Source organism: Micromonospora narathiwatensis (assembly GCF_900089605.1).
GTDB lineage: Bacteria > Actinomycetota > Actinomycetes > Mycobacteriales > Micromonosporaceae > Micromonospora > Micromonospora narathiwatensis.
The window spans coordinates 5,803,524-5,859,074 of record NZ_LT594324.1; the positions used below are offsets into that span (position 1 = coordinate 5,803,524).

Sequence of the window (55,551 nt, forward strand, 5' to 3'; positions counted from 1 at the left end):
GGAGACGGTCGACGCGGTGGTCGCGGCGGCCGGCGTCCCGCTCCGCCCGCAGGTCGGCACGCTCAGCCTCGGCGGGCTGGCCGCCGGCTACGCGGACTGCGCGCTGGTGATCTCCAACGACACCGGGCCGCTGCACCTGGCCGGCGCGGTCGGCGCCCCGACGGTGGGGGTCTACTGGATCGGCAACCTGATCAACGGGGCGACGCCGATGCGCGCCCGGCACCGCCCGATCGCCGCCTGGACCACGCACTGCCCGGTCTGCGGCGTCGACTGCACCCCCGGGATCTACCCGCACCGGCCGGGCGACGGCGACTGCCCGCACCGGGACTCGTTCGTCGCCGACGTTCCGGTGATCGAGGTCGTCGAGGCCGCCCGCGAGCTGCTGGCGGGCTGACCGGCGAGGACGACCTCCCACGCCTCCACCTCACGTTCGGTGACGGTGGTCGGCGACTCCAGGTGGTAGGCCCCGCTGGGCAGCACGCCCGCGCCGCCGTGGCGCTCCAGCACCGCGAGCTGCGCGGCCACGTCCTCGCCCTGGTGCCGCTCCTGCAACCGCCGCCAGAACTCGAAGCCGCCGGAGTCGACCAGCTTGGCCCGGTCGTAGAGCACGCACCCGCCGATCCAGGAGACCTTGTACGCCCGCCAGGCCCCCACCGGCAGCCGCAGCTTCGCGGTGACGTGCAGCAGGTTCGCCGCCGGGTGGATGGCCGCGCGCTGCCACTGTGGGGTGCCGGGGCGGATCCGCTCGGGTACGGGTCGGCCGTGCCACTCCTCGTAGTGGACGTGCGTCTCGGGGCGTACGTCGTCGAGGTAGGAGAGGCCGTGCACCGCGTTGCCGACGAACCCGCAGCCCAGCTCCCCGATCGCGGTGACCAGCCGGGACAGCGTGCCCGGTTCCAGCCAGACGTCGTCGTCGAGACAGAGCACGTACCGGGCCGTCGACCGGTCCAGCAGGTACGCCCGGTGCTCGGCCAGCCCGCGCCGGGGCAGCCGCCGGGTGAGCAGCACCGGATGGCCCTGGTGGCGCAGCGCCCGGACCATGGTGGCCGCCGCCGGGTGGGCGTACGCGGGCTCGCCGTCGGACTGGTCGCTGACCACCACCCCGAAGTCGGGTACGCCCTCCTGGGCGGCCAGCCCGGAGAGGGTGACCGCCAGCTCCGCCGGGCGGTTACGGGTGGGGATCAGCACGTCGAGCTGCCGGGGACGGCGGAACCGCTCCGGCGTGTCGAGATCGAGCGGCCGGTTCACGTCGGGCTGCCCGTCCCCTCGCCGACCGGCGGGGCGACCGAATGCGCCCGGATCCGGTCGATGATCGCCGAGGTGGAGCGGTCCGGCACGTACCCGAGGGTGCGGACCTGCCCGCCGAGCCGGCGCACCAGCGGTGCCTCGGGCACCATCTCCGGCGGGTAGTCGCCGCCCTTGACGTACACGTCGGGGCGCACCGCCTCGATCAGCTTCGCCGGCGAGTCCTCCTCGAAGACCACCACGTGGTCGACGCACTCCAGCGCGGCGAGCAGCGCGGTCCGGTCCTCGACCGGGTTGACCGGCCGGTCCGGCCCCTTGAGCCGGCGTACGCTGCCGTCGGAGTTGACCGCCACGATCAGCAGGTCGCCGAGCGCGCGGGCCTGGGTCAGGTAGCGGACGTGCCCCGGGTGCAGCACGTCGAAGCAGCCGTTCGTGAAGACGATCGACCGGCCCGCCCGGCGGTGCTCCGCGACGAGCGCGCTCAGCTCGTCCGTGCCGACCAGCGTCGAGTGGCCGGTCTCCTCCGCCCCGGCGCCCAGCGCGTCGAGCAGGTCCTCCCGCCGGCACACACAGGTGCCGGTGTCGGAGACGGTGATGGTGGCGGCGAGCTGGGCGAGCTGGGCGGCGGTCGGCAGGCTCGCCTCCGCCGCCAGCGCCAGGGTCATCGCGGCCAGGTACGCGTCCCCCGCGCCTACCGCGTGGCTGGCCGGGACCGGGGTGCTGTGGCTGCGGCGGCGCTCGCCGTCGGCCCCGCCGACCACCGCGCCCTCGGTGTCCAGGGTCACCGCCACCACGTCCGCGCCGGTGTGCGCGTGCAACTCGGCCAGGCGGGACTCGGCCAGCACCGCCCGGTCGACGCCCTCGCCGGCCACCGCGTTGACGGTGACGCCGGTGCCGGTGACGCTGAGCCCGTCCCCGGTCAGCGCGACCCGGTCCTCGCCGGGGGTCGGTTCACCGGTCGGCCCGGTGACCGGGCCGGGCCCGTCGGTGGTCGGGGTGCCGGCGGACGCGCCGGGCCCGTCGGCGGACGGCGCGCCGGAGGTCGGGTGCGGGGTGCCCGGAGCCCGCTCGCCGGCCCCGCCCGGCGCCGCCCCGACGACCATCTCGGACGGGCCGTCGGTCGGTTCGGCCGGATCGAGGTGCAGGTCACCGGCGGTGGCGCCGCGCGCCGCCGTACGGTTCCCGCCGGCGAAGCCGGCCGCCGCGCGAGCCAGCAGCCGGGTCGCCTCGGCGAAGCTCGGGGTCACCACGGTGGGGTTGAGGCCGCGCCAGTCGGCCAGGTCGTGCGCGTCGAGCGCCACGGTGGCGTAGCGGTCCCGGTTGGCGACCAGCCAGGCGCGCAGCGCCCTCGGCAGCGCGCCCAGGCCGTAGTCGCAGACGACCAGGGTGAGTGGCTGCCCGGCGGATGCGGCCCGCAGCTCCTCGGTCGCGCAGTGCAGCGCGGTGAGCAGGCGGGCCACCCCGTCGTCGTCGAGGGCGTCGTCCGGCTCGCCGGAGTCCTCGCGGAGCAGGATCTGGTTGCCGGCGAGCATTCGTCGTTTCACCGGGGTCGGCCGGCCGTGCTGGTTGACCGTACGGTCCCAGACGCCGGCACGGTCGAGGCAGTCGTGCAGTTCGTCGCCGGCCGCGTCGGCACCGACCGGGGCCACCAGCACGGCGCGCCCGCCGAGGGCGGAGACGTTGACGGCGGTGTTCGCCGCGCCGCCGGCCGCGGAGATGCGCCGGCGCAGGGTGAGGACCGGTGCGGGGGCCTCACGGCAGAGCCGCTCGGACTCCGCGAACCGCCACTCGTCCAGCATGGCGTCGCCGACGACCAGCACGGGACGCCCCTGCCAGCTCTCCACGACGGTGGCGAGCCGGCGTTCTTCCGCTGCTCCTGCCATGTTTTCCCGGGTCCCCCGCGTCGGTCCGGCCAAACCTGCCCGCGTCGGGACGGGATTCGGCGGGCATGTTCTGCGGGAGGTGGGAAAGCGGGCGCAATGACTGCCCAGGCCCACGGTCGTCCCGTGCTGAACGCCCGTCAGATCCGCCTGCTGATGTTCGGTCTGATGACCGGGATGCTGCTGGCGGCGCTGGACCAGACCATCGTCGGTACGGCGCTGCCCACGATCGTCGGTCAGCTGGGCGGGATCAACCACTACTCGTGGGTGGTCACCGCGTACCTGCTCGCCTCCACCGCCTCGACCCCGCTGTACGGCAAGATGGCCGACCTGCGCGGGCGTCGCCCGGTGTTCCTCTTCTCGATCGGCACGTTCCTGGTCGGCTCGCTGCTGGCCGGCCTGTCGCAGAACATGACCCAGCTGATCCTCACCCGGGGCGTGCAGGGGTTGGGCGCCGGTGGCCTGATGACGCTGGCCTTCACCATCATCTCGGACGTGGTCAGCCCCCGGGAGCGTGGCCGCTACCAGGGGCTCTTCGGCGCGGTGTTCGGCCTGTCCTCGGTGGCCGGCCCGCTGGTCGGCGGCTACTTCGCGCAGACCAACTGGCGCTGGATCTTCTACATCAACGTGCCGCTGGCGATTCTGGCCATCGTGGTGTGCTACCACGTCATGCGGTTGATCCCGTTCCAGCGGCGGCAGCACGCCATCGACTGGCTCGGGGCGTTGCTGCTCGTCGCCGGGGTGAGCAGCCTGCTCCTGGCGTTGAGCTGGGGCGGCACCCAGTACGCCTGGGGCTCCGGCGTGATCATCGGGCTGTTCGTGGCCGGGGCGGTGCTGGGCGTGCTCTTCGTCCTTCAGGAGGCCCGGGTGAGCGAGCCGATCCTGCCGCTGCGGCTGTTCCGCAGCGGCACGTTCGCGTTGGCCAACTCGGCGGGCTTCGTGCTCGGTCTGGTGATGTTCGGGTCGATCATCTTCATCCCGCTCTACCTTCAGATCGTCAAGGGCGCCTCGCCGACCCGTAGCGGTCTGCTGATGCTGCCGATGATGGCCGGCATCATCGTCACCTCGGTGCTGACCGGCCGGGCGATGAGCCGGATCGGGCGTTACAAGTGGTTCCCGGTGGCCGGCTCGGCGGTGCTGGTCGCCGGCATGCTGCTCTTCCGGCAGCTCCAGGTGGCCACCTCGGTCTGGGCGGCGTTCGGCTACATGGTGGTGATCGGCGTCGGGCTGGGCCTGTGCATGCAGTCGCTGATCCTCGCGGTGCAGAACGCGGTGGACCCGCGGGACCTGGGGGCCGGTACGTCGTCGGCGACCTTCTTCCGCTCGCTGGGCGGCTCGTTCGGCGTGGCGATCCTCGGCGCGGTGCTGTCGTCGCAGCTCACCGGGCAGCTCTCCAGCCGGCTGCCGGCCGCGATCGCGCAGCTTCCGCCGGCGGAGCAGGCGGCGGTGGCGGCCCGTGGCGGCACCAAGATCTCGATCAACGAACCGGCGACCATTCTCGCCCTGCCCGCCCCGGTCCGGTCCGCGATCCAGGCCGCGTTCGTCGAGTCGTTGCACCTGGTCTTCCTGACCACCGGGCTGATCGCCATCATCGCGGTGCTGGTCACCCTGGCCCTGCCGAACCACCAGCTGCGGGGCACCGGTCCGCAGGGCGCGACCGGCGGCGCGGACCCGCTCGGCGGGAAGGCCGCCGCGGCCGGCGGCAAGCCGCTGACCAAGGAGTCGAAGGATGAGGCCGCCGCCGACATGGAGTCGAAGTCGCAGACGATGCTCTGACCTGCCGGTCGCGCGGAGGCGCGGGGGGCTATTTGAGGATCAGGCGGTTGGTCTGCTCGAAGACGTCCAGGTCGGCGAGGGTCTCGGTGACGCTGATCGAGAGCGGGGTGGGCAGTTTCTCCCGGGGGAAGAAGCCGGCGTCGATGGTCTCGTCGGTCATCCGGAGCAGGTCCCCGTCCCACTCGTCGACCCGGAACGCGGTGGTGAAGATCTGGTACGTGTGGCCGTACATGTTGGTGTGGGTGCGGTCGGGGCCGGTGTAGAGGGCGAACGCGCTGACCCGCAGGGCGCGCAGGCCGGTCTCCTCGCGTACCTCCCGGACGGCGCAGTCGGCGATCGACTCGCCCAGCTCCATGGCGCCGGCCGGCATCGCCCACTGGCCGTTGTCCGAGCGCTGGATCAGCAGCACCCGGGCGGCGTTGTCCCGGACCACCGCTCGGGCCCCGACGAACATCAGGGTGCGGTCACCGGCCAGGGCGCGTAGCTGTCCCACGTATGAGTCCGCCCACGAGATGCTCACCCGGACAATCTACGCACCTTCCCCGGCCGGGTCGGCCGTTCCGGGGTTCCCCGAATGTGACGGACGCCACTAACTTGTTACCCATGCGTAGCACGATGATGGACATCCCGCTCCAGGTCGCCCGGATCCTCGAACACGGCTCGACGGTGCACGGCACGGCGGAGGTGGTCACCTGGACCGGCGTCGAGCCGCGCCGGATGACGTACGCCGAGGTCGGGCGGACCGCCGCCCGGCTGGCCCACGCGCTTCGCGACGAGTGCGGGGTGACCGGTGACGAGCGGGTCGCCACGTTCATGTGGAACAACAACGAGCACCTGGTGGCGTACTTCGCGGTGCCGAGCATGGGCGCGGTGCTGCACACCCTCAACATCCGGCTCTTCCCGGACCAGGTCGCCTACATCGCCAACCACGCCGAGGACCGGGTGGTGCTGGTCGACACCACGCTGATCCCGCTGCTCGCCCGGGTGATCGGGCAGATGGGCACGGTGCGGCACGTGGTGGTGGTCGGCGGCGGCGACCCGGCCCCGCTGGTGGCGGCGGCCGGCGACCGGATCGCCGTACACCACTGGGACGCGCTGCTGGCCGACCGCCCGGAGGTGTACGACTGGCCGGAGGTGGACGAGCGCGATGCCGCCGCCCTCTGCTACACCTCCGGAACCACCGGCAACCCCAAGGGGGTCGCCTACTCGCACCGCTCCATCTACCTGCACTCGCTCCAGGTCTGCCTGCCGGAGAGCTTCGGGCTCGGCCCGCGGGACCGTGAGCTGGCCATCGTGCCGATGTTCCACGCGATGTCCTGGGGCCTGCCGTACGCGGCGTTCCTCTCCGGCGCGTCGCTGATCATGCCGGACCGGTTCCTGCAGGCCGAGCCGATCGCCGCGATGATCGCCGCCGAGCGGCCCACGCTGGCCGGCGCGGTGCCGACCATCTGGACCGACCTGCTGGCCTACCTGGACAGCCACGACGTCGACACCTCCTCGCTCAAGGAGGTGATCGTCGGCGGTTCGGCCTGCCCGCCGGCGCTGATGCACGCCTTCCACGACCGGCACGGCATCGAGGTGATCCACGCCTGGGGCATGACCGAGATGTCGCCGCTGGGCTCCGTCTCCCGGGCGCCGGCCGGCGTGGCCGGCGAGACGGCCTGGCGCTACCGCTACACCCAGGGCCGCGTCCCGGCCGGGGTCGAGGCACGCGTCGTCGGCCCGCTGGGCGAGCCGCTGCCCGCCGACGGGACCTCCGTCGGCGAGCTGGAGGTCCGCGGGCCGTGGGTGACCGCCCGGTACGTCGGGGACGGGACCCCGGACGAGGAGAAGTTCCGGGACGGCTGGCTGCGTACCGGCGACGTGGGGACGCTTTCGCCGGACGGCTACCTCACGCTGACCGACCGGGCCAAGGACGTGATCAAGTCGGGCGGGGAGTGGATCTCATCGGTCGAGCTGGAGAACGCCCTGATGGCGCATCCGGCGGTGCTGGAGGCGTGCGTGGTGGGCGTACCGGACGAGCGCTGGGACGAGCGTCCGCTGGCGACCGTGGTGGTGCGGGCGGGCGCCTCGGTCAGCGCCGAGGAGCTGCGGGACTTCCTGGCGACGTCGGTGGCCCGCTGGCAGTTGCCCGAGCGTTGGGCGTTCATCGACGCGGTGCCGAAGACCAGCGTCGGAAAGTTCGACAAAAAGGTGGTGCGCTCCCGGTACGCGGAAGGCGGGTTGGAGGTACGCGAACTGACCGCGTCGTAACGTTTTCCGGCGTACCGTCGCCTGCACGGGTAGGGGGTGGTTCCCCGGAACGACTTCCCTCCCCAGAGGGCGGCCCCGGCGTTCGCACCGCGCCGGGGCCGCCCGTCCTTGCGGGGCGACCCGCACCGTCATTCTCGCGAAACTTGTTCGCCTCTGTCCTGGTGTCGGGAAAATCCGTTTTCTCCAGGTCAGGTCTCACTCGTGGTGATCAACACCTTGCCGACCGCCGAGTTCTCCACCGCCTGGTGCGCCGACCGGGCCGCCGACATCGGATGGTGGTGCAGCGGCAGCCCCGCCTCCGCGCCCACCCGGATCGCGCCCTGGGCCACCGCCGCCGCCACGTCGGTCACCGCCTGCGCCTTGGCCGCCTTCGGCGCCGTGTAGACCAGCACGAACTGCCAGCGGGCGTTCGGCACCATCAGCGGCCGGATCGGCAGGGTCACCTCGTTCCCGCCGTCGTCGGCGTACACGCAGACCGCGCCCCCGTTGCGCAGGATCTGCACGTCGGTGGCGGCGTTGCGGGCCGCGGAGACCTCGACGATCGTGTGCACCCCGTCGGGCGCGATCTTGCGGACCTCCTCGACCACGTCCTGCTCGCGATAGTTGATCACGTAGTTGGCCCCGGCCGCCGCCGCGAGCTGCGCCTTCTCCGGGCTGCTGACCGTGGTGATCACGCAGGCGTCGGCCCAGCGGGCGAGCTGGATCGCCGCGTTGCCCACCGCGCCCGCCCCGCCCTGCACCAGCACGACGTGGTCGCTCAGCGCGCCGGCGTGCAGCTTGTCCGGCATGAACTCGCCGGCGGTCAGGCAGCGGTGCGCGGTCATGAACGGGATGCCGAGGCAGGCGCCCAGGTCGAAGGAGGCCGAACCGAGGCGGACCGTGTGCCGGACCGGCACCACCGTGTACTCGGCGGCGGTGCCCCAGGGACGCTGCCAGGCAGCCTCCCAGAGCCACACCCGCGCGCCGATCAGGATCTGGTCGACACCCTCGCCGACCGCCTCGATCACCCCGGCGCCGTCCTGCCCGGGGATCTGCCAACCGGCCGGCAGCGGCCACTGGCGGCGGGCCTTCCAATCGGTCGGGTTCACCCCCGAGACAGCCATCCGCACCAGCACCTCGCCCGGGGCGGGCTCCGGCACCGGCCGGTCGACCAGCTCCAGCACCGACGGGTCGCCGGTGCGCTCGTACACGATCGCCTTCATCGCCGTCCCCTCACCGTCGCCACGTAACGGCTGCGCTACCCGGCCGTACCCCGGTCATGCCGGCCGACGCACAGGGGAAAACGTACAACGAGGTGATCGTCGGGAGGAGAGGTGTGAGCAGGGACATACCACCAGGGGTGGGCCGTCAGCCGAGTCGCGCCACCAGCTCCGGGGTGAGCGCCTCGATCGCCGGCAGCAGCGCCGCCGCCAGCGCCTCGGCGTCCGGATCCAGCGGGTACGACCCGTGCGGCACCGCCACCACCCGCATGCCGGCGGCGGCCGCGGAGCGGACCCCGTTCGACGAGTCCTCGACCGCCACGCACCGGCTCGGCTCCACGCCGAGCCGCGCGGCCACCGCCAGCCAGACATCCGGCGCGGGCTTGCCCCGGGCGGTCTCCTCCGTCGACAGGGTCGCGCCGAAGCAGTCGGCCAGGCCCGTCGCGTCCAGCGCCGCCGCGATCAGCTGGCTGGGGGAGGAACTGGCCAGCCCCAGCGGCCACCGCGCGGCCATCCGGCGCACCACCGCGTCGGCGTCGTCGATCAGCGGTACGTGCCGCGCGTACCGCCGGGTCATCTCGGCAACCACCTCGGTCGCGACCTGCCCGGCGTCGCGGTCGACGCCCAGCTCCCCGCTGAGATAGGCGGACCACTCGCCGGTGCTCATCCCCATCAGCCGGCGTTGGCTGTCCGGCTGCCAGGTTCCGCCGTGCGCGGCCACGTACGCCCGCCGGACCTCCTCCCAGACCGGCTCGGAGTCCACGATCACGCCGTCCAGGTCGAAGAGCACCGCGTCCACCACGTACCCATCCTGCCGGACGGCCCGCGCGGGCGCTGGCCGGCGGATCAGCGGGCCGGCGTCGCTGCGCCGCGTGCGGCGGTGCGCTGGGCGGGCAGGCCGATGGGGCTCTGCGGCGGGATGATCGTGCGGGCCCGGTCGGCGATCGGTTCGAGCAGCTCGCGCACCCGCGCCGTACGCTCCGCGCCCAGCACTCGCCACGGGCCGAGGGCGGCCCGGTCGGTGGCCTCCTCGACCGCCCGGAACGCCTCGGTGCCGTGCTCGGTCGGCGCCCGGTCGGCGGTCAGCCAGCCCTTCTCGACCAGGCGTTCCTCGGCGGCGGCCCACTCCTCGTCGGTCCAGCCGCGGGCCGACTGGTGGAACTCGCGGGACTGGTCGACCCGGCACCGCCAGGCCACCACCTCGACCGGATCCAGCCCGGTGGTGACCAGCGCCGCGACATGGCCGTCGCCCCGGTGCTCGCGCAGTGTGGTGGCGGCCTGCCAGAGCCGGGCCAGCGGATATTCCCCCCGGGGCAGCGCGGCGTTGGCCGCGCCGAGCACCCGGCCGGCCGTCTCCACCCGCCCGGCCGCCTCCTCCAGCAGCCCCGCCGCCTCGACCAGGTGCGCCTCGGGCAGCTCGTAGGTGAACTCGGCGAGCGCCTGCACGGCGCCGGTGAGCCGGGCCCGCAGCGCCTCCTCCGGGCTGGCCAGCCGCCACACCGAGGGCAGCGCCCGGGCCACCATCGCCGGCGCGAAGCTGTAGAACGCGGCCACCACCAGCGGAGCGGCGACCGGCCCGAGCGGGGCGGCCCGGCCGGCGAAGTAGCCCCGCCAGTAGCCACGCAGCCCGACGGCCTCGTACGCGGCCCGGGCCCGGGGGTGGAAATAGGTCACCGCGTGGACCGGCTCGAAATGCGTCCACATCAGCCGGGCCAGCCCGGGGTCGTCCAGCGCCGCCACGTGCACCTCCGCGTCGTTGGGCAGGTCCTCGCGGACGGGTGGACCGCCCGCGGTTGACCCGAACCTACTGCCGCAGGGTGACGGGAAGGAAGCCTGCTGTGACCTACTGCGCGGCAAGCACGTCAACGACGAAGCGCAGCGGCCCGCCCGGCCGGCCGTTCACCGACTCGTTGCCGTACGCCAGCTCGCCCGGGATGTCGAGCTGCACCCGGCTGCCCACCGGCACGCCGACCAGGCCCTGGTCCCAACCCGGGATGACCTGGCCCACGCCGATCCCGAAGGTGGCCGGCTGGCCCCGGTCCCAGGACGAGTCGAACTCCTTGCCGTCCTTGTAGAACACCCCGACGTAGTTGGTGGTGATCTGCTGGCCGGCCTTGACCGCCGGGCCCGTGCCCTTGATCAGGGTGGTGACGTTGAGCTTCTTCAGCTCGCCCGTGCCCGCGCCGACCTGCGGCTTGGTCTTCAGCGCCGGGTCGGCGTCCGCGGGCAGCTCGGCGGCGGGCGGGGCGGCCGGCTCGTCGTTGGGCGCGGGGGTGGCGGTGGCGTCGGCCGCGGAGCTGGCGTTGGGCTGCTTGTCATCACCCTGGTTCAGCCAGACGATGCCGCCGATCAACGCGGCGACGGCGAGGACACCGACAAAGGCACCCAGCATCGACTGCCGGCGGCGTTTCGCCTCGGCGGCCTTCTTCGCCGCCAGCTGCGCGGCCAGCCGCCGCTCCGCCTTCGTAGCCGGGCCCTGGCCCGCCGAACCGTTCTCCACGCGCTCGCTCACGTCGACTCCCCTGCTGGGTGGGTGGGTGCGGCCCGGCGGCCGCTGCCGAGGCCAGCGCACACGGTACCCGGCCGGACGCCGCCCGTGCTCCTACGCCCGGAGGAGTTCCGGACAGCCCGGCCCTCGTCGCGCGACAGCGGAAGTCGGTGACGAACGACGCCACCGGTGGCGGCGGAGTACGTTCACGACCATGGCGATCCTCACCGAAGAAGACCTGGCCCTGCTCTCCGAGCCGCAGCTCGCCCACGTGGCGACCATCGAGGCCGACGGCTCCCCGCACGTCACCCCGGTCTGGGTGGACACCGACGGCGAGCACATCCTGTTCAACACCGCCAAGGGCCGGCAGAAGCACATCAACATCGCCCGCAACCCGGCGATCGCGGTCTCCGTGGTCGACAAGGCGAACGACTTCCGCACGCTCTGGGTGAAGGGCACCGCAGAGCTGGTCACCGAGGGCGCCGACGAGCACATCGACCGGCTGGCGAAGAAGTACCTCGGGCAGGACACCTACCCGTTCCGCCAGCCCGGAGAGGAGCGCATCATCGTCCGCGTCACCCCCACCGAGAAGCTCGGCCGCGGCTGAGGGGTACCGCCTGGGGCTGTTGTCAACGTCAATGGCGTGTTCTCATACCGGAACGACGTCAGTGACCTCGTCGCGGCGATCTCGTCATCCCGCTCTGCGGCCATCCCCCGTGCGTGAGAGGTGCAACGATGCGCAGAAGACCCACGTTTCAACTGGCGGTCCTGACCGCCACCGCCGCGACGTTCCTGGCGGGCGGTGGCGGTGGAGCCTCCGCCGCGTTCGCCACGGCGTCGCCCGTGACCGCCTCCCCCGGTGTCGCGGCCTGTGAGCCGGGCGCCGGAGGGCACAGCGCGGCGCGGGTGAAGGAGGGCGCCGCCGCCCAGGAGCCGGAGCTGTACTCGACGAACGAGGCGAAAGCCTACGGCGTGATCAAGGATGCGCCCCGCCTGCCCGACGGCAGCGTCACCGTGCCCACGGTGTTCCACATGATCTCCGACCACCCGCTCAGCGCGGCGGAGACGAGCAGGTGGAACACCATGATCGCGGCGCAGATCACGGTGCTCAACGACTCGTTCGGGGGCCGTACGGCGGCGGACGCCTCCGACACGCCGTTCCGGTTCTCGCTCGTCGACACGACGTGGACGGTGAACAGCAGCTGGTACATGGTCGAGCCGGGCAAGAACGAGCGGGACATGAAGAAGGCGCTGTACACCGGCGACGCCCGCACCCTGAACGTGTACGCGGCGAACATCGGCGGCGGGCTCCTCGGCTGGGCGTACTTCCCGAAGGGCTACAACCACGGCCGGGACTACATCGACGGCGTGGTGATGCTGGACGAGTCGATGCCGGGTGGCACGGCGGGCAAGTACGCCCTGGGTGACACGCTGACGCACGAGGTCGGGCACTGGCTGATGCTGGAGCACACCTTCGCGCACGGGTGCTCCGCCTCGGGCGACTTCGTGGAGGACACTCCGCGGGAGGCGCACCCGCAGTTCAACTGCCCGGTCGGCGCGGACACCTGCGCCGCACCCGGCCTGGACCCGATCCACAACTTCATGGACTACACGCAGGACTCCTGCATGAACATGTTCACGCCCGGACAGGCGGACCGGATGAGCGACGCCTGGGTGGCGTTCCGCGCCGGTGGCGGCAAGTAACCAGAGCACGTGCGAGGGGGTTGACGGGCCGCGACCAGCGGCCCGTCAACCCCCTCGCCGTCAGGCGGTTCTGCGCGGGGCGGCCTTCTTCTCGGCCGCCTTCTTCGCGGGCGCCTTGGCGGCCTTCTTCTCGGCGGTCTTCCTGGCCGCCGCCTTCTTCGCCGGTTCGGCCTTCTTGGCGGCCTTCTTCGCCGGCTCGGCCTTCTTCGCCGGGGCCTTCTTCTCGGCCGCCTTCTTCGCCGGCGCCTTCGTCGTCTTCGCCGCCTTGGCCGCCTGCTGCGCCGACCGGGCCGAGGTGATCGGGGTCGGCTCGGCCGCCCCGCCCGTCGGCGCCTCGCCCCGGGCGACCCGGGCCCGCTCCACCGACGCCTTCAGCGCGGCCATCAGGTCCACCGCGGCGGCCGGCGCGGCCTCTTCCTCCTCCGGCTGGACCACCTCGCGGCCCTCGATCTTCGCGTCGATGACCTCCTGCAACGCCGCCCGGTAGTCGTCCGTGAAGGCGTCCGGCTCGAACTCGCCGGCCATCGAGTCGATCAGCGAGCTGGCCATGGCCAGCTCCGGGGGGCGGACCTTCAGGTCCTCGTCCAGAAAACCGAAGTCCGGGGTACGCACCTCGTCCGGCCAGAGCATCGTGTTGAGCAGCAGCACGCCCTCGCGTACCCGCAGGGTGGCCAACTGCTCCCGCTGGCGCAGGGCCACCTTGACGATCGCCACCCGCTCCGAGTCGGCCAGTGCGTCGCGCAGCAGCACGTACGGCTTGGTGGCCGAGCTCTCCGGCTCCAGGAAGTACGCCTTGTTGTAGAGGATCGGGTCGACCTGCTCGGCGGGGACGAACTCCAGCACGTCGATCGCCTTCGAGGTGGTCAGCGGCAGGTCGGCGAAGTCCTCGTCGGTGAGGATGACCATCTCGCCGCCGCCGATGTCGTACCCCTTGGCGATGTCGTCGTAGGTGACCTCCTCGCCGCAGACCGAGCAGGTGCGCTTGTAGCGGATGCGGCCGCCGTCCTCGCGGTGCACCTGGTGGAAGCGGATGTCCTTCTCCTCGGTGGCCGAGTAGACCTTCACCCCGATCGACACCAGGCCGAACGACACCGCTCCTTTCCAGATGGCCCGCATCCCGCGCTCCTCTCCCCGGTTCTGACCAGGATCGCAAACGATCGAACGACACGCACGCGCTTCCGTGTGCAACTACAGTCAGGAGGTGCCCGGCGCGCCGCTGAAGCCGATGCTCGCGATGACCGGGCAGCTCCCGGCCGGTGCCGGCTGGGCGTACGAGTTCAAGTGGGACGGGGTCCGCGCGCTCGCCGACGTCTCCTACGGCGACAAGCACCTGTACGCCCGCTCCGGCGTGGAGATCACCACCGCGTACCCCGAGTTGATCCCGCTCGCCGAGCAGGTCGACGACGCGCTGCTGGACGGCGAGGTGGTCCTCTTCAACGAGCTGGGGCAGCCGTCGTTCACCGCCCTCGCGGAGCGGATGCACGTCCGTAACCCGAGCAAGGCGGCCCGGCTGTCGGCCAGCATGCCCGTCACGTACATGATCTTCGACCTGCTCCGGTTGCGCGGCGAGGACCTGACCGGCCGCCCCTACCGGGAGCGGCGCGCGGCGCTGGAGTCGCTGGGGCTCGGCGCCGCCCGGTGGGCGGTGCCGCCCGCCTTCGCCGACGGCCCGGCCACCTTCGAGGCCGCCGGGGAGCACCGCCTTGAGGGCGTGATGGCCAAGCGGACCGACTCGGCCTACCGGCCCGGCGTCCGCTCCCCGGACTGGGTGAAGGTCAAACTGGAGGTGACCGGCGACTTCGTGGTCGGCGGCTGGCGGCCCGGCGCGCGCAAGGTCGGCGGCCTGCTGGTCGGGGTGCCCCGACCCGACGGGCGGCTCATCTTCCGGGGCCGGGTCGGCGGCGGGATCGGTGCGGCACTGGAACGCGAGCTGCTGCGCGAGCTGGAACCGCTGCGCACCGACGGGTCGCCGTTCGCCGGGGACGTGCCGCGCGAGGATGCCCGGGGCGCGATCTGGGTGACCCCACGGATCGTGGTGGAAATCAAGTACGGCCAGCGCACCCCCGACGGGCGGTTGCGCTTCCCTCGGATCCTGCGGCTGCGTCCCGACAAGCCTGTTGAGGAGGTCGAGGATGCCTGCTGACCGGCTCAGGGTGGACGTCGAGGGGCGCGCGCTGGAGCTGTCCAACCTGGACAAGATCCTCTATCCGAAGGCCGCCTTCACCAAGGGCGAGGTGATCGACTACTACACCCGAATCGCCCCGGCGCTGCTGCCACACCTGCGGGACCGCGCGCTCACCCGGATCCGCTACCCGAACGGCGTCGAGGGCGGCTCGTTCTTCGAGAAGAACGCCCCGGCCGCCACCCCCGGCTGGGTACGCACCGAGACGCTGCCCGCCCCCGGGTCGAGCAAGGGCCGGGAGACCATCGACTACGTGGTCGCCGACGACCTGCCCACCCTGGTCTGGCTGGCCAACCTCGCCGCCCTGGAGCTGCACACGCCGCAGTGGAAGATCGGCGAACATCCCGACATGATGGTGGTCGACCTGGACCCGGGCACCCCGGCCGCGCTGAAACAGTGCAGCCAGGTGGCGCTGCTCATGCGGGACCGGCTGGCCGACGACGGCGTCGGCTCCTACCCGAAGACCTCCGGCAAGAAGGGGATGCAGCTCTGCTGCCCGATCGCCGGCACCCAGTCCGCCGACGAGGTCTCCGCCTACGCGAGGCGGATCGCCCAGGAACTGGAGAAGGCGCACCCGAAGCTGATCGTGTCGAAGATGGCGAAGAACCTGCGCCCCGGCAAGGTCTTCATCGACTGGAGCCAGAACAACGCGGCGAAGACGACGGTGGCGCCGTACTCGCTGCGGGCGCAGGCGGTGCCGTCGGTGTCCACTCCGCTGACCTGGGACGAGGTTTCCGCCGGGGCGGCGGGCAAACGGCCGGCGACCAAGCCGTACACCGCTGGTGAGGTGCTCAAGCGGGTGGAACAGCAGGGCGACCTGCTCGCCCCTCTCCTCAACGGCGGCCCCGAGCTGCCGGTGTAGGGAAGGGCCCTTACCGAAACCGTCGAAGATCTGCGATACGGCGGGCGTGGGTGGGCGGATCAGGTGGATAGGGTGAGGCGATCCGGAGTGAGGAGAGCCTGATGGCCGGACAGACCGCCGTCGTTGCAGGGGTCGCGACCAGGGACGGCGAGCCGCCGCTGCTGACGTACCTCGACGACGCCACCGGTGAGCAGGTCGAGCTGACCGCGCCGCAACTCGGCGGCTGGGCGGCACGCAGCGCGGGCCTGCTGCGGAACGGTTGCGGGCTGGGCCCGGGCAGCCGGGTCGCGGTGCTGCTGCCGCCGCACTGGCGTACCGCCGCGGTGCTGATCGGCGCCTGGTCGGTCGGGATGGCGGTGTCGTTCCGGCCACGGGCCACCGCCGGGCTGCCGGTTCTCGAACCGGGCGGCGACCAGCCGTACGACGCGGTGTTCGTGACCCCGGAACGCCTCGACGACTGGCTGGAGGACGTGCCCGACGGGACGCACCGCTACCTCGTCGGCACCGGGCCCGGCCCGCTGGCCGACGTGCCCGTGGGCTGGCTCGACTGGTCCACCGAGGTGCTCCGGCACACCGACACGGTGCCCGACTACACCGCCGTCCGCCCGTGGGACCCGGCCAGCCCGGACGGCACCAGCTACGGCGACTGGCGGCGGCTCGCGACGGACGTCGCCGGACAGCTCGACCTGCGGGCCGGTGACCGGCTGCTGGTCGACGCGGCCGAGCACGAGCAGCCGCTGAAGTGGCTGCTCGCCCCGCTCGCCGCCGGCGCGTCTATGGTGATCTGCGCCAACCTCGATCCCGCCCGACGGGACGCCCGGATTGCCGCCGAGCAGCCCACCCGGGTCCTGTGAGTCGGCCGCGACCACCCGCCCCGCCGTCCCGCCTACTGTCGGCGTTCGCTGGCCCGGTCGACGCCCTTGTGTACCCGGACCGTGCGATCGACGAGCTCGCGTAGCGCGCTCTCGTCGACGTCGTCGAGGCGCTTCAGGTAGAGGCATCCCTTACCGGTCTTGTGCGGGCCGAGCCGGGCGAGCACTGACGCGTGCCGCTCCTCGAACCCGCCCACCAGGTAGACGACGAGCTGCTGCTTGCGCGGCGAGAAGCCCGCCAGCGGCCAGTCGCCCGTGCGCCCGCTCTGGTAGGTGTAGCGGTAGCTGCCGAAGCCCACGATGCTCGGGCCCCACATCACCGGGGGCTCGCCCGTGACCTCGCGCAGCAGCGTGCAGAGGCGCACCGCGTCGGCCCCCCGACGTTGGTCGGGGACCGCCGCCAGGAAATCATCGACGCTGGCGTCGGTCGGCACGGTCACCGGCTGTTTCGATGTCGCCATGGGCCGATGCTCTCAGCCGAGTACGACACGACGCTCACGACCGCCGCCAGCGACCTGGACTGGACGTGCCCGGACGTCCTTGCCGGCCGATCGCCGGCGGCCCGCCGGCACGAAACATGTTTGACACCGGCCCGGGCCGCAATGCCTACTGCCCACCGAGCATCGTCGAGCCGGCCCGGCACCAGTCGCCACGGTCAGCCGTCGGGCGATCGGCGGCGGGCGAACGGGCAGAGGATCATGGCGGAGCTGGGCGGGGACGCGCTGACCTGGAAAGAATTCGGCGAGGAACACCTCGCGGCGCTGACGGAACTGGCCGAGGCGTGCCTGGCCGCCGACGGTGGACTGCCGCTGTTCGCCCGTACCCCGCTGTTGCGGGCCCGACTGCTCCAGGCCCGTACCCTCGGGGTTTGGCATGACGGCGGCCTGGTCGCGGCCGCGGGCGTCGGCACCGCGCGGGAGCCGGCCACCAGCACCGGCCTGGTGCATCCGGCCTGGCGGGGGCGGGGTCTCGGCAGCCGGCTGCTGAGCTGGGCGGACGAGCAGGCCGGTGCCGCGGACCTGCTGCTGACCACCGAGTCCTGGAGTGCGGGTGCGGAAGCCCTCTTCACGGCGCGTGGCTTCGAGCGAACCTTCACCGAGTGGGTGCTACGGCACGACCTCGACGCACTCCCGGACGTCACGCGCCCCGACGACCTGCGCACCGAGCCGGTGACGCTCGCTTCCGAGCTGTTCGAGACCTACCGGGCGTCCTTCGCGGACCGGCCCGGCTTCGTCGAGCCGACGGCCGAGGAGTGGCTGGGTGATCTGCGGGAGGACGACGACTACCGGCCGGACCTGTCGCTGCTCGCGCGCGGCCCCGACGGCACGCCGGTCGGCTTCCTCAACATCCTCGACAACTGGATCGACCAGGTGGGCGTCGTACCGGAATGGCGGGGCCGGCGGGTCGGCGCGTACCTCGTGGCGAGCGCGCTGCGGGCGCTGGCCGAGGACGGTACGCGGGAGGCGTGGCTCTGCGTGAACGACAACAATCCGGCCGCCGCCCTGTACCGGCGGCTCGGGTTCCGCGACGCCGGCCGCCGCGCCCGCTACCTGTGCCGTCGTCCAGCCGCAGATCAACCCCGATAGCCGTCTGCGCCACCTCGGTCGGTCTCCGGGTCAGCGGTCCTGCTCGGCTCCCGGCGAATGACGCTCTCATTGAAAGAGTCGGCCGGGCCTTCTGGAGCGCCCCCGCTTGGTGATCATGGAATCCCTGCGCCTGCGGCGCACCATGATCGAGTTCACCTTCCGCGTCAGCCCTTTGAAGATCCTGTCCTTCATCGCGTCCTCCCATCGCGCCTGGGCCGGATCGGCCGTGGCGATCCGCGCCGAGCGACGTATCGCCGCCCGCGTACCCGATGAGACCGCGGTCATTCGTCAGCGTCGGCCTGCGCCGAAGCCGACTCCACCTCGGCGACATGGCGGTGTCGGAGCGACCCGGACACCGCGACATCCCCGAGGCGGAGTTGATCAAGCCGAGGGTCAGTCGAAGGAGGGCAGGGACGGCCCCAGGACGTCGTCGGCGTCCACGATGGTGTACGCGTACCCCTGCTCGGCGAGGAAGCGCTGGCGGTGGGCGGCGTACTCGGTGTCGATGGTGTCCCGGGAGACCACGGTGTAGAAGTGCGCCTGCCGGCCGTCGGCCTTCGGGCGGAGCACCCGGCCGAGCCGCTGCGCCTCCTCCTGGCGCGAGCCGAACGTGCCGGACACCTGGATCGCCACCGCCGCCTCGGGCAGGTCGATGGAGAAGTTGCCGACCTTCGAGATGACCAGCGTGCGCACCTCACCCGAGCGGAACGCGTCGAAGAGCCGCTCGCGCTCCTTGTTGGTGGTGGAGCCCTGCACGATCGGCGCGTCCAGGTATTCGCCGAGCTGGTGGAGCTGGTCGATGTACCCGCCGATCACCAGGACCTGCTCGTCCGGGTGCCGGTCGACGAGGGCCTTGACCACCGGCAGCTTGGTCCGGGCCGTCGCCGCCATCCGGTAGCGCTCCTCGGCCTCCGCCGTCGCGTACGCCATCCGCTCGGCGTCGGTGAGGGTGACCCGTACCTCGGTGCACTCGGCCGGGGCGATCCAGCCCTGCGACTCGATGTCCTTCCACGGCGCGTCGTACCGCTTGGGGCCGATCAGGCTGAACACGTCGCCCTCGCGGCCGTCCTCGCGGACCAGGGTCGCGGTCAGCCCGAGCCGGCGGCGGGCCTGGAGGTCCGCGGTGAACCGGAAGATCGGCGCGGGCAGCAGGTGCACCTCGTCGTAGATGACCAGACCCCAGTCGCGGGCGCCGAACAGGTCCAGGTGGGTGAACGCGCCGCCGCGCCGCGAGGTGAGCACCTGGTACGTGGCGATGGTGACCGGGCGGATCTCCTTGCGCTCGCCCGAGTACTCGCCGATCTCGTCCTCGGTCAGCGAGGTGCGGGCCACCAGCTCCCGCTTCCACTGCCGGCCGGCGACCGTGTTGGTCACCAGGATCAGCGTGGTCGCCTTCGCCTCGGCCATCGCCGCCGCCCCGACCAGCGTCTTGCCGGCACCGCAGGGCAGCACCACCACGCCCGACCCGCCGGCCCAGAACGCCTCCACGGCCTCCCGCTGGTACGACCGCAGCGTCCACGGCTTGACGCCGTCCTTGCCGGCCTCGGCCAGCTCGATCGGGTGCGCCTCGCCGTCCACGTACCCGGCCAGGTCCTCGGCCGGCCAGCCGAGCTTGAGCAGCCCCTGCTTGAGCCGCCCCCGCTCGGACGGGTGCACGGCGATCGTGTCGTCGTCGATCTTGGCGCCGAACATGCCGGCGAGCTTCTTGCTCTTGGCGACCTCGATCAGCACCACCCGGTCCAGGGCGCGCAGCACCAGACCGTGCACCGGGTCGTTGGCGAGCTGTAGCCGGCCGTACCGGTCCATGGTCTCGGCGACGTCGACCAGCAGCGCGTGCGGCACCGGGTAACGGGAGTATTTGATCAGTGCGTCCACCACGCCCTCGGCGTCGTGGCCGGCGGCCCGGGCGTTCCACAGGCCCAGCGGGGTGAGCCGGTAGGTGTGCACGTGCTCCGGGGAGCGCTCCAACTCGGCGAAGGGCGCGATGGCCATCCGACACGCCTGCGCGTCGGGGTGGTCGATCTCCAGCAGCAGGGTCTTGTCCGACTGCACGATCAGTGGTCCACCGCTCACGCCAGCGCCCTCTCCCTTGCCGGATCCTCGTCGCCCGCATGCCGGCTGACCTGCCAGAGGCGGACCATCCAGTGTTGCACGCGCGGAGGTGTCCGGAAAAAGTCACGCCGGAGAGGCAACGCGACATCAGCCCCGGACGTCTAGCAAGGGAACACCTGTCCAGGGGGAGGGTCCATGAAGCGTGTCCGACTCACGGTTCGAGCCGTCGCCCTGGCCACGGTCGTGCTGGTCGGCGTGGGTGCGTGTGCGCTCGATGCGCAGGGCGACGGCACCGGGGCAGCCGCCCCGGTGCCGGTCGGCGTGACGGAGACAGCATCGGGGGCGAGCGCGCCCGCACCCACACCGGGCCAGCCGACCGGATCCCCGTCGGCGGAGCCGAGCCGGACGGCCGCGCCGGAGCCGAGCGCGACGGCCACGCCGAAGCCCAGCCGGACGACGTCGCCCACCGCCAAGCCGAAGCCGAGCGCCTCCGGGTTCACCGGCTGCCCGCAGGGCGAGCAGCAGCGGGCCGTGGAGCAGTACCTCGCCAAGCTGGGCGGGTTCGGGCCGGTGACCGTGGACGGGAAGCAGTCCGCCGCCGACTGCGCCGCGATCAAGAAGTTCCAGCTCCGGTACGGGATCAGCCCCGCCGCCGGTCGCGCCGGCGCCACCACGTACGACGTGGCGCGGCGGCTGGCCGGCACCGATGTGAGCCGCTGCCGGGCCGGTTCCGGGCTGACCTTCTGCGTCGACCTGACCCGGCAGACCGTCTGGGCGATGCGGGACGGCAAGGTGGTGATGGGCCCGACGGTCACCCGCACCGGCATGGCCGGGTACGCCACCCCGACCGGCACCTACCGGGTCGGCTGGCGGAACCCGAAGGAGTGGTCCAACCCGTACGAGGTGTGGCTGCCGTACTGGCAGCAGTTCAACGGCGGGATCGGCTTCCACGAGACCACCACGTACCTGCACAACGGGTCGATCGGTTCGCACGGCTGCGTCAACCTGCTGCACCGCGACGCGGTCCGGCTCTGGGAGTTGGGCTCGGTCGGCACCCGCGTGGTCGTTTTCGGCCGCCGTCCCGGCACCTGAGCTGCCCGTACCCCTGAGCGCCCGGCGCGTATCCGGGATTTATCCCCTGTCCGAGAGTCCTTTTCGGTGCCACGCTGGAGATCGGGGTCCAGCGGGGCGGGAGGGGCTGACGATGACGGTCGACCACGACGTACTTCCCGAGGAGGACCAGGCACCGGGCGGCGAGGTCTCCACGGCGGCCCTGATCGGCTACGGGATCGCCGCCGTCGGCATCCTCGGCTGGTTCCTGTTCGGGCTGCTGGTGCAGCGGCAGGGCTTCGTCGACTCGGTCGGCGAGTCGGCCGGCGCGGCGTTCGCGCTGCTGCTCGCCGTGTCGGTGGTCGAGATGATCCGGCACAACGGCCGCTGAACGGGCCGGACCGGGGCGTTCAGTCCTCCAGCACCGCCGCGGTGATCCGGTGCAGCGCGAAGGTGTGCATCATCTCCGTCCGATCGTCCTCGGCGCGCAGGTAGCCCGCACCGATCGACACCGGGCGGACCAGCCGGGAGGCGGTCGCCCCGTGCGCGTCGACGTATCCCACCCAGACCAGCGCCTTGTCGCGGACCGCCTGCTGGAGCACGGCGAGCGCGTCGCTGTGCGTGTGCGCCGGCACCGGGCCGGTGCGTGCCGCGCCGCCCCGGACCACCGCCGGGGCCCGCCGGGCCGCCCGCGCCGCCGCGTCGCCGCGCCGGATCTGCTCCACCACCCCGAGCAGTCGGGGCATGGGCAGCCTCGGCGAGGCCAGCGGGTCCAGGCCGCGGCTGGCGACCGGCATCCGGGCCGGTGCCCGCCGGGTCTTCGGCCGGGCGAGCACGGTCGAGCCGCTGGCGTCCTCCGGCACCGGCGCGTATCCGGCGTCGCGCAGCGCGGTCAGCATCCGCCCCACCTGGTACGGGGTGACCAGCACCGTCGGTGCCAGCCGGCGGAACGCCAACTGCTCCAGCCGCCTGTCGGCCAGCACCTCGGTGAGCAGCGCCTCGTCGTCGCTGCGCACGTATCCGCCGGCCGAGCCGACCCGCAGCCCGCCGTGCTTGCGGGCCACGTCGTCCACCAGGTACGTCAGCCCCTGCGGCACCGGCGTACGCGACCGGCGGCGGAACAGCGCGTGCAGGTCCTCGGCCGAGTAGCCGGCGTCCAGGGCGCGCCGGACGCTGGCCGTGGTGACCCGGTGCACGCTCGCCCCGCCGGCCGACTCGTGCTCGGCCACCACGTCCAGCTCGGCGGCGAGCCCGGGGTCGGGCGGACCGGGCACCACCAGGGTCAGGTCGGCCTGGAGCAGGAAATGGTCGACCGGGGCGGGCAGCAGCGCGTCCAGCGCGCGTACGGCGGTGGACGGTTCGTCCGACTCGGCGTCGGAGAGCAGCCCGAGCGGGTCCTCCGCCCGCTCGTCGGCCTCGGTCACGTCGGCCAGCAGCAGCCGCCCGTACGAGGTGAGCGCGCCGAGCCCGGTCACCCCGAACTGGGCCGCCTCGGCCAGCACCTCGCGGTGCGCGGCCTCCCGTCCCCGGGCCCGCCGGGGTGCCCGCCAGTTGAGCAGTTCCAGCATCTCGTCCGGGGTCGGGGCGGTCGCCGGCGGCAGGTCGGCCAGGATGGCGAGCACGGTACGCCGGGCGGCCGGGGCACCGGCCCGTTCCGCCTCGGCGGAGAGCACCGCGATGGGGCGGTCCCGGTCGTCGCGCTGGCCGACCAGGCCCACCTGGCGGGTCATGGTCAGCCAGGCCCGGGCCAGTCGCTCCCAGCGCTGGGCCAGTGAGCCGGCCCGCCACACCTCGTACCCGCCGGTGGGCAGGATCTGCTGGTCGCCGCCGTACCGGGTGGTCGCGGCGCCGGTCAGGTCCAGCTCGCCGACCAGCCCGGCCGCGTACGCCACCTCGAACAGCAGCGCGGTGGTCGGGTCGTCCAGCCCGAGCCCCCGGGCCAGCCGGCGCAGGTCCCGTACGCCGACGCCGCCGGAGCGCAGCACCGGGGCCGGCTCGGCGGCGAGACTCTCCAGCAGCGCCTCGGTGTGGCGTACCACCTCCATGGTCTGCCCGGCCCCGGCGGAGTCCACGGCCTTCGGCTCCCGGGGCGGGCTCACCACCACGGGCGGGTCGGTGCGCAGCGGGCCGAGCGGACCACTGTCCCGGCGCAGCAGCAGACCCACCTCGCGGGGCAGTTCGACGGCGCCGCCCCGGCCGCCCGAGACTGGCACGAGCAGCCGGTGTTCCACCAGCCAGCGGATCGGTGAGCCGGTCGGTGCGCCACCGTTGGTCGGGTCCGGGGGAAGCTCGTCCTCGGCGCCGGTGGCGGGGGCGTCGAGCGCGCCCGGGGGCACCGTGCCGACCGGTGGCCCGGCGGCGAGCCGGTCCAGGATCGCCCGGGCCGAGGGTGGTGCGGCCAGCAGCGTCCGCCGTAGCTTCGCCGGGTCCGCGCACAGCGCCGCCGTCCGCGGGTCCAGGTCCGCCGCCGGTCGGCCCAGCCCCGCCGGGTACGGGGACACCTCGTCGACCCCGTCCACCACGTGCAGGTCGTGCTCCGGGCCGTACAGCAGGAAGAGCGCGCGGAGCCGGTCGACCGCGCGCCGGACGGCGGTCGGGGCGGGCGGGTGCGGGCCGGCGGTGGCCAGCGCCAGGATCGCCTCGGTGGCGGTGCCGCCGCCCTCCGGGTCCCGGGTGAGTCGGGCCGCGTCGAGGATCTGGAGGGTGAACTGGTCCAGCCCGTCGAGGGCCCGGGCCACGGAGACCCGCGACTGGGCGCGGATGGCGAGGGCGGAGATGTCGGCCGGCACCGGCACGACGAGGTCCGGCCGCAGCTGGAGGAGGGCGGCCAGGGACTCGTCGGGGAGGGTCCGCAGATGGTCGGCGAGTGAGGTGGTCATCGTCGTACCACGCTAGCCCGGTCGGGGGCCGTCGCGCCCCTCGGACGTCCGGCTCGGTTCGGTTCGGCGGGTAGGTTCTCGGCATGCCCTCACTGATGGTCGGTTTCGACCTCGACATGACCCTGGTCGACTCGCGCCCCGGCATCGCCGCCGCCTACCGGGCGCTGTCCGCGCGTACCGGCGTGCACGTGGACGCGGACGCGGTGGTGTCGCGGCTCGGCCCGCCGCTGCGTACGGAACTCGCCCACTGGTTTCCGCCTGAGCGGGTGGAGGAGGCGGTCGCCGCCTACCGCGAGCTGTACCCGGCGTACGCGATCACCCCGACCCTGCCGATGCCCGGCGCGGAGGCCGCGATCGAGGCGGTGCACGCGCGTGGTGGCCGGGTGATGGTGGTGACCTCGAAGATCGGCCGGCTGGCGAAGCTGCACCTGGACCACCTCGGGTTGGCGGTCGACGAGTTGGCCGGGGATCTCTTCGCCGAGCAGAAGGCGACCGCGCTGCGGGAGCACGGCGCGGCCCTCTACGTCGGGGACCACGTGGCGGACATGGTCGCGGCGACGACGGCGGGAATCCCAGGTGTGGGAGTGGCGACCGGGCCCTGTACGCAGGACGAACTGCGGGCCGCCGGCGCGCACACGGTGCTGGATGATCTCAGCGGATTCCCGGCGGCGCTGGACCGGATCATCCAGCTAGCCTTGAAGGGGTAGTCGTCTCGAGCGAAGCAGAGGTTGTCAGGTGCCGACGGGTCGAGTGAAGTGGTATGACGCGGCCAAGGGATACGGGTTCGTCACCAGTGATGAGGGTGGCGACGTGTTCCTGCCCAAGGGCGCGCTGCCGGCGGGTGTCACCGACCTGAAGGGCGGCCAGCGGGTCGATTTCAGCGTGGTCGACAGCCGTCGCGGCGCGCAGGCGATGGGCGTGAAGCTGCTGGAGGCGCCGCCGTCCGTGGCGGAGCTGCGCCGCCGGCCGGCCGAGGAGCTGCACGGCCTGGTCGAGGACATGATCAAGGTGCTGGAGGCGAAGGTCCAGCCGGACCTGCGCCGGGGCCGCTTCCCGGACCGGAAGACCGCGGAGAAGATCGCTCAGCTGGTCCACGCGGTGGCGCGCGAGCTGGAGGTCTGAGGAACGAGCCCGGCGTCGGCGGCCCGGCCCAGCAGCGCCTCGACGGCGGCGAAGCCGGCCTCTCCCAGGTCGGCGGTGAAGTCGTTGACGTAGAGGGCGATGTGCCGGTCCACCACGTCGGGCTCCATCTCCTGGGCATGGGCCAGGACGTAGTCCCGGCTGGCCTCCGGATCGGCCCACGCCTGGCGTACCGACTCGCGGATCCAGGCGGCGGCCTCGACCGGGTCGACCGCGCCCTTGCGGGCCAGGATCGCGCCGAGCGGGATCGGCAGGCCGGTGTCGCCCTCCCACCACTCGCCGAGGTCGACCAGCGCGGTCAGCCCGTGCCGGGGGTAGGTGAACCGGGCCTCGTGGATCACCAGCCCGGCGTCGTACCGGCCGGCGGCGACGCCCGGCATGATCTCGTGGAACGGCACCACCTCGATCCGCGCCGGCGGGCGCTCCGCCGACCAGAGCCGGAAGAGCAGGTACGCCGTGGTCCGCTCGCCGGGCACCGCCACGGTCGCGCCGGTGAGGTCGGTCCGGTCGCCCCGGGTGAGCACCAGCGGCCCACAGCCTCGACCCAGCGCGCCTCCGCAGGGCAGCAGGTGGTAGTCGTCGAGCAGCCAGGGCAGTGCCGCGTAGCTCACCTTCACCAGGTCGAACGCCCCGCGCTCGGCGGCCGTGTTGGTCACGTCCACGTCGGCGTAGGTCACCTCGACCGGCGGCGCGCCCGGCACCCGGCCGTGCACCAGGGCGTCGAAGACGAAGGTGTCGTTGGGGCAGGGGGAGATCGCCAGGGAGAGCGCCACGCCCCCCACCGTAACCCCGGGCCGCGGCCCATCCGCCACCCCGGTCCCGCCGCGGCCGCCGCCGGGTGGGTGCTCGCCTGGCGGGACGAAGACTTGTTGCCGCCTTTGGAGCTGATATCGCGGATATCCACAGGGTTATCCACAGGGGGGCGTCCGCTGTTGAAACGGTGCTGGGCAGCCGGAGAGCATTCCGGCTGTGGGTGAATCGAACTCTTCGACCGAGCGGTGGGCAGACCTGGGCGACCTGCTTCGCCGGCTGCGGCGGCAGGCCGATCTGAGCCGGCGTGAGTTGGCCGCCCGAGCGGGCGCCCCCCAGCCGACGGTCGCGCGGATCGAGTCCGGCCGGGCCGTCGACTCCCGCTACCGGACGGCGAGGAACGCCCAGGGGAGCGGGAGTTGCTTCTCGGTGAACTGCCCGGTGCCGGTATCAGGATGGTCCAGGCACTGGCCCAGGAGCCCGGCATCAGCTTCCTGCTCACCTGCGGGTTCGAGCTGGAGGCGAGCCGACCCGCCGCGCTGCGGCTGGACCTCACGGACGGCGCGACGTGGCCGCCGCCGCGGCTGGACCGGCCGATCAGCGCAGCGCGACCGCCGCCGCGCTGAGGGCGGCGAACGCCTCCCGCATCCGCCAGGATGCCCGGTCCCGGGGTCCGATCGGGTTGGACACCGTACGCAGCTCGGCGAAGGGCAGGCCGGCCTGCGCGGCGGCAACGGCCACGCCGTACCCCTCCATGGCCTCGGCCACCGCGTCCGGGTGCCGTGCGGCGAGGGCCGCGGTGCTCGCGGCGCTGCCGGTCACCGTGTTGACCGTGAGCACCACGCCGACCGTGGCCGCCGGCAGGGCGGTACGCAGGGCGTCCAGCAGCCCCGGGTCGGCGGGTACGGCGCTGCCGACGCCCAGCAGGTCGGCCGGCATGCCCAACGCCTCCAGCGGGAGGAAGCCATCCGGCGACTCCGCGCCCAGGTCGGCCGCCACGCTGCGGGTCGCCAGCACCGTGTCGCCGACCGCCACCCGCTCGACGAAGCCGCCGGCGATGCCCGCGCTGACCACCGCCCGGTACGGCCGACCGGCGGCCTCGGCGAGCGCCAGCAGCCGGGCGGTGGCGGCTCCGGCGACGGCGGCGCCCACCCCGACCGGGGCGACGGTGACCGTGGGGTCGGTCAGGCCCGCCCGGACCGCCTCCGCCTCGGCGGGTACGGCGGTCACCACCAGCAGTCCAGTCACCCGACCGGCCCCTGGGGCTCCCGCCGGTTCTCCTCGTCGGCCCCGCCCGCCCCTCCGACGGTGGAGGACGAGGGGCGGTAGATGTGGAAGCCGGGCGGCACGAACGCGTCGTCCTGTTCGGCGGTGGGCGTACCGCCCGACGACGGTGCCGGCGAGGTGGGGGTCGGGTCCGCCAACTCCTCCGGCTGCTCGTCGGCCAGCTCGTCATCGCCGAGCGGCCGGCCGACCAGGCGTTCCCTGCGCAGCCGGCTGGCCACCAGCACACCGCGTACGGCCACCAGCGCCGCGACGCCGGCGGCGACGGTGACCCCGATCCGGCCGGTGAACGGGACCAGCCCGAGGCCGCCGCCGGCCACGAAGGCGAGCATGAGCGCGGTCTCCGAGTGGGCGAAGGAGCTGGCCCGTAGCCGCTCCGGGATCCGCTCCTGGATCGACGCGTCGACCGCGAGCTTGGCGATCCCGCTGAACAGGGACGTCACCAGGCAGAGCAACGCCACCATGGGCAGCGAGAACTTCAGCGCGGCCAGCACCGCCACCCCGGCCATGACGACCATGCCGCTGGACTGGATGGCGGCCGGCCGGTGGATACGCAGCCGGGTGCCGACGGCGGTGGCCAGGAAGCTGCCCACCGCCAGCGCGCCGCCGACCAGGCCGAGCGCGCCCTGGGCGCCCAGGGTCCGGCCGAAAAAGTCGGTGGTCAGGTCGCCCGCCTTGATCGCGAAGGCCAGGAAGAGCAGCAGGAAGCCGTACACGCCGCGCAGCGCCGCCGCGCCGATCAGGGTGGCGATCACCAGGCGGCCGGCGGGGCGGCCCCGGCCCAGTGGGCGTTCCCCGTCCCGGCGGCGCAGCGCCCGGAACGGCTGCGGCACCCGCTCCGGGGGATCGGAATCCGCCCTCGGCGGCAGGCGCAGCGCGATCACCATGCCGATCAGGAAGATCAGCGAGGCCACCCGGAGCGGCCACTGCGGCCCGAACCAGAACGCGGCCAGCCCGAGCGGGGCGACCAGCCCACCGGCCACCGTGCCGTAGACGCTCGCCCGGGCGCCCGCCTGGGACAGCCCCATGTTCTCCGGCAGCAGCCTCGGCACCGCCGCCGAGCGGGCCACCCCGTACGCCCGGGAGAGGGCGAGCACGCCGAACGCCGCGGGGTAGAGCCCGAAGCTGCCGATGTAGTCGGAGATCAGCCAGGCGAGGAAGGCCCGGCCGAGCATGGTCGTCGCCAGCGCGTACCGGCGGCCGTGCCGGAAGTGGTCCAGCAGCGGCCCGACCACCGGGGCGAGCATGGCGAACGGCACCATGGTCACCAGCAGGTATAGCGCGACCTTGTTGCGGGCCTCGCCCAGCGGCACGTCGAAGAAGATCGTCCCGGCCAGGCCGATGGCGATCAGGGTGTCTCCCGCGCAGGAGAGGGCGTGCAGGTCGAAGAGGCGGACCATGCCCACCTCGTTGCCGGCGCTGCGGGCCCGGGCCGACCCGGCCCGGCGGGTCATCCACCGTCCGCCGTGCAGCGAGCCGCGGATCAGCAGGCGGGTGGCGCGGATGCCGGTGCCGACGACCCGTCCGAGGGCGGACCGGTCGGAGCGGGAGGACGGCGGCATGTGTCCCATCCTCGCCCATCTGATCCACGTGCGCCCCGCCACCCGGTAGAACGACTCCGGGGAGTCCCTGTCAGCCGACGGTGGGCATGGGGAACAATGGGCGGGTGACCAGGCCCGCCTCCGCCCGCGCTCCCCGGCTCGACCAGGTGTGCGCCGCCGCCGTCGAGGTGGCCCGCGCCGCCATCACCGAGGTGGACCCCGCCGACGTCGGCGAGCACCTCCAGGCCGTCGCCGAGGGCGACCGGCTCGTCACCCACTACTTCGAGTGCCGCCTGGCCGGCTACCGCGGTTGGCGCTGGGCCGTCACGGTGACCCGGGTGCCACGCAGCCGGCACGTCACGATCTGCGAGACGGTCCTGCTGCCCGGCCCGGACGCGCTGCTCGCCCCCGGCTGGGTGCCCTGGCAGGAGCGGCTCAAGCCGGGCGACCTCGGCCCGGGCGACCTGCTGCCCACCCCGGCGGACGACGAGCGCCTCGCTCCGGGCTATCTGCTCTCCGACGACCCGGCGGTCGAGGAGACCGCGTGGGAGCTGGGCCTGGGCCGGCCCCGGGTGCTGTCCCGCGAGGGCCGCTCGGAGGCCGCCCAGCGCTGGTACGACGGCGACCACGGCCCGGATGCCGCGATCTCGGTGGCCGCGCCGCCCGCCGCCCGCTGCGGCACCTGCGGCTTCTATCTGCCGCTCGCCGGCGCGATGCGGCAGTCCTTCGGCGCCTGCGGCAACTTCTACGCGCCGGACGACGGCCGCGTGGTGAGCGCCGACCACGGCTGCGGCGCGCACTCGGAGACGCTGGCCGAGACGGCCGAGAACCCGGTCGACGAGCTGCCCACGGTCTACGACGACAGCGCGGTCGAGGCGGTGTCGGTCAGCCGGGCCCCCGGCTCCGTGGAGGCGGCCGAGCCGGCGGAGCCGTACGGCCACCCGTGACGGTCGGCCCGCCCTGACGGTCGGCCGCCGCGACTGACGGTCAGCCCTGGTGGGCGGCGGACTCCCGGCGGCGACGCCGGTTGGCGTCGTGCCGCATCATCACCGCGAGACCGGGAAAGCCCCAGAGGAAACCGGCCAGGCAGGTCCAGAGCCAGTTCTGGTGCCCGTGCTCGGTGAGCCAGCCGCGGAAGAAGACCAGCAGCACCAGCCCGACCACCGCCCAGACGATCAGCCCGGCGACAGCGAACGGCACCATCGGCGGGTCGAGCGGCTCGGGCCGCGGCGGTTGCTCCTGAGGCACGGGCAAAGCGTACGCGACCGGTTGTCCCTGTTTACCCAACCCCTGTTGTACGTCGCGGCGTTGTTGTTCATCCTGTACTTCCCGCGCGGGCCGATCGAGTCCGTGGCGTTCTGGCGCGGGACAAAACGATCTTCTGGTGAGTCTGGTCATATCGCATGTCGTTAGCCAGGCTCATTAGTTAAGCTAACTACTGTGACGGAGCGGACGGTGACGGCGAAACGCGTGCCACCGGCGCAGCTGGCCACTCAGCTGCGTGATGCGATCACCCGACTCAACCGGCGGGTCCGACAGGCCCGCCCGGTCGGCGACCTGACGGTCACCCAGGTCTCGGCGCTCACCAGCCTCAATCTGGCCGGTGCCCTGACGCCCCGGGAACTGGCCGACGTCGAGCGGGTGCAGCCGCCCACGATGACCAAGATCGTCGCGAAGCTGGAGGAACGCGGCCTCGTGCAGCGCACCCCCCATCCGACCGACGGCCGGCAGGTCATCCTCGCGGCGACCGAGGGAGGACGGGCCGTGCTCGAACAGTTCGAGCGGGCCCGCAACGAGTGGCTGGCCGACCGGCTGGCCGCGCTCACCGAGGAGGAACGCGACACGCTGCGGCGGGCCGCCAACATCCTCCAGGGGATCGCTCGCGCCTGAGCCACGACGCGTCGTGCGCTTCCGCCCCGTCCGGCGTGGATGAGGCGTACCGACGCGAGGAGGCGCACCAAGAGTGCGGGCAAAGCTGAGCACGATGTTCCAGTCCCTACGAGTCCGTAACTACCGGCTCTTCGCCACCGGACAGCTGATCAAGTTGATCGGCGTCTGGATGATGTTCATCGCCCAGGACTGGCTCGTCCTCGAGCTCAGCGGCAACTCCGCCACCGCGCTCGGCGTGGTCACCGCGTTGCAGTTCACCCCGGTCCTGCTGCTGACCCTGATCTCCGGCCGGCTCGCCGACCGGTACGACAAGCGGATGCTGCTCTTCGTCGCCAACGCGTTCTGGACCGCGCTGGCGCTGGTGATGAGCCTGCTGGTGATCACGGGGCTGGTGCAGCTCTGGCACGTCTTCGCGTTCGCCGCCCTGCTCGGCGTCGCGAACGCGGTGGAGACCCCGGTCCGCCAGGCGTTCGTCTCCGAGCTGGTCGGCGTGCCGTTGCTGCCCAACGCGCTCTCGCTCAACGCGGCCACCTTCAACTCGGCCCGGATCATCGGCCCGGCCGCCGCCGGTCTGGCCATCGCCGCCTTCGACGTCGGGCCGGTCTTCCTGTTCAGCGCGCTCAGCTCGATCGCCCCGTTGGTCAACGTGGTCAAGATGCGTACCTCGGAGCTGCACCGCAAGGACCTGCCGCCGACCGGCGAGCGCAACCAGGCCAGGGTGGTGGACGGCCTGCGGTACGTCGCGCGTCGGCCCGACATCCTGCTGCCGATGGCGCTGATGTCGGTGATCGGGATGAGCCTGTTCAACTTCCAGCTCACCCTCGCCGCGCTGGCCAAGACCGTGTTCAACACCGGTGCCGCCTCGTTCGGCCTGTTCAGCACCGCGCTCGCGGTCGGCGCGCTGGTCGGCGCCCTGGCCGGCACCGGGCGGCGCAGCCGCCCCTCCGTGTGGCTGGTGCTCGGTGCGGCGGTCGGCTGCGCCACCTTCGGCACCCTGGTCGGGCTGTCCCCGGCGTACTGGCTGGTGGTGGCGCTGCTGCTGCCGACCGGGTTCTTCATGGTCTTCTTCGCCCAGGCCGCCAACCAGCGGGTCCAGCTCAGCGTCGACGCCGCCTTCCGGGGCCGGGTGATGGCGCTCTGGGTGCTGGTCTTCCTCGGCACCAACCCGGTCGGCGCGCCGCTCATCGGTTGGGTGGCCGAGACCTTCGGCGCCGGGGCGAGCATCTGGATCGGCGGCCTGATCTCGCTGGCCGCCGCGCTCCTCGCGCTCACCTGGCAGCTGCGTCGCTCCGGCGCCCGGCTGCGGCTGCGGATGCTGCCCATGCCCCGCTTCTACGTGGTGTCGCCCCGCGCCGAATGACCCGTTGACCACCCGAGAGGACCGGTTCCCACCCCCGGGACCGGTCCTCCGCCTTATTCATTCGAGCCGGATCTGGGCAATCCGGTGGCGGGCCGCAACGATGGGCCTTAGCGTCGATACGTGGCGCGGGGACTACTGCTGGTGCTGGCAATCCTCGCTGTTTGCTGCCTGCCCGCCGTCTTCGCGCTGATCTTCTGCGCCGACGAGATCCTCGACCGGGTGATCTGCCGGTGGGCCGAGTGGCGCGAACAGCGGCGGGAACGGCGCACCATCGCCCGGCTGGACCGGGCCATCGAGGCCGACGCGCTCACCCGCGACATCGACCTCACCCAGCTCGACCGGGCGGACCGGCGTCCCCTGCAACAGATCGCCACCGACCTGCGCCGGCTCGGCGGCCACCGGCTCGCCGCCGCCGACCGCTCGGTGGTGTGGCACGGCGCGGTCATCGACGCGTACGACGAGCGGCTGAGGGCCGCCTGCCGGGCGCTGGGCATCACCGAGCACCTGGCCGAGCTGGACGGCGTCGACCGGGAGATCGAGCGGGTACGGGTGGAGGGGCTGCTGCACGTCGCCGGGCTCACCCTGCCCGCGGCCCGCCCCGGTCACCACCAGCGACACCGCTGACCGGGCGACCTCGGTGCGGCTCTTCGTCGCGGTCTACCCACCCCGGCCGGCGGTCGACGACCTCACCGCCCAGGTGGCCCGGCTGCGGGTCGGCGCCGCCTCCGCCGCCGGCACCAACGTGCGGCTGGCCGACCCGGCCAACGCCCACCTCACCCTGGCCTTCCTCGGCGACGTGCCCGAGGACCGGCTGGTCGACGTGGAGAGCGCGCTCGGCCTGGCCGCCGAGACTTTCCGGGACGGCCGGGACAACTCGCCGCGGCTACGCCTCGGGGGCGGGGGCAGCTTCGGGCGGGGCCGGTTCACCGTGCTCTGGGTGGACGTCCAGGGTGACGTCGAGGGGCTGGCGGTGCTGGTCCGGCTGATCCGGTTCGGGCTGCGGCGGGCCCGGCTGCCGCACGACGAGAAGCCGTTCCGGGCCCACCTGACCATCGCCCGCCCCGGCGACCGGATCGACCGCGCCGACGTGCTGACCGACCGGGAGGCCCTGCACGCCTACCTCGGCCCCGAGTGGCCGGCGGAAGAGCTGGTGCTCGTCCGCAGCCACCCGGGCCCGCACCCCACCTACGACCGCCTCGCCGCCTGGCCGATCTGAGGCGGATCAGCCGTTGTCGGTCAGCTCACCAGGCCCAGGCCTCGGGGCCCGGGCCGCCGTTGCCGACGGGCGGGAACAACTCGTCGAGGCGTGCCAGGGTGGCCTCGTCGAGGTCGATCTCCAGCGCGGTGAGGTTCCGGTCGAGCTGATCCACGGTACGCGGGCCGACGATCGGGGCGGTCACGCCCGGCCGGGAGAGCAGCCAGGCCAGCGCCACGTCGGCCGGGTCGTGACCCAGGTCGGCGCAGAGCTTCTCGTACGCCTCGATGGTGGGCCGGTGCGCGGCGAGCGCGTCGGCCGACCGGCCGCTGGCGCTGCGGGACGCGCCGCCCTGGGCCATCTTGCGGATGACACCGGAGAGCAACCCGCCGTGCAGCGGCGACCAGGGGATGACACCCAGCCCGTGATGCTGCGCGGCCGGGATCACCTCCAACTCGACGTACCGGGTCATCAGGTTGTAGATGCACTGCTCGGAGACGAGGCCGAGGAAGTTGCGCCGGCCCGCCGCGGCCTGCGCCTGGGCGATGTGCCAGCCGGCGAAGTTGGACGATCCAACGTAGATCACCTTGCCCTGGGCGACCAGGGTCTCCATCGCCTGCCAGATCTCCTCCCACGGCGTGGTCCGCGAGATGTGGTGCATCTGGTACAGGTCGATGGTGTCGGTCTGGAGCCGGCGCAGCGAGTCCTCACAGGCCCGGATGATGTGCCGGGCGCTGAGGCCCTGCTCGTTGGGCCACTCGCCCATCCTGCCGTACACCTTGGTGGCCAGGACGACCTTGTCGCGGCGCCCGCCGCCCTGGCCGAACCAGCGGCCGATGATCCGCTCGGTGACGCCCTCGCCGAGCTTCCAGCCGTAGACGTTCGCGGTGTCGAAGAAGTTGATCCCGTGTTCCAGCGCCCGGTCCATGATGGCGAAGCTGTCCGGCTCGTCGGTCTGCGGCCCGAAATTCATCGTGCCGAGGCAGAGCCGGCTCACCGAGAGACCGGTGCGTCCCAGGTTCGTGTACTCCATGGGATCACCCTGGCACGCGAGGACTTCGAGTGCCTACGACAACTCCAGCTCGGCGCGGTCCGGCGCCGCGCTGCGACCTGGAGCCGTCGCCCGTCGGCGGGATGCCGCTTGTGATCAGGACGACTCGCGGGCGGCCGGGCCGCTGCCGAACAGAACGTCATCCCAGCTCGGCAGCCGCTTGCGCGGCTTGCCGCCCGCCTCGGCGGAGTCGCTGCCGCCCGCGGCCGCCGCGCCGGTGCGACGCGGCCGGAGCACCGCCAGCGAGGGTACGGCCGGGACCTCCTTCGGCGCGTCCGAGTCGTCGTCGAACGCGGACCCGGGGCCGCCACCGAGCAGCGCCGCCGCGCCGCCGCTGACCGGGCGCTGGCGGGGGGCCTCCGGCCCGGCCAGCGCGGCCGGGGTGCGTGGTTCGAGCCCGCGGCCGGAGGTCGAGCCGAGCGGCCGGTCCAGCGAGGCGAGCAGGGCGTCCCGGCCGGCGCGGATCGGGTCCCGCCCCGGACGGGCGTGCTCGGCGGGCGTCGGCAGGCCGTGCCCGCCCCGGTTCGGCTCGCCGCGCGACGGGCCGGGCAGCGCGTGGCCGCCCCGCTCCGGCGCCGGCTCCTGGCCGAGGATCGGCGTCGGCCGTTCGACGCACAGATATTGCGCCATGTCGTCGTGCGGGGCGACGTGCTGCCGGGTCTTGTCGAGGTCCCAGACCGCCTGCGCGGTGGCCTTGCCCGACGGCCAGGTGGCGATGATCCGCCAGGTGCCGTCGTCCCGCCGGTACGCGTCCCAGGAGATCTTCTCGGTGTCGATCCCGTGCTGGGCCAGCCGGCCGTTGACCACCTCGGCCAGCGGGGTCGGCTTCTCCGCGCCCTTGAGCCGGGTCCGCCGGGCGTGCTGGGCGAGCATGGCCCGCTCCTGGAGCACCGGGCCCGCGTAGCGCAGGACGCGGTCGACCGGGACACCGGCGATCCGGGCGACGTCCTCCGCGGACTCGCCGGCGCGGATGCGGGCCTGGATGTCCCGGGGAGAGAGGGACGGCGTCGGGTCGGCGGCGCTGGGCACCACCGCGAGGGGCGTCGCGCCGGGCTCGGCGTGCAGCGCGCCGGTGACGCGTTCGTCGATGGGCAGGGCGAGCAGGCGTCCGACCTCGTCGGTGAGCACCATCGCCTGGCCGTCCTCGGAGAGGGCGACGAAGCGTACTGGGCGCATGGGCTTGCCTCCGTCCCGCTCCGCTGGCCGTCACGCCACGAGCCGGCCACCCGGGCGTCTCGCACCACCGTACGCTCATCTACCCCAAGGTGGGGGATGCGACACCCCGGCATGTCGTGACTGAGCTGCGGCGATGATCACGGTGGGTGGCCGCGGGAGCCCCGACGACCACCCTCCGTAACCGAGTGATCAGAGTCGCTCGACCACGTAGTCGATGGACGCGGTGAGCGCCTCCACGTCGGCCGGCTCGACCGCCGGGAAGAGCGCGACACGCAGCTGGTTGCGGCCCAGCTTCCGGTACGGCTCGGTGTCCACGATGCCGTTGGCGCGCAGCGCCTTGGCGATCGCCGAGGCGTCCACCCCGTCGGCGAAGTCGATCGTGGCGACCACGTTGGAACGCAGCGCCGGGTCGGCCACGAACGGGGTGGCGAACCCGGCCCGCTCGGCCCAGCCGTACACGATGCCGGCGCTCTCGGCGGTGCGCTTGGCCGCCCAGGCCAGGCCGCCCTGGGCGTTCATCCAGTCGGTCTGCTCGGCGGCCAGGAAGATGGTGGCCAGCGCCGGGGTGTTGTACGTCTGCTCCAGCCGCGAGTTGTCGATCGCGGTGACCAGGTCGAGGAAGGCCGGGATGTAGCGGCCGGACTCCTTGATCTCGGTGGCCCGGGCGAGCGCGGCCGGCGACATCAGGGCGAGCCAGAGGCCGCCGTCGGAGCCGAAGCACTTCTGCGGGGCGAAGTAGTAGACGTCGGTCTCGCCGACGTTGACCTCCAGGCCGCCGGCGCCGGAGGTGGCGTCGACCAGGAGCAGCGCGCCCTCGTCGGCGCCCGCCACCCGGCTGATCGGCACGGCCACGCCGGTGGAGGTCTCGTTGTGCGGGGTGGCGTAGACGTCCACGCCGGCCTCGGCGACCAGGGTCGGGGCGGTGCCCGGCTCGGACTTGCGGACGGTCGGCTCGCCCAGGAACGGGGCGTCCTTGACCGACTTGGCGAACTTCGCGCCGAACTCGCCGAAGCTGGCGAACTGGGCCCGGTCGCGGATCAGGCCGAAGGTGGCGACCTCCCAGAAGGCGGTGGTGCCGCCGTTGCCGATGATCACCTCGTAGCCCTCGGGGAGGGAGAAGAACTCGGCGAGGCCCCGACGCAGCCGCGCCACCTGGTCGCGGACGGTCTTCTGGCGGTGCGAGGTGCCCAGGTAGCTGGTGGCGACGTCGGCGAGGGCGGAGACCGCCGCCGGACGGACCTTGGACGGCCCGCAGCCGAAGCGCCCGTCGGCGGGCTTGATGTCGTCGGGAATCCGGATGGTCGGTGCGTCAGCCACGGTTGTCTCGATCCTTCCGCGTGGGCGGGGACGGCCCTCTGTGCGGGCGCGGACCGACGGCGGCCGCGCGCGGGCGCGCGGGGAGGCCGGGATCCGAGCCCGGTCCGGCGGCACTGCCGGCCTTCATCCTCGCACCCGGGCCGGCCGACCCGTCGGCTGGTCCCGGCCTATTTGATGAGGCGTGGACCACAAATTGCGGGTGCCGGTGTGGTCGAGGCCGAGGCCCGCCCCGGAAACGCGCGATCCCCGCGCGGACGGACCGGGCGGGGATCGGCGCGGATGGCCGGTCGGGTCAGACGCCGTGCGGGATGGCGTCCCAGCCGTCGACCTCCTGCGGCTTGCGGGGGGCGTGGCCGACGTACCGGGCCGACGGGCGGACCAGCCGCTGGAGCTTCTTCTGCTCCAGGATGTGCGCCGACCAGCCGCCCATCCGGGCGCAGGTGAACATCGAGGTGAACATGTGCGCCGGCACCTCGGCGAAGTCCAGCACCACGGCCGACCAGAACTCGACGTTGGTGGCGAGCACCCGGTCCGGGCGGCGGGCCTGGAGCTCGGCCAGGGCCGCCCGCTCCAGCGCCTCGGCGACCTCGAAGCGCGGCGCGCCCAGCTCCTTGGCGGTGCGCCGGAGCACCCGGGCGCGCGGGTCCTCGGCCCGGTAGACCCGGTGGCCGAAGCCCATCAGCCGCTCGCCCCGGTCGAGCACTCCCCGGACGTACCCCTCGGCGTCGCCGCTGCGCTCGACGGCCTCCAGCATGGTGAGCACCCGCGACGGCGCGCCGCCGTGCAGCGGGCCGGAGAGCGCGCCGATGCCGGAGGAGATGCAGGCGGCGGCGTCGGCGCCGGTGGAGGCGACGATCCGGGCGGTGAAGGTGGAGGCGTTCAGGCCGTGCTCGGCGGCCGAGATGAAGTAGGCGTCGACGGCCTTGACGTGCCGCGGGTCGGGCTCACCCCGCCAGCGCTTCATGAACCGCTCGACGATCGTCTCCGCCTTGTCGATCTCCTTCTGCGGCACGGCCGGGAGGCCCAGGCCGCGGGCGGACTGGGCCACGAAGGAGAGCGCGGTCACGGAGACCCGGGCGAGGTCCTCGCGGGCCTGCTCGTCGGAGATGTCGAGGAGCTGGTTGAGCCCCCAGTACGGGGCGAGCATGGCGACCGCGGACTGCACGTCGACCCGGATGTCGCCGGAGTGCACCGGCACCGGGAACGGCTCGGCCGGCGGCAGGCCCGGGCCGAAGCGCCCGTCGACCAGCAGCGCCCAGACGTTGCCGAAGGAGACCTGACCGATCAGATCCTCGATGTCCACGCCGCGATAGCGCAGCGCGCCACCCTCGCGGTCAGGTTCGGCGATCTCGGTCTCGAAGGCTACGACGCCCTCCAGACCCGGTTTGAAGTCGGACATGTCGTCTCCTGGCTTCCGGCGGTGCGCCCGCGCGGGCTCAGCCGAACCCAGCGCTCCGGCGACCCTCAGCGATGTGTTCGTGCCATCTTGCCTGCTGAGTAACTAAGTGCGCGACCCGCTGCGACTGTGCTACACGCGACATCCCCACCGGTGGACAGGCGCGCGGCCTCGGCCAGACTGGTCGGTGGGGTGTGGCCAGCGTCGGGGGACGCGGCCGCCCCGACGAAAGGGACGTGGAGAGTGACGGGCGACACACCGGCTCCGGCGGCCATGCGTAACGAGTACGCGGCCGACCTGGGCCTTTCCGAATCGGATCTCGCGCCGGACTGGCACACCCAGTTCGTCCGCTGGTTCGCCGACGCGGTGGCGTATCCGCTCCCCGAGCCGAATGCGATGGTGCTGGGCACGGCCGACGCCGAGGGCCGGCCGAGCGGCCGGACCGTGCTGCTCAAGGGGTACGACCCGGAGGGGTTCGTCTTCTACACCAACCACGATTCGCGCAAGGGTGCCGAACTGACCGCCAACCCGTGGGCCAGCCTGGTGTTCCCCTGGTTCCCGATGCAGCGTCAGGTGGTGGTCACCGGCCGGGTGGCGACGGTCGACCGGGCCGAGACCGAGGCGTACTTCGCCAGCCGGCCGCGCGGCTCCCAACTCGGCGCCTGGGCCAGTACCCAGTCCCGGGTCATCCCGGGCCGGGCCGCGCTGGACGCGGCGTACCGGGCGGCGGCCGAGCGCTTCGTCGCCGTCGAGCCGATCCCCGCGCCCCCGCACTGGGGCGGGTTCCGGGTGCTCCCCGAGACGGTGGAGTTCTGGCAGGGCCGGGCCAGCCGGCTGCACGACCGGCTGCGCTTCCGCAGGACCGACGGCGACGCCTGGGTCACCGAGCGGCTGGCGCCGTGACGGGGGTGAAGGAGGCCCGGCCGCGCGAACCGCGCCGCTGGGCGATCGACCTGCGTCCGCTGGCCGTGCCCGCGTACCGGCGGGTGTGGCTCGGCAACGGCGTGGCGATGTTCGGTTTCCAGTTCACCGCGGTCGCCGTACCGGTGGAGATGTTCGCCCTGACCGGCGGCTCGTTCTGGGTCGGCCTGCTCGGCGTGGCCGGGTTCCTGCCGCTGCTGCTCTTCGGGCTCTGGGGCGGGGCGGTCGCCGACGCCCGGGACCGGCGCCAGGTGCTGCTGGCCGCCGGCGCGCTGCTCTGGGTGTCGACCCTGGGCCTGCTGGCTCAGTCGTTGCTCGGGGTGGGCAGCCCGGGGCTGCTGCTCGCCCTGGTGGCGGTGCAGTCGACCGCGTTCGCGATCACCTCGCCGGCCCGCAGCGCGATCCTGCCGCGGCTGGTGCCGGAGGAGCTGGTCCCGGCGGCCAGCACGCTGAACTTCACCACGTTCACCGCGACCGCCGTCTTCGGGCCCCTCACGGCCGGTCTGATCTTCGCAACCTGGCGGACCGAGGTCGGGCTGCCGATCGCGTACGCGGTGGACGCGCTGTTGTTCACCGTCTCGCTCTGGGCGACCCTGCGTCTGCCGGCGATGCCGCCGGAGCCGGACCCGGAGGGCGACGGAACCGCGCGCAGGGCGGGGCTGGCCAGCATCGTGGACGGCTTCCGCTACCTGGCCACCACGCCGGTGCTGCTGCTGTCGTTCGCCATCGACCTGATCGCGATGATCCTGGCCATGCCCCGGGCGCTCTTCCCCGAGGTGGCCCAGGACCGGCTCGGTGGAGGCGCGGCGATCGGCTGGCTCTACAGCGCCATCGCCATCGGCGCGATGGTCGGCGGCCTGACCTCCGGCTGGATCGGCCGTCTGCGGCGGCAGGGGTTGGCACTGGTACTGGCCGTGGTGGGTTGGGGTGTCGCGATCGCCCTGGCCGGGCTGGCGCGCCAGCTCTGGCTGGTGGTGCTGCTGCTCGGCCTGGCCGGGGCCGCCGACCTGGTCAGCTCGGTGCTACGGCAGTCGATGCTGCTGATCTACGCGCCGGACCGGATGCGTGGCCGGCTGCAGGGCGTGAACACGGTGGTGGTCGCCGGCGGCCCGCGCCTGGGCGACCTGCGGGCCGGCACGATGGCCGCCGGCTTCGGCGCCGGCGTCGCCTGGGTCGGCGGTGGCCTCCTCTCGGCCGTACTCGCCGTGCTGCTGGTGGTGGCCTTCCCGGCCCTGCTGCGCTACCGCTCGGCCACCGGCTCCGCCGACCGCCACTGACCGCCGTCGTGAGGCGCATCCACTAAGGTCGCCAGCATGGAGAACGGGGTGAGTCCCTCGCCGTCGGGGGCACAGTGGAGCATCTCCGCCGACGGCCACGAGGCCGTCGTCGTCGAGGTGGGCGGCGGCCTGCGGGCGTATCGGCACGACGAGGTGGACTACCTCGACGGGTACGAGGCGGACGAGATCTGCCCCGGCTCGGCCGGGCAGGTGCTGGCCCCGTGGCCGAACCGGATCCGGGACGGCGCGTACGCCTTCGGGGACCGGACGTTGCAGCTCGACCTGACCGAGCCGGCCCGGCACAACGCCATCCACGGCCTGGTCAACTGGGTGTCCTGGCAGCTGGTCGAGCAGACGCTGGAGAGCGTCACGCTCGGCTACGACCTGCCGCCGAGCCCGGGTTATCCGTGGGCGCTGCGGCTGCGTACCCGGTGGAGTGTCGGGGCGGACGGGCTGCGCGCCGAGCACGAGGTGACGAACCTGGCCGGCGAGGCGGCACCGTTCGGCTTCTCGGTGCACCCCTACCTCCGGCTGCCGAAGGGCGGCGTGGACGAGCTGTCGCTGCGGGTGCCGGGGCGGATCCGGATGCTGCTGGACGGCCGGCTGCTCCCGGTGGGCGCGACCGGGGTCGCCGGCACCGAGTACGACTTCACCGAGCCCCGCCCGATCGGCGACGCGGTGCTCGACCTGGCCTTCGGCGACATCGTCCGGGACGCCGACGGCGGGTCGAGGGTGACCCTCGCCGCGCCGGACGGTTCGGCGGTGCACATCTGGGCGGGGCGCGAGTTCGGCTGGTGGCAGGTCTTCACCGGGGACACCCTCACCGGTGAGCGTCACCGCCGCTCGGTCGCGATCGAGCCGATGACCTGCCCGGCGGACGCGTTCCGCTCCGGCAAGGACCTGATCGTCCTGGCGCCGGGCGAGACCTGGCGGGGTGCCTGGGGCATCCGGCCCGGAGCCTGAGCGTGGAGTTCGCCGAGGTCGTCCGGCGGCGTCGGATGGTACGCAACTACGACCCGGACCGGCCCGTCCCGCCCGAGGTGGTGGACCGGCTGCTGGCGCACGCGGTGCACGCCCCCTCGGCGGGCTTCGCCCAGGGCTGGGGCTTCCTGGTGCTGGAGGAGCCGGCCGACCGGGAGCGGTTCTGGGCGGCGGCCAGCCCGGGCGGGGGCGGCCGGGACCGCTGGCTGGCCGGGATGCGCCGCGCTCCGTTGATCGTCGTGCCGCACGCCAACCGCTCTGCCTACCTCGACCGGTACGCGGAGCCGGACAAGGGCTGGACGGATCGTGCCGAGGAGCGCTGGCCGGTGCCCTACTGGTACGTGGACACCGGCTTCGCCGCGCTGCTGATGCTCCTCACCGCCGTGGACGAGGGGCTGGGCGCGTGCTTCTTCGGCATCCCGCCGCAGCGGATCGGGGCGTACCGGGAGGCGTTCGGCGTGCCCGCGGAGTACCACCCGATCGGTGCGGTCACCGTCGGCTACCGTGCGCCCGACCATCGGTCACCGTCGCTGCGCCGGGGCCGGCGGCCGGTCGACGAGGTGGTCCGGCGGGGACGCTGGAGTTGAGGACGGGTTTGTCCGGGGCCGGTCGGGGCACGGGCGGTAGTGAAACCGACATGAGGGAGTAAAACGCGGTGTGGCGGGTGCGGTTAGGCTGGCACGGACATCATCAGCCGTTCCGCGTGGCGTCTCGCTGTGACCTGGCCGGGCGCCGAGGCGGGCCGGGCCAGGGGGAGGGTAGCGCGCCGTGATCTTCAGAGCGGTCCGGGACGGGCGTCCCTACCCGGAGCACAACCTGACGCTCAAGCAGTGGGCCGAGATCCCGCCGCGTCCGCTGCGGCTGGACCAGCTCATCACCACCAAGCGGGAGCTGGCGTTGGACAAGCTCCTCGCCGAGGACTCGACCTTCTACGGTGACCTCTTCCCGCACGTGGTGCAGTGGAACGGCGGCCTCTATCTGGAGGACGGCCTGCACCGGGCGTTGCGCGCGGCGCTCCAGCAGCGCAACCAGATCCACGCCCGGGTGCTGGTGCTCAGCCCGCAGGGCGAGTGACGTCCTCCTGAGTCTTCGTTAAGGTGGCCGCCATGAGCGAGCGCGAGCGAGCGAATCATCAAGCTCAGTCCATGACCCCTCTCGACCTGCTGGACATCGACGCGTCGCTGGGCGAGGAGGAGCGGCAGATCCGCGCCGTCGTGCGCCAGCTCGTCGACGACCGGGTACGCCCGTACGTCGCCGGCTGGTACGAGGACGGCCAGGTGCCGGCCCGCGAGCTGGCCCGCGAGTTCGGCAAGCTCGGCCTGCTCGGCATGCACCTGACCGGGTACGGCTGCGCCGGCGCGTCGGCGGTCGCGTACGGGCTGGCCTGCCTGGAGCTGGAGGCCGGCGACTCCGGGGTCCGCTCGCTGGTCTCGGTGCAGGGATCGCTCGCCATGTACGCCATCTGGCGCTACGGCAGCGAGGAGCAGAAGCAGCGCTGGCTGCCCGCGATGGCGGCCGGCGAGGCGATCGGCTGCTTCGGGCTGACCGAGCCGGACCACGGCTCCGACCCCGCCTCGATGGCCACCCGGGCCCGCCGGGACGGGGACGACTGGATCCTCGACGGCACCAAGATGTGGATCACCAACGCGCCGGTCGCCGACGTCGCGGTGATCTGGGCGCGCACCGACGAGGGGGTACGTGGTTTCGCCGTACCCATGGACACGCCCGGGGTGACGGCGCGCGAGATCCGGCACAAGATGTCGCTGCGCGCGTCGCTGACCGGGGAGATCGTCCTCGACGGCGTCCGGCTCCCGGCGGACGCCCGGCTGCCCGAGGCGACCGGGCTGAAGGCGCCGCTGAGCTGCCTGACCGAGGCCCGGTACGGCATCGTCTGGGGCGCGCTCGGCGCGGCCCGCGACTGCCTGGAGACCGCCCTGTCGTACGCGACCACCCGGACCCAGTTCGGTCGGCCCCTCGCGGGCTTCCAGCTCACCCAGGCCAAGCTCGCCGACATGGCCGTCGAGTGGAACAAGGGTCTGCTGCTGGCGTCGCACCTGGGCCGGCTCGCCGACGCCGGGAAGCTGCGCCCCGAGCAGGTCAGCGTGGGCAAGCTGAACAACGTCCGGGAGGCCCTGGCCATCGCCCGGCAGTGCCGGACGATCCTCGGCGCCAACGGGATCTCCGGCGAATACCCGATCATGCGGCACGCCAACAACCTGGAGAGCGTGCTGACCTACGAGGGCACCTCGGAGATCCACCAGTTGATCGTCGGGCAGCGCCTCACCGGTCTTTCCGCCTTCGCCTGACCTGCGGTTTTCCCATCCACACCCGCTCACCGAGCGGGTGTCGTACGGGGGCCTTACCGTCATCTTCAGACGCAGTGTCTGAGGAGGACGGTGAGGGCGATGGCCCGCGACGGTGACATCAACGAGCCCACCATGGAGTTCCCCGGTCACCCGGCTGGCGACCCCCGCCAGGACCGGTCCGACGTCACACCCGACCCTGGGCCGGGTGCCCCGGCGTCGGCGGGTGGGCCGGTGCGCGGCCTGCTCTGGGTGCTCGGCGCGGCCGCGCTGGTCGTGGTGGTGCTGCTCGGCGTGCAGGCGACCGGGATCCTGCCGGAGTTCCGCAACCCGTTCGCCAAGGAGCAGACCGACCGCAGCCAGCCGACGTTGCTCAAGTCGATCCGCGACCTCAGCCGGTACGTCGCGGCCGAGGGCGACTTCCAGGTGGTGATCGACCTGCAGAACGACCGGCGGAACGTGCCGGACTTCCTGCTCAGCGAGCGGACGCTCTTCGTGGGGGCGGGCCGGGTCGAGGCGTACGTCGACTTCTCGAAGATCGCCGAGGGGGCGATCGTGGAGTCCGCCGACAAGAAGTCGGTGGAGATCAAACTGCCGGCCCCGCAGCTCGGCGAGACAGACCTCGACATGTCGAAGAGCTACGTCTTCGCCCAGCAGCGTGGCCTGCTCAACCGGCTCAACGACCTGGTGGCCGGCGACCCCAACCGCCAGCGGCAGGTCTACCAGCTGGCCGAGGACCGGATCACCGCCGCCGCCCGGGACAGCGGGCTCTCCGCGCGGGCCGAGGAGAACACCCGCAAGATGCTGGAGGGCCTGCTCCGCTCCCTCGGCTACGAGAAGGTCACCGTCACCTACACGGCCCCCTGACACAGCCGGCGCGCGAGGCGACGGTTTCGGGGAAAGTGCTGCTTCAGCCATGGGCGGAGGCAGCACTTTCCCCGATGTCGCGGCCCGAGCCGCTCAGGCAGGTGGGCGTGGGGTCAGTACGCGCGGTCCTCGTTGGGCATCAGGATCCACAGCACCAGATAGATGATCACCTGGGTGCCGGGCAGCAGCAGGGACAGCAGGAACAGCAGCCGGACCAGATTGGCCGAGAGGCCGAAGCGCTGGGCCAGGCCGGCGCAGACACCTGCGAACATGCGCCCCTGGCGGGGCCGGACCAGTTTGCGACTCATCGTCGTACTCCCACTCTGCGGCGGTCCGCCGCGCTGATTCCAGGCTAGGAACGGGTGCGGGCCGTGCCCTCGGCCCCGAGGATGATCGGCAACCCGGGCACCCGTAGGTGCTTACCCCGCCGGGTCCCGCCCCGGCAAGATCGTGCTCGATCCCGGATCGAGTGCCCTCCCGGTCGCTTCGAGGCCACTACTTCCCGGATCGAGCGCGGGGCGGGGGGCGCGGGGCGGGCCTGTGACGGCGGGGAGACGGGCGGGGCGGACGATGGGTCTGCGGGGCCGAGGGCGGGGGCTGACCTGGGCGGGTAGGCTCGCCGGTCGGGCGCCCACACCCCGGGTGCCGCCCGCCGCCCCGGACCGGGAGCGGCACATCCCGGGCCGGACCCGCACGACGGGTACGACGGCGAGGAAAGTGCAGCCATGATCAGTGTTTTCGACCTCTTCAGCGTCGGCATCGGGCCGTCCAGCTCGCATACGGTCGGGCCGATGCGGGCCGCCCGTACCTTCGTGACCGGGCTCAAGGCGGACGGGCTGCTCACCGACGCCGCCCGGGTGCAGGCCGAGCTGTTCGGCTCGCTCGGCGCGACCGGGCACGGCCACGGCAGCGACCGCGCGGTGCTGCTCGGGCTGGAGGGCGAGGCGCCGGAGACGGTCGACACGGACTCGGTCGGGCCCCGGGTGGAGCGGATCCGAGCCGATCGGCGGCTCAGCCTGCTCGGCACCCAGGAGGTCGACTTCGACCCGGACCGGGACCTGGTGCTGCACCGGCGCCGCTCGCTGCCCTACCACCCGAACGGGATGACCTTCGCGGCGTACGACCGGGCCGGGGTGCTGGTGCGGTCCCGCACGTACTACTCGGTCGGCGGCGGGTTCGTGGTCGACGAGGCGGCGGCCGGGGCGGACCGGATCAAGCCGGACACCACCCTCGTCCGCTACCCGTTCCTGACCGGGGCGGAGCTGCTGGCGGTGACCACCGGCACCGGCCTGTCGATCAGCGAGGTGATGCTCGCCAACGAGCTGTCCTGGCGTAGCGAGGCGGACGTCCGGTCCGGGCTGCTGGACATCTGGCGGGTGATGCGGGAGTGCGTCGAGGCCGGCTGCGAGCGGGACGGCGTCCTTCCCGGCGGGCTGAAGGTCCGCCGGCGGGCGGCCGAGCTGCGGCGGAGCCTGGAGGCGGAGGCCGACGCCAGCGACCCGCTGCGCGCGATGGACTGGGTCACCCTGTTCGCCCTCGCGGTCAACGAGGAGAACGCGGCGGGCGGTCGGGTGGTCACCGCCCCGACCAACGGCGCCGCCGGGATCATCCCGGCCGTGCTGCACTACTACACCCGGTTCGTGCCCGGCGCCTCGGACGAGGGCGTGGTCCGCTTCCTGCTCGCCGCCGGCGCGATCGGGGTGCTGTTCAAGGAGAACGCCTCGATCTCCGGAGCCGAGGTCGGCTGCCAGGGCGAGGTCGGCTCGGCCTGCTCGATGGCCGCCGCCGGGTTGGCCGAGGCGCTCGGCGGCACGCCCGAACAGGTGGAGAACGCGGCCGAGATCGGCATGGAACACAACCTCGGCCTCACCTGCGACCCGGTCGGCGGGCTGGTGCAGATTCCGTGCATCGAGCGGAACGCGGTGGCCAGCATCAAGGCGATCACGGCCGCCCGGCTGGCGTTGCGCGGCGACGGGGTGCACGCCGTGTCGCTGGACAAGGTGATCAAGACGATGCGGGAGACCGGCGCCGACATGAAGGTCAAGTACAAGGAGACGGCGCGGGGCGGCCTCGCGGTGAACGTGATCGAGTGCTGAACCCGATGGGGTGACCCGGCGCGTACCGCTGTCGATGGTGGGCGGCGCGGGGGAGGATGGGACGGTGACGACAGGCGTCGCCGCGCTCTGGTCGGCCCGCAACTCGCTGCGAATCCTGGTCAAGCGGGACCTCGCGGTGAAGTACCAGCAGTCCGTGCTGGGCTACCTCTGGTCGCTCATCGAGCCGCTCGGCATGGGCCTGATCTACTGGTTCGTCTTCGGGGTGCTCTACTCCGGCGCCACCCGCCGGCACCTGGGCGACGCCGCCGGGTCGTACCCGCTGTTCCTGATCACCGGGATCTTCGCCTGGATGTGGACGAGTTCCGCGCTCAACGAGGCGACGAACGCGCTGACCGGGCAGGCCCGGCTGATCACCACGATGAACCTGCCCCGGCAGGTCTTCCCGATCGGCCGGGTCACCGGTCGCTTCGCCGAGTACGCCGCCGGCCTGCCCATCCTGGCCGGCATCGCGGCGATCTACGCGGCGCACGGGAAGATCCATGTCGGCTGGACCCTGCTCGCCCTGCCGCTGGCCGTGTCGGTGCAGTTCGTCCTGCTGGCGGGGTTCGCGTTGCTGCTCTCGGCCCTCAACGTGCTGATGCGCGACATCGAGCGCTTCATGCGGCTGATCATCCGGGTGCTGTTCTACGCCACCCCGATCATCTATCCGCTCGGCCTGGTCCGGGACTCCCGCATGCCGGCCTGGGTCAAGTTCGGCTACGAGCTGAACCCGCTGGTCGGCATCTTCCAGCTGCACCACTCGATCTGGTATCCGGACGAGTTTCCCGACGCCCGGCTGCTCACCGTCACCGTGCTGGGCAGCCTGCTGGTGCTGGCGGTCGGCTGGTGGTCGTTCCGCCGGCTGGAACCGGCCGTGCTCAAGGAACTGTGAATGACGGCGATCATCGAGGCGGAAGGGCTCGGCATCCGGTTCGTCCGCAACCGGCGCCGCCAGCTCCGGCTGCGCGAGTTGCTGATCCACCGGGGCGGCCGGAACAGCACCGCCGGCCAGTTCTGGCCGCTGCGGGACGTGTCCTTCCGGATCGAGCCGGGCGAGACGGTCGGGGTGATCGGGCGCAACGGCACCGGCAAGAGCACCCTGCTGCGGCTGATCGCCGGGGTGCTGATCCCCGACGAGGGCCGGATCCGGGTACGCGGGGCGGTGGCTCCGCTGCTGGAACTCTCCGCCGGTTTCTCCAACGACCTGACCGGTCGGGAGAACCTGTACCTGGTGGGCGGGCTGCACGGGCTGTCGACGGCGTACCTGCGGCGGCACTTCGACGAGATCGTCTCGTTCGCCGGGGAGCAGGTCGAACGCTCCATCGACACCTCGGTCCGGCACTACTCCTCCGGTATGAAGGTGCGGCTCGGCTTCGCGGTGATCGCCCACCTGCCGCATCCCATTCTGTTGGTGGACGAGGTGACCGCCGTCGGGGACGCGGAGTTCCGCGCGAAGTGCTATGCGACCATCGAGCGACTTCTCGCGGAAGGGCGCACCCTCGTGCTGGTGTCACACAACGAAAAGGACCTCACCCGGTTCTGCCGTCGAGGGCTCTACCTCGACGCCGGACGGCTGACGGTGGACGGGACGATCGACGAGGCGCTGCACGCGTACGCCAGCGCAGCGCAGCGGTGACGCTCGCGATCGTGCTCGCCGCCGAACCGGCCGCGAGCCTGACCACCCGTGTCGGGGAGCGACTGGTCGACCGGCTCGTCGGGCAGTGGCGGCGGGCCGGGGCGAGCGACGTGCGGGTGGCCGCCGACCTGACCGAGCTGGCCGCCCTGGTGGCCGGCGCCACCGGCCCGGTGCTGGTCAGCGGGGCCGACCTGGTGGCGCACACGGCCGTACTCCGGCACCTGGCGACCAGCCCGGTGGGGCCGACGGTGGCCCTGGTGCTCACCGACCCGCCCGCGCCGGGGCAGGCGTCGGTCCGTGAGGAGCGTGGCCAGGTGGTGGCGGTCGGCGACCCGGCGGACGCGACCGGGGTCTTCGGCGGCGCGCTGCGGGTCGGCGCGGCCGACCTGCCGGCCCTCGCCGCCGCGGCCGAGGCGGCGGCCGTCGGTCGGGCCCCGGCGGGCGCGGTGGACCGGCTCTTCGCCGAACTCACGGCGTGCGGCGCGCTGACCTTCGCGCACCGGGTACGCCTGTTCGTGGCGCACCGGGTCGGCACATCCGCCGAGGCGGCCGTGGCCGAGGCGGCCGTGGCCGCGGTCGACGAGGACCGGGCCGAGCTGCGGCTGTCGGTGAAGGAGCGGGACGACTTCTTCACCACGTTCTTCGTCAGCACCTGGTCCCCGTACGTGACGAAGGCCGCCGCCCGGCTCCGGCTCAGCCCGACGGCGGTGACCATGATCTCGGTGGCCTTCGCGGTCGCCGCCGCGCTGCTGTTCGGGGCCGGCGGGCGGCCCGCGCTGGTCGCCGGGGCGATCCTGCTCTACCTGGGCTTCGTGCTCGACTGCGTGGACGGGCAACTGGCCCGCTACACCCGGCACTTCAGCGCGTGGGGCGGCTGGCTGGACACCATGGCCGACCGGGCCAAGGAATACCTGGTCTACGCCGGCCTCGGCTACGGCGCCACGCACGCCGGCTTCCGCTACGGCTGGGCCCTCGCCATCGCCGCGATGACGTTGCAGACCGTGCGGCACATGACCGACACCTGGTACGGCGCGCTGCACGACGAGGCGGCCCGACGGCCCCGCCCGGCGACCGGGGAGACCGGGGAGACCGGGGGCATCGGCGGCAGGCTGAACGCCGCCTCGACGAAGGTGCAGGCGGACACCGGCTCGGTGTCGTACTGGCTGAAGCGGACGGTGGTCTTTCCGATCGGCGAGCGCTGGGCGCTGATCGCGCTGGCTGCCGCGCTCTTCGGCCCGCTGGTGGCGCTCTGCGCGGTGCTGGTCTGGGGGGTGCTGGCGTTCGCGTACACGGGCGCGTTGCGGACCCTGCGGTCCCGCTGGATGCGGGTGCCGGTGATGGAGACCGTCGACGCCACGTTGCACCGCGACGACGGGCCGTGGGCCCGGGCGGTGCCGGCCGTCCGCCGGCCCGGCCCGCTGGCGCTCGCGGTACTCGGCGCGCTCGTCGCGGCGGCCCTGCTGGTCTGGGCGTTGTTCACCGTGCACGCCGGCGACCGGCTGCCCGGCTGGGCGGTGCTGCTGGCGTTGCTGGTGCTGCTGGTCGGCGCGCTCGGCACGCGGGCGCCGCACTGCGGGCCGGTGGCCTGGCTGGTGCCGGCCGCGCTGCGGGCCGGCGAGTATCTCTTCGCCATCGCGGTCGGGGTGGTCGGCGGGGCGCCGGCCTGGCTGATCTTCGGGTACGTCTTCGTGCTCACCCTGCACCACTACGACCTGACCGCGCGGCTGGAGAAGCGGCAGTCGGCCCCGCCGCTGCACGGCTGGACGCTGGGCTGGGACGGCCGTTCGGCGATCCTGGCCTTGGCCGCGATCATCGGGATAACGAGTATTGCGCTGGTTACACTCGGTGCGTACCTTCTCGTGGTTTTCGTCGCGAGCGTGGTCCTCGCCTGGGTGGTCCTGCCGGCCCGCGCCCGACGGGCACCGACCCCGGTGGGTGGGGGTGACCGCTCGCCGGGCTGACGGAGGGCCGGCCGGGATGACCCTGATCAGCTTCGTCGTACCGGCCTTCGAGGTGCAGGGCTACCTGCGGGAGTGTCTCGACTCGATCCTCGGCCAGCCGTACGCCGACCTGGAGGTGATCGGCGTCGACGACGCCTCCCCGGACGGCTGCGGCGAGGTGCTGGCCGAGTACGCGGACCGCGATTCCCGCGTCCGTCCGGTCCGGCTCACCGAGAACGTGGGGCTCGGTCCGGCCCGCAACGTCGGGCTGGACCGAGCCACCGGCGAGTACGTCTGGTTCGTCGACGCCGACGACTGGCTGGTCCCCGGCTGCCTGCCGCACGTGGCGAACCGGCTCACGGCCACCCGGCCGGACGTGCTGATCGTCGACCACGTCCGGGCGTACTGGAACAACGTGGGCACCCGCAGCGCGATGCCCGAGGTGTTCCCGGAGTCGCCCGGCGAGGAGACGTTCCGGCTGCGGGACCGGCCGCAGACCATGCGGCTGCTGCACACCGCCTGGAACAAGGTGGTCCGGCGGGAGTTCCTGATCGAGCGCGGGCCGCGCTTCGAACCCGGCTGGTACGAGGACGTCTCGTTCAGCTACCCGGTGCTGATGGCCGCCGAGCGGATCGGCGTGCTGGACCGGATCTGCCTGAACTACCGGCAACGCCGGACCGGGGCGATCACCCGTACCCGGGGGGACCGGCACTTCGAGGTGTTCGCCCAGTGGCACCGGGTGTTCCGGCTGATGGACCGGTGGGGCCCCGGGGTGGCCGCGCTCCGCCCCGGGATCTTCGAGCGGATGATCTGGCACTACCTGACCGTGCTCGGCAACGGCGAGCGGATCGCCCCCGAACTGCGGCCCGTCTTCTTCGCCCGGATGCACGACGACTACGTACGCTTCCTGCCGCCCGAGGGCTACCCGGTGCCACCCGGGCTGGACGGGGTGAAGCACCGGCTGGTGGCCGCCGGGCGCTGGCGGACGTTCAGCGCCCTCCGCGCCGCCCACCAGACCGAGGAGCAGGCCCGCCGCTCGGTCCGCCGGGTCCGGCGGCGGGTGCTGCCGGTGGCCCGGCGGGCCGTCCGGGGGACGCGGGACGCCGTGCTGGGCGAGTACTACCGGGCCGAGCTGCGCCGGCCGCTCGACCCGACCCTCGCCGTCTACGCCGCGTACTGGTATCGGGGGTACGCCTGCAACCCGGCCGCGATCTACGCCGCCGCCCGCCGGCTGGCCCCCCACGTACGCGGGGTGTGGATCGTCCGGCCGGACCGGGTCGCCAGCCTGCCGCCCGGCGTCGAGTACGTGGTGGCCGGCACCCGGGACTACTACCGGGTGCTGGCCCGGGCCCGCTGGCTGGTCAACAACGTCAACTTCCCGGACCACGTCCGCAAGCGCGCCGGTTCGGTGCACCTCCAGACCCATCACGGCACGCCCGTCAAGGTGATGGGGCTGGACCAGCAGCGGTATCCGCTCGGCGCGGTGGACATGGACTTCGCCCGGCTGCTGCGCCGGGTGGACCGGTGGGACTTCAGCGTCACCTCGAACAGCTTCTCGACGCAGATGTGGGAGCGGGCGTACCCGGCCGGGTTCACCGGGCTGGAGGTCGGCTATCCGCGCAACGACCGGCTGGCGCTGGCCACCCCGGAGCAGTGCCGCCAGGCCCGGGCGGAGCTGGGCGTCGGCCCCGACGAGACGGTCGTGTTGTACGCGCCGACGCACCGGGAGCACCTGCCCGGCTGGCGTCCGCCGTTCGACCCGGACCGGATGCGCGAGGTGCTCGGCCCGGCCGGACGGGTGCTGGTGCGCAGCCACTACTTCCACGACCGGGACCGGCACCCCGGCGGCCCGACGCGGGGCGGGGCGCTGGACGTGAGCGCCCACGAGCCGGTGGAGGACCTGTACCTCGCCGCCGACGTGCTGGTCACCGACTATTCCTCGGCCATGTTCGACTACGCCGTGCTGGACCGGCCGATCGTCGTGTACGCCCCGGACTGGGACGCGTACCGGGTGATCCGGGGTGTCTACCTCGACCTGATCGCGGAGCCGCCGGGCGCGGTGGCCCTCGACTTCCCCGCCCTGCTCGACGTGTTCCGTTCCGGCGCGCTCCGCGCGGAGCCGGCCGAGCGGGCCCGACAGCGGTTCCGTAGCCGGTTCTGCGCGCTCGACGACGGCCACGCCGCCGAGCGGGTGGTCCGCCGGGTCTTCCTCGACGAGCCGGCCTGAAACCCCGCCCGACGGGGGCGGGACTGTCGGGGCCGCCTTAATAGGGCTGTCACGAGCCGAACATGGCACGTTTACCCGATGTGCTAATTCGATGATGTTGGTCACAGTCATCACCGGGTCTCGGCCGCGAGCATGGGGAGGAGACGGTGACCACCGTCGCGCTCAAGGATGTCACCAAGGTGTTCCAGGACGGGACAGTCGCGGTCGACACCATCAATCTGGACGTCAACGACGGCGAGTTCATGGTGCTGCTCGGCCCCTCCGGCTGCGGCAAGTCCACGGTGCTGCGCATGGTCGCCGGGCTGGAGGATCCGAGCACCGGCGCGGTCATGCTCGACGGCGAGGTCGCCAACGACCTGCCGCCGCGGGAGCGGCGGATCGCCATGGTCTTCCAGGATTTCGCCCTCTATCCGCACATGACCGTGGGCGACAACATCGGGTTCCCGCTGCGGTTGGCCGGGGTCGAGCCGGGCCCGCGCGGGGAACGGATCCACGACGTGGCCGGCGCTCTCGGCATCGGCGACGTGCTCGGCCGCAAGCCCAGCCAGCTCTCCGGCGGCCAGCGGCAGCGGGTGGCGATGGGTCGGGCGATCGTACGCCGCCCCGGGCTGTTCCTGATGGACGAGCCGCTCTCCAATCTGGACAGCGGTCTCCGCGCCGAGCTGCGCGCCGAGATCTCCGGACTGACCCGGGAACTGGGCGTCACCACCATCTACGTCACGCACGACCAGGCCGAGGCGCTGACCATGGCCGACCGGGTCGCCATCATGCGCAAGGGTGTGCTCCAGGACGTCGGCACGCCCACCCAGGTGTACGGCCGGCCGGCCACCCTCTACGTCGCCGCGTTCCTCGGCAGCCCCCGAATGAACCTGCTGGAGGCGTCGGTCTACGTCCACCTCGACCGGTACGTGGCGCTCAACCTCGGCGAGCAGGCGCTCTACCTGCCCTGGGACGACATCCGCAGCCGGGCCGTGGCGCACTACCACGGCGAGCGGATCGTGGTCGGGATGCGGGCCGAGGCGCTCACCCCGGTCGCCCCGGACGCCCCCGGTCACGTGCTCCAGGGGCGGATCCGCTACCTGGAGCACCACGGCCACGAGTCGCTGGCCTTCCTCGACATCGGCGCCACCGCGATCGTCGTGGACGAGATGGGCAGCTCGGTGGAGAACGCGGCGCCCGGCCAGCGGGGGCTGCGCCGCTTCGGTCAGGTCGTGCAGCGGTTCGCCGGCCGGTCGGTGGAGTCCCCGGCCGCCCCCGCGCCGGTCGGCGGCGGTAACCGGACCAGCGTCCTTCCCGACCCCGGCCGGCACCACCGCCGCCCGGCGGAGCTGGCCGTCCGGCTCGCGCCGTACCCGGCGGTGTCGGCGGGGCACCCGCTGGCCGTCCAGGTACGCATGGACGCGCTGCACTTCTTCGACGAGCGCGGCGACCGGATCGACGTCGGCTGGCGCTGACGCCGGCGGGCGTGCTCGATCACCGGAGCCGGGTCACGCCCTGGGCGGGGGCCCGACCACCATCGGCCAGTCGTCCTCGGAGGCAAGTAGCTCGTCCAGCGGAACGTCCGGGCCCGCGGTGAGAACGGCGGTCGCCTCGGCCAGGCATGCGGACAGCGCCGGGTCGGCCGCCGTCTCGCCGCGCAGGACCACCACGGCCTGCGGGTCGACGGCCGACCGCCCTGGGAAGCTCGCCGGGTCCACGCCGACCTGCCGTAACACGGCCAGGTAGACGGCGATGTCGACCGTCAGCCGACCGCCGGCGAGGGAGCGCTCTGCCCAACCGTCGGTCTGCACCAGGTAAAACACCCCGTCGCCCTCGTAGCAGCACCCGCCGAGCCGGGCCACGGCACGCTCCCCGGGCGTGCCGTCGGGATCGACGACGAGGACGGCCACGGGCATGTGGGGGTCGTCGGGATTGACGCCGGGGCGGACATACAGCCGAGCCATGGGCGACATGGTAGGGGTGGCCGCTGACGGCCGGCGTAGCTATGGCGACAGGTCCGGCGGGCGGCGGCGGTACGGCCCCCAGGCGACGAAGCGGGTGAACAGGTCGGCCGGGGCCGGGCCGTCGTCCGGGTGTAGCTGGTATAGGTCCCGGGCCGCCGCGTAGAGCATCCCGCAGAGGTAGATCGACAGGCCGATCTGATTCTCGGCGTACTCCGCCTTGAGCAGCAGGCGGGCCTGAGGGCAGGGCCAGGGTTGACCGCAGGCGCGGCAGCACCACATGGGGCGCAGCGGGGTGTGCGGCGTGGCGTGCGCCGGGTACGCCCGGGGCCGGTCCGGTGCCGGGCCGTCGCCGGGCTGCGGGAGCTGGTGGCTGATCACGGCCGGTCGTCCGAGGTGGTCTGCCGGTGCCATCGACCACCGTTCGCCCGCCACTGCTGGGCCGGGGTCAGGTTGCCGACCCGCCCGGGGCTCATGGTGGGCAGCGGGCGGGTCGGTTGACGCATCCACTCCGGCAGATTCTCGCCCCGTTCTCGGCGGGGCAGGGCCGGGATCGCCGCGCCCCGGCACCGCAACCAGCGCAGACGCATGTACGCCTCCTTCGCATCGGTGAGGGGGCCCGCCCGCATCGGGGGAAGGAGGGGCGGGCCCCGGGCAGGAACCACCCCGTCCTTTCTGGATGGGAGCGGCTCCGCTGCGTGACAGTCTGGTGACCCCGGCACTACTGTCGGAAGGCGTTTTGCCCCCACCGAGCCGGCCGTACGAGCGGCCCGCCCCCGTGTCCAGAGGTGTGCAGAGGTGTGCAGATGAAACGGTTGCCCATGCTGGAGTTGTTCGCCGGGGAGTTGCGCCGCCTGCGCGTCGGCGCGGGAATGTCGCAGGAGGCCCTCGCCGAGCGCATCAACTACTCCGCCTCGCTGGTGGCGTCGGTCGAGCAGTGCCGCCGCCCGCCCCGGGAGGAGTTCACCCTGCGGTGCGACGACGCGCTCCAGGCCGGTGGTCTGCTGGTCCGCATCCGGGAGACCATCATCAAGGAAAGCCTGATGCCGTGGTTCCGCGAGTGGGTGACGATCGAGCAGGAGGCGACGGCGCTGCGCAGCTTCCAGCCGCTGGTGGTGCCCGGCCTGCTCCAGACCGAGGACTACGCCCGGGCACTGCACGAGGGCGCGAGCCAGCTCGTCGGCGACGAGATGGAGCAGCAGGTTGCCGCGCGGCTGGCCCGACAGGCCGTGCTC

Annotated in this window: 54 protein-coding genes and 3 pseudogenes (2 of these 57 running past the window's edge); 34 read left to right on the forward strand and 23 right to left on the reverse strand. The window is 73.0% G+C overall.

Annotated elements, in window-relative coordinates; translation table 11 throughout:
• Nucleotides 1-394 carry the 3' end of a glycosyltransferase family 9 protein gene (locus GA0070621_RS25550; RefSeq protein ID WP_091200516.1) on the forward strand. Its footprint begins 713 nt before the window's first position, so the window shows 394 of its 1,107 coding nt (coding positions 714-1,107); its start codon lies beyond the left edge, outside the window; its stop codon occupies nt 392-394.
• A 5-nt stretch (nt 395-399) separates the two neighbouring features.
• On the opposite strand, the pseudogene GA0070621_RS25555 reads toward GA0070621_RS25550, so the two are convergent.
• Nucleotides 400-1,248: pseudogene (locus GA0070621_RS25555) on the reverse strand (glycosyltransferase family A protein); the annotation flags it as partial.
• The gene (gene rfaE2, locus GA0070621_RS25560; RefSeq protein WP_091200518.1) at nt 1,245-3,128 is read right to left on the reverse strand and encodes a D-glycero-beta-D-manno-heptose 1-phosphate adenylyltransferase; all 1,884 of its coding nucleotides are present in this window, start codon (nt 3,126-3,128) and stop codon (nt 1,245-1,247) included. The pseudogene GA0070621_RS25555 and the gene rfaE2, both read right to left, overlap by 4 nt.
• A gap of 123 nt (nt 3,129-3,251) precedes the next feature.
• Between rfaE2 and GA0070621_RS25565 the strand changes: the two genes are divergently transcribed.
• Entirely contained in the window at nt 3,252-4,901 is a 1,650-nt protein-coding gene (locus tag GA0070621_RS25565; RefSeq protein WP_167667375.1) for an MDR family MFS transporter, read from the forward strand.
• 28 nt (nt 4,902-4,929) lie between these two features.
• On the opposite strand, the gene GA0070621_RS25570 is transcribed toward GA0070621_RS25565, so the two are convergent.
• Nucleotides 4,930-5,421: an NUDIX domain-containing protein gene (locus tag GA0070621_RS25570; RefSeq protein WP_091200521.1), complete on the reverse strand. Its 492-nt coding sequence runs from the start codon at nt 5,419-5,421 to the stop codon at nt 4,930-4,932.
• Nucleotides 5,422-5,504: 83 nt separating this feature from the next.
• Here GA0070621_RS25570 and GA0070621_RS25575 point away from each other — a divergent pair, with 83 nt between their 5' ends.
• Nucleotides 5,505-7,154 carry a fatty acid--CoA ligase gene (locus GA0070621_RS25575; protein WP_091200523.1) on the forward strand — a complete coding sequence of 550 codons (1,650 nt, stop codon included), beginning with the start codon at nt 5,505-5,507 and terminating at the stop codon, nt 7,152-7,154.
• A gap of 188 nt (nt 7,155-7,342) precedes the next feature.
• On the opposite strand, the gene GA0070621_RS25580 is transcribed toward GA0070621_RS25575, so the two are convergent.
• The 4 genes from GA0070621_RS25580 to GA0070621_RS25595 form a co-directional block, all read right to left on the reverse strand.
• The gene (locus tag GA0070621_RS25580; RefSeq protein ID WP_091200525.1) at nt 7,343-8,356 is read right to left on the reverse strand and encodes an NADPH:quinone reductase; all 1,014 of its coding nucleotides are present in this window, start codon (nt 8,354-8,356) and stop codon (nt 7,343-7,345) included.
• Nucleotides 8,357-8,501: 145 nt separating this feature from the next.
• Nucleotides 8,502-9,155, reverse strand: a complete 654-nt coding sequence (locus tag GA0070621_RS25585) for an HAD family hydrolase (protein WP_091200527.1) — start codon at nt 9,153-9,155, stop codon at nt 8,502-8,504.
• Between the two features lie 44 nt (nt 9,156-9,199).
• Complete coding sequence (locus GA0070621_RS25590; protein WP_091202850.1) at nt 9,200-10,057, reverse strand: SCO6745 family protein; 858 nt, start codon at nt 10,055-10,057, stop codon at nt 9,200-9,202.
• A 139-nt stretch (nt 10,058-10,196) separates the two neighbouring features.
• Nucleotides 10,197-10,865, reverse strand: a complete 669-nt coding sequence (locus GA0070621_RS25595; RefSeq protein ID WP_091200529.1) for an FKBP-type peptidyl-prolyl cis-trans isomerase — start codon at nt 10,863-10,865, stop codon at nt 10,197-10,199.
• Nucleotides 10,866-11,055: 190 nt separating this feature from the next.
• On the opposite strand from GA0070621_RS25595, the gene GA0070621_RS25600 reads away from it, so the two are divergent.
• Nucleotides 11,056-11,448, forward strand: coding sequence for a PPOX class F420-dependent oxidoreductase (locus GA0070621_RS25600; RefSeq protein ID WP_091200531.1), 393 nt, complete (start codon nt 11,056-11,058; stop codon nt 11,446-11,448).
• A 128-nt stretch (nt 11,449-11,576) separates the two neighbouring features.
• Nucleotides 11,577-12,545 (forward strand): zinc metalloprotease, encoded by a 969-nt coding sequence (locus tag GA0070621_RS25605; protein WP_091200533.1) that lies wholly within the window; start codon nt 11,577-11,579, stop codon nt 12,543-12,545.
• Nucleotides 12,546-12,605: 60 nt separating this feature from the next.
• On the opposite strand, the gene ku is transcribed toward GA0070621_RS25605, so the two are convergent.
• Nucleotides 12,606-13,661, reverse strand: a complete 1,056-nt coding sequence (gene ku / locus GA0070621_RS25610) for a non-homologous end joining protein Ku (RefSeq protein WP_091200535.1) — start codon at nt 13,659-13,661, stop codon at nt 12,606-12,608.
• Between the two features lie 85 nt (nt 13,662-13,746).
• Here ku and ligD (GA0070621_RS25615) point away from each other — a divergent pair, with 85 nt between their 5' ends.
• From ligD (GA0070621_RS25615) to GA0070621_RS25625, 3 genes are all read left to right on the forward strand, one after another.
• Nucleotides 13,747-14,688 (forward strand): non-homologous end-joining DNA ligase, encoded by a 942-nt coding sequence (ligD, locus tag GA0070621_RS25615; RefSeq protein WP_091202851.1) that lies wholly within the window; start codon nt 13,747-13,749, stop codon nt 14,686-14,688.
• Nucleotides 14,678-15,589 (forward strand): non-homologous end-joining DNA ligase, encoded by a 912-nt coding sequence (ligD, locus tag GA0070621_RS25620; RefSeq protein WP_091200537.1) that lies wholly within the window; start codon nt 14,678-14,680, stop codon nt 15,587-15,589. The genes ligD (GA0070621_RS25615) and ligD (GA0070621_RS25620) overlap by 11 nt, the downstream gene beginning before the upstream one ends.
• A 101-nt stretch (nt 15,590-15,690) precedes the next feature.
• On the forward strand, nt 15,691-16,443 hold the full coding sequence (locus GA0070621_RS25625) for a TIGR03089 family protein (RefSeq protein WP_091200539.1): 753 nt from the start codon (nt 15,691-15,693) through the stop codon (nt 16,441-16,443).
• A gap of 32 nt (nt 16,444-16,475) precedes the next feature.
• Here GA0070621_RS25625 and GA0070621_RS25630 read toward each other — a convergent pair whose 3' ends face one another.
• A complete protein-coding gene (locus GA0070621_RS25630) occupies nt 16,476-16,922 on the reverse strand; it encodes a DUF1801 domain-containing protein (protein ID WP_091200541.1) in 447 nt (148 codons plus the stop codon).
• 237 nt (nt 16,923-17,159) lie between these two features.
• On the opposite strand from GA0070621_RS25630, the gene GA0070621_RS25635 reads away from it, so the two are divergent.
• Nucleotides 17,160-18,047, forward strand: a complete 888-nt coding sequence (locus GA0070621_RS25635) for a GNAT family N-acetyltransferase (RefSeq protein ID WP_091200542.1) — start codon at nt 17,160-17,162, stop codon at nt 18,045-18,047.
• A 393-nt stretch (nt 18,048-18,440) separates the two neighbouring features.
• Here GA0070621_RS25635 and GA0070621_RS25645 read toward each other — a convergent pair whose 3' ends face one another.
• The gene (locus tag GA0070621_RS25645; RefSeq protein ID WP_091200546.1) at nt 18,441-20,120 is read right to left on the reverse strand and encodes a DNA repair helicase XPB; all 1,680 of its coding nucleotides are present in this window, start codon (nt 20,118-20,120) and stop codon (nt 18,441-18,443) included.
• Between the two features lie 174 nt (nt 20,121-20,294).
• Here GA0070621_RS25645 and GA0070621_RS25650 point away from each other — a divergent pair, with 174 nt between their 5' ends.
• Together GA0070621_RS25650 and GA0070621_RS25655 are read left to right on the forward strand one after the other, a co-directional pair.
• Complete coding sequence (locus GA0070621_RS25650; RefSeq protein ID WP_091200548.1) at nt 20,295-21,191, forward strand: L,D-transpeptidase family protein; 897 nt, start codon at nt 20,295-20,297, stop codon at nt 21,189-21,191.
• Nucleotides 21,192-21,303: 112 nt separating this feature from the next.
• Nucleotides 21,304-21,540 carry a hypothetical protein gene (locus GA0070621_RS25655; protein ID WP_091200550.1) on the forward strand — a complete coding sequence of 79 codons (237 nt, stop codon included), beginning with the start codon at nt 21,304-21,306 and terminating at the stop codon, nt 21,538-21,540.
• A gap of 19 nt (nt 21,541-21,559) precedes the next feature.
• On the opposite strand, the gene GA0070621_RS25660 is transcribed toward GA0070621_RS25655, so the two are convergent.
• Entirely contained in the window at nt 21,560-24,028 is a 2,469-nt protein-coding gene (locus GA0070621_RS25660; RefSeq protein ID WP_091200552.1) for a helicase-associated domain-containing protein, read from the reverse strand.
• Between the two features lie 83 nt (nt 24,029-24,111).
• Between GA0070621_RS25660 and GA0070621_RS25665 the strand changes: the two genes are divergently transcribed.
• Nucleotides 24,112-24,735 carry an HAD family hydrolase gene (locus GA0070621_RS25665; RefSeq protein ID WP_091200554.1) on the forward strand — a complete coding sequence of 208 codons (624 nt, stop codon included), beginning with the start codon at nt 24,112-24,114 and terminating at the stop codon, nt 24,733-24,735.
• 28 nt (nt 24,736-24,763) lie between these two features.
• Entirely contained in the window at nt 24,764-25,150 is a 387-nt protein-coding gene (locus tag GA0070621_RS25670) for a cold-shock protein (RefSeq protein WP_091200558.1), read from the forward strand.
• Here GA0070621_RS25670 and GA0070621_RS25675 read toward each other — a convergent pair.
• Entirely contained in the window at nt 25,111-25,941 is an 831-nt protein-coding gene (locus GA0070621_RS25675; RefSeq protein ID WP_091200560.1) for a 1,4-dihydroxy-6-naphthoate synthase, read from the reverse strand. The two genes, GA0070621_RS25670 and GA0070621_RS25675, sit on opposite strands and share 40 nt — an antisense overlap.
• Before the next feature lie 196 nt (nt 25,942-26,137).
• Between GA0070621_RS25675 and GA0070621_RS25680 the strand changes: the two are divergent.
• Together GA0070621_RS25680 and GA0070621_RS29655 are read left to right on the forward strand one after the other, a co-directional pair.
• A pseudogene (locus tag GA0070621_RS25680) lies at nt 26,138-26,293 on the forward strand (helix-turn-helix domain-containing protein); the annotation flags it as partial.
• A 44-nt stretch (nt 26,294-26,337) separates the two neighbouring features.
• On the forward strand, nt 26,338-26,544 hold the full coding sequence (locus GA0070621_RS29655; protein ID WP_157740053.1) for a hypothetical protein: 207 nt from the start codon (nt 26,338-26,340) through the stop codon (nt 26,542-26,544).
• Here the strand turns inward: GA0070621_RS29655 and GA0070621_RS25685 are convergent.
• Nucleotides 26,516-27,166 carry a futalosine hydrolase gene (locus GA0070621_RS25685; protein WP_091200562.1) on the reverse strand — a complete coding sequence of 217 codons (651 nt, stop codon included), beginning with the start codon at nt 27,164-27,166 and terminating at the stop codon, nt 26,516-26,518. The genes GA0070621_RS29655 and GA0070621_RS25685 overlap by 29 nt on opposite strands.
• Nucleotides 27,163-28,764, reverse strand: a complete 1,602-nt coding sequence (locus tag GA0070621_RS25690) for an MFS transporter (RefSeq protein ID WP_091200564.1) — start codon at nt 28,762-28,764, stop codon at nt 27,163-27,165. The genes GA0070621_RS25685 and GA0070621_RS25690 overlap by 4 nt, the downstream gene beginning before the upstream one ends.
• Before the next feature lie 86 nt (nt 28,765-28,850).
• Here GA0070621_RS25690 and GA0070621_RS25695 point away from each other — a divergent pair, with 86 nt between their 5' ends.
• Nucleotides 28,851-29,690 (forward strand): DUF3027 domain-containing protein, encoded by an 840-nt coding sequence (locus tag GA0070621_RS25695; protein ID WP_091200566.1) that lies wholly within the window; start codon nt 28,851-28,853, stop codon nt 29,688-29,690.
• A 40-nt stretch (nt 29,691-29,730) separates the two neighbouring features.
• On the opposite strand, the gene GA0070621_RS25700 is transcribed toward GA0070621_RS25695, so the two are convergent.
• Nucleotides 29,731-29,991: a DUF2530 domain-containing protein gene (locus GA0070621_RS25700; protein WP_091200568.1), complete on the reverse strand. Its 261-nt coding sequence runs from the start codon at nt 29,989-29,991 to the stop codon at nt 29,731-29,733.
• A 192-nt stretch (nt 29,992-30,183) separates the two neighbouring features.
• Between GA0070621_RS25700 and GA0070621_RS25705 the strand changes: the two genes are divergently transcribed.
• The 4 genes from GA0070621_RS25705 (at nt 30,184) to thpR (ending at nt 33,209) form a co-directional block, all read left to right on the forward strand.
• The gene (locus tag GA0070621_RS25705; protein WP_197673931.1) at nt 30,184-30,633 is read left to right on the forward strand and encodes a MarR family winged helix-turn-helix transcriptional regulator; all 450 of its coding nucleotides are present in this window, start codon (nt 30,184-30,186) and stop codon (nt 30,631-30,633) included.
• Between the two features lie 73 nt (nt 30,634-30,706).
• Complete coding sequence (locus GA0070621_RS25710) at nt 30,707-31,993, forward strand: MFS transporter (protein ID WP_091200570.1); 1,287 nt, start codon at nt 30,707-30,709, stop codon at nt 31,991-31,993.
• 120 nt (nt 31,994-32,113) lie between these two features.
• Entirely contained in the window at nt 32,114-32,617 is a 504-nt protein-coding gene (locus tag GA0070621_RS25715) for a hypothetical protein (RefSeq protein WP_091200572.1), read from the forward strand.
• Between the two features lie 13 nt (nt 32,618-32,630).
• Nucleotides 32,631-33,209 (forward strand): RNA 2',3'-cyclic phosphodiesterase, encoded by a 579-nt coding sequence (gene thpR / locus GA0070621_RS25720; RefSeq protein WP_091200574.1) that lies wholly within the window; start codon nt 32,631-32,633, stop codon nt 33,207-33,209.
• A 25-nt stretch (nt 33,210-33,234) separates the two neighbouring features.
• Here thpR and GA0070621_RS25725 read toward each other — a convergent pair whose 3' ends face one another.
• The 4 genes from GA0070621_RS25725 to GA0070621_RS25740 form a co-directional block, all read right to left on the reverse strand.
• Nucleotides 33,235-34,221 carry an aldo/keto reductase gene (locus tag GA0070621_RS25725; protein ID WP_091200576.1) on the reverse strand — a complete coding sequence of 329 codons (987 nt, stop codon included), beginning with the start codon at nt 34,219-34,221 and terminating at the stop codon, nt 33,235-33,237.
• A gap of 114 nt (nt 34,222-34,335) precedes the next feature.
• Nucleotides 34,336-35,415, reverse strand: coding sequence for a septation protein SepH (gene sepH, locus GA0070621_RS25730; RefSeq protein ID WP_091200578.1), 1,080 nt, complete (start codon nt 35,413-35,415; stop codon nt 34,336-34,338).
• 189 nt (nt 35,416-35,604) lie between these two features.
• Nucleotides 35,605-36,732 (reverse strand): phosphoserine transaminase, encoded by a 1,128-nt coding sequence (serC, locus tag GA0070621_RS25735; RefSeq protein WP_091200579.1) that lies wholly within the window; start codon nt 36,730-36,732, stop codon nt 35,605-35,607.
• A 292-nt stretch (nt 36,733-37,024) separates the two neighbouring features.
• Nucleotides 37,025-38,131: a citrate synthase 2 gene (locus GA0070621_RS25740; protein WP_091200581.1), complete on the reverse strand. Its 1,107-nt coding sequence runs from the start codon at nt 38,129-38,131 to the stop codon at nt 37,025-37,027.
• A gap of 270 nt (nt 38,132-38,401) precedes the next feature.
• Here GA0070621_RS25740 and pdxH point away from each other — a divergent pair, with 270 nt between their 5' ends.
• From pdxH to GA0070621_RS25775, 7 genes are all read left to right on the forward strand, one after another.
• Entirely contained in the window at nt 38,402-39,031 is a 630-nt protein-coding gene (gene pdxH, locus GA0070621_RS25745; protein ID WP_091200582.1) for a pyridoxamine 5'-phosphate oxidase, read from the forward strand.
• Nucleotides 39,028-40,326 carry an MFS transporter gene (locus tag GA0070621_RS25750; RefSeq protein ID WP_091200583.1) on the forward strand — a complete coding sequence of 433 codons (1,299 nt, stop codon included), beginning with the start codon at nt 39,028-39,030 and terminating at the stop codon, nt 40,324-40,326. Before pdxH ends, GA0070621_RS25750 begins: the two co-directional genes overlap by 4 nt.
• Before the next feature lie 36 nt (nt 40,327-40,362).
• Complete coding sequence (locus GA0070621_RS25755) at nt 40,363-41,289, forward strand: aldose 1-epimerase family protein (protein ID WP_091200584.1); 927 nt, start codon at nt 40,363-40,365, stop codon at nt 41,287-41,289.
• A 2-nt stretch (nt 41,290-41,291) separates the two neighbouring features.
• Complete coding sequence (locus tag GA0070621_RS25760) at nt 41,292-41,894, forward strand: nitroreductase family protein (RefSeq protein ID WP_091200586.1); 603 nt, start codon at nt 41,292-41,294, stop codon at nt 41,892-41,894.
• A 181-nt stretch (nt 41,895-42,075) separates the two neighbouring features.
• Entirely contained in the window at nt 42,076-42,381 is a 306-nt protein-coding gene (locus GA0070621_RS25765; RefSeq protein ID WP_091113285.1) for a type II toxin-antitoxin system VapB family antitoxin, read from the forward strand.
• 71 nt (nt 42,382-42,452) lie between these two features.
• Nucleotides 42,453-43,613, forward strand: coding sequence for an acyl-CoA dehydrogenase family protein (locus GA0070621_RS25770; protein ID WP_091200588.1), 1,161 nt, complete (start codon nt 42,453-42,455; stop codon nt 43,611-43,613).
• A gap of 99 nt (nt 43,614-43,712) precedes the next feature.
• Nucleotides 43,713-44,477, forward strand: a complete 765-nt coding sequence (locus tag GA0070621_RS25775; RefSeq protein ID WP_091200590.1) for a DUF4230 domain-containing protein — start codon at nt 43,713-43,715, stop codon at nt 44,475-44,477.
• Between the two features lie 113 nt (nt 44,478-44,590).
• On the opposite strand, the gene GA0070621_RS25780 is transcribed toward GA0070621_RS25775, so the two are convergent.
• Nucleotides 44,591-44,785, reverse strand: a complete 195-nt coding sequence (locus GA0070621_RS25780) for a PspC domain-containing protein (RefSeq protein ID WP_091200592.1) — start codon at nt 44,783-44,785, stop codon at nt 44,591-44,593.
• Between the two features lie 417 nt (nt 44,786-45,202).
• Between GA0070621_RS25780 and GA0070621_RS25785 the strand changes: the two genes are divergently transcribed.
• From GA0070621_RS25785 to GA0070621_RS25810, 6 genes and pseudogenes are all read left to right on the forward strand, one after another.
• Nucleotides 45,203-46,573: an L-serine ammonia-lyase gene (locus GA0070621_RS25785; protein WP_091200594.1), complete on the forward strand. Its 1,371-nt coding sequence runs from the start codon at nt 45,203-45,205 to the stop codon at nt 46,571-46,573.
• Nucleotides 46,574-46,637: 64 nt separating this feature from the next.
• Nucleotides 46,638-47,465 (forward strand): ABC transporter permease, encoded by an 828-nt coding sequence (locus tag GA0070621_RS25790; protein ID WP_091202855.1) that lies wholly within the window; start codon nt 46,638-46,640, stop codon nt 47,463-47,465.
• A 138-nt stretch (nt 47,466-47,603) separates the two neighbouring features.
• A pseudogene (locus tag GA0070621_RS25795) lies at nt 47,604-48,209 on the forward strand (ABC transporter ATP-binding protein); the annotation flags it as partial.
• The gene (locus GA0070621_RS25800) at nt 48,206-50,170 is read left to right on the forward strand and encodes a DUF5941 domain-containing protein (RefSeq protein WP_091200598.1); all 1,965 of its coding nucleotides are present in this window, start codon (nt 48,206-48,208) and stop codon (nt 50,168-50,170) included. The pseudogene GA0070621_RS25795 and the gene GA0070621_RS25800, both read left to right, overlap by 4 nt.
• Nucleotides 50,171-50,186: 16 nt before the next feature.
• Nucleotides 50,187-52,376, forward strand: a complete 2,190-nt coding sequence (locus GA0070621_RS25805) for a bifunctional glycosyltransferase/CDP-glycerol:glycerophosphate glycerophosphotransferase (protein WP_091200600.1) — start codon at nt 50,187-50,189, stop codon at nt 52,374-52,376.
• A gap of 146 nt (nt 52,377-52,522) precedes the next feature.
• Nucleotides 52,523-53,830: an ABC transporter ATP-binding protein gene (locus GA0070621_RS25810; protein ID WP_091200602.1), complete on the forward strand. Its 1,308-nt coding sequence runs from the start codon at nt 52,523-52,525 to the stop codon at nt 53,828-53,830.
• A gap of 33 nt (nt 53,831-53,863) precedes the next feature.
• Here the strand turns inward: GA0070621_RS25810 and GA0070621_RS25815 are convergent, their stop codons facing one another.
• Genes GA0070621_RS25815 through GA0070621_RS25825 form a run of 3 tightly spaced genes read right to left on the reverse strand, consistent with a single transcriptional unit; the run spans nt 53,864 to nt 54,906 of the window.
• On the reverse strand, nt 53,864-54,319 hold the full coding sequence (locus tag GA0070621_RS25815; RefSeq protein ID WP_091202856.1) for a hypothetical protein: 456 nt from the start codon (nt 54,317-54,319) through the stop codon (nt 53,864-53,866).
• 39 nt (nt 54,320-54,358) lie between these two features.
• The gene (locus GA0070621_RS25820; RefSeq protein ID WP_091200604.1) at nt 54,359-54,697 is read right to left on the reverse strand and encodes a hypothetical protein; all 339 of its coding nucleotides are present in this window, start codon (nt 54,695-54,697) and stop codon (nt 54,359-54,361) included.
• The gene (locus GA0070621_RS25825; protein WP_091202858.1) at nt 54,694-54,906 is read right to left on the reverse strand and encodes a hypothetical protein; all 213 of its coding nucleotides are present in this window, start codon (nt 54,904-54,906) and stop codon (nt 54,694-54,696) included. The genes GA0070621_RS25820 and GA0070621_RS25825 overlap by 4 nt, the downstream gene beginning before the upstream one ends.
• Before the next feature lie 216 nt (nt 54,907-55,122).
• On the opposite strand from GA0070621_RS25825, the gene GA0070621_RS25830 reads away from it, so the two are divergent.
• Nucleotides 55,123-55,551: the 5' portion of a helix-turn-helix domain-containing protein gene (locus GA0070621_RS25830; RefSeq protein ID WP_091202860.1), read on the forward strand. The gene runs 372 nt beyond the window's last position; the window shows 429 of its 801 coding nt (coding positions 1-429); the start codon lies at nt 55,123-55,125; its stop codon lies beyond the right edge, outside the window.

Bases quoted from the DNA above. Each gene is read 5' to 3' on its own strand.
- rfaE2 (WP_091200518.1), bottom strand. From the start codon at position 3,128: ATGGCAGGAGCAGCGGAAGAACGCCGGCTCGCCACCGTCGTGGAGAGC.
- GA0070621_RS25575 (WP_091200523.1), top strand. From the start codon at position 5,505: ATGCGTAGCACGATGATGGACATCCCGCTCCAGGTCGCCCGGATCCTC.
- GA0070621_RS25580 (WP_091200525.1), bottom strand. From the start codon at position 8,356: ATGAAGGCGATCGTGTACGAGCGCACCGGCGACCCGTCGGTGCTGGAG.
- GA0070621_RS25590 (WP_091202850.1), bottom strand. From the start codon at position 10,057: ATGTGGACGCATTTCGAGCCGGTCCACGCGGTGACCTATTTCCACCCC.
- GA0070621_RS25600 (WP_091200531.1), top strand. From the start codon at position 11,056: ATGGCGATCCTCACCGAAGAAGACCTGGCCCTGCTCTCCGAGCCGCAG.
- GA0070621_RS25605 (WP_091200533.1), top strand. From the start codon at position 11,577: ATGCGCAGAAGACCCACGTTTCAACTGGCGGTCCTGACCGCCACCGCC.
- ku (WP_091200535.1), bottom strand. From the start codon at position 13,661: ATGCGGGCCATCTGGAAAGGAGCGGTGTCGTTCGGCCTGGTGTCGATC.
- ligD (WP_091200537.1), top strand. From the start codon at position 14,678: ATGCCTGCTGACCGGCTCAGGGTGGACGTCGAGGGGCGCGCGCTGGAG.
- GA0070621_RS25625 (WP_091200539.1), top strand. From the start codon at position 15,691: ATGGCCGGACAGACCGCCGTCGTTGCAGGGGTCGCGACCAGGGACGGC.
- GA0070621_RS25630 (WP_091200541.1), bottom strand. From the start codon at position 16,922: ATGGCGACATCGAAACAGCCGGTGACCGTGCCGACCGACGCCAGCGTC.
- GA0070621_RS25635 (WP_091200542.1), top strand. From the start codon at position 17,160: ATGGCGGAGCTGGGCGGGGACGCGCTGACCTGGAAAGAATTCGGCGAG.
- GA0070621_RS25650 (WP_091200548.1), top strand. From the start codon at position 20,295: ATGAAGCGTGTCCGACTCACGGTTCGAGCCGTCGCCCTGGCCACGGTC.
- GA0070621_RS25655 (WP_091200550.1), top strand. From the start codon at position 21,304: ATGACGGTCGACCACGACGTACTTCCCGAGGAGGACCAGGCACCGGGC.
- GA0070621_RS25660 (WP_091200552.1), bottom strand. From the start codon at position 24,028: ATGACCACCTCACTCGCCGACCATCTGCGGACCCTCCCCGACGAGTCC.
- GA0070621_RS25665 (WP_091200554.1), top strand. From the start codon at position 24,112: ATGCCCTCACTGATGGTCGGTTTCGACCTCGACATGACCCTGGTCGAC.
- GA0070621_RS25690 (WP_091200564.1), bottom strand. From the start codon at position 28,764: ATGCCGCCGTCCTCCCGCTCCGACCGGTCCGCCCTCGGACGGGTCGTC.
- GA0070621_RS25695 (WP_091200566.1), top strand. From the start codon at position 28,851: ATGGGGAACAATGGGCGGGTGACCAGGCCCGCCTCCGCCCGCGCTCCC.
- GA0070621_RS25725 (WP_091200576.1), bottom strand. From the start codon at position 34,221: ATGGAGTACACGAACCTGGGACGCACCGGTCTCTCGGTGAGCCGGCTC.
- sepH (WP_091200578.1), bottom strand. From the start codon at position 35,415: ATGCGCCCAGTACGCTTCGTCGCCCTCTCCGAGGACGGCCAGGCGATG.
- GA0070621_RS25740 (WP_091200581.1), bottom strand. From the start codon at position 38,131: ATGTCCGACTTCAAACCGGGTCTGGAGGGCGTCGTAGCCTTCGAGACC.
- pdxH (WP_091200582.1), top strand. From the start codon at position 38,402: ATGCGTAACGAGTACGCGGCCGACCTGGGCCTTTCCGAATCGGATCTC.
- GA0070621_RS25755 (WP_091200584.1), top strand. From the start codon at position 40,363: ATGGAGAACGGGGTGAGTCCCTCGCCGTCGGGGGCACAGTGGAGCATC.
- GA0070621_RS25770 (WP_091200588.1), top strand. From the start codon at position 42,453: ATGACCCCTCTCGACCTGCTGGACATCGACGCGTCGCTGGGCGAGGAG.
- GA0070621_RS25775 (WP_091200590.1), top strand. From the start codon at position 43,713: ATGGCCCGCGACGGTGACATCAACGAGCCCACCATGGAGTTCCCCGGT.
- GA0070621_RS25780 (WP_091200592.1), bottom strand. From the start codon at position 44,785: ATGAGTCGCAAACTGGTCCGGCCCCGCCAGGGGCGCATGTTCGCAGGT.
- GA0070621_RS25785 (WP_091200594.1), top strand. From the start codon at position 45,203: ATGATCAGTGTTTTCGACCTCTTCAGCGTCGGCATCGGGCCGTCCAGC.
- GA0070621_RS25805 (WP_091200600.1), top strand. From the start codon at position 50,187: ATGACCCTGATCAGCTTCGTCGTACCGGCCTTCGAGGTGCAGGGCTAC.
- GA0070621_RS25815 (WP_091202856.1), bottom strand. From the start codon at position 54,319: ATGGCTCGGCTGTATGTCCGCCCCGGCGTCAATCCCGACGACCCCCAC.
- GA0070621_RS25825 (WP_091202858.1), bottom strand. From the start codon at position 54,906: ATGCGTCTGCGCTGGTTGCGGTGCCGGGGCGCGGCGATCCCGGCCCTG.